The 57,671-nt window shown below is 40.0% G+C and carries 51 protein-coding genes and 1 riboswitch (2 of these 52 running past the window's edge); of the genes, 22 read left to right on the forward strand and 29 right to left on the reverse strand.

Annotated elements, in window-relative coordinates:
- Positions 1-211, reverse strand: partial view of a DNA-3-methyladenine glycosylase I gene (locus I6F48_RS10825; RefSeq protein WP_197119398.1) — the beginning only. Its footprint begins 485 nt before the window's first position; 211 of the gene's 696 nt are visible here — the first part of the coding sequence; it begins with the start codon at positions 209-211; the stop codon falls past the left edge of the window.
- 192 nt (positions 212-403) lie between these two features.
- Positions 404-603, forward strand: a riboswitch (Lysine riboswitch).
- 190 nt (positions 604-793) lie between these two features.
- Between I6F48_RS10825 and dapA the strand changes: the two genes are divergently transcribed.
- The 5 genes from dapA (at position 794) to I6F48_RS10850 (ending at position 6,008) form a co-directional block, all read left to right on the forward strand.
- On the forward strand, positions 794-1,678 hold the full coding sequence (dapA, locus tag I6F48_RS10830; RefSeq protein ID WP_007579977.1) for a 4-hydroxy-tetrahydrodipicolinate synthase: 885 nt from the start codon (positions 794-796) through the stop codon (positions 1,676-1,678).
- Positions 1,679-1,693: 15 nt separating this feature from the next.
- Complete coding sequence (locus I6F48_RS10835) at positions 1,694-2,434, forward strand: 2,3,4,5-tetrahydropyridine-2,6-dicarboxylate N-succinyltransferase (protein WP_007376223.1); 741 nt, start codon at positions 1,694-1,696, stop codon at positions 2,432-2,434.
- Positions 2,434-3,639, forward strand: coding sequence for a PLP-dependent decarboxylase (locus tag I6F48_RS10840; protein ID WP_197119399.1), 1,206 nt, complete (start codon positions 2,434-2,436; stop codon positions 3,637-3,639). The genes I6F48_RS10835 and I6F48_RS10840 overlap by 1 nt, the downstream gene beginning before the upstream one ends.
- A 5-nt stretch (positions 3,640-3,644) precedes the next feature.
- Complete coding sequence (locus I6F48_RS10845; RefSeq protein WP_197119400.1) at positions 3,645-4,766, forward strand: succinylglutamate desuccinylase/aspartoacylase family protein; 1,122 nt, start codon at positions 3,645-3,647, stop codon at positions 4,764-4,766.
- A gap of 207 nt (positions 4,767-4,973) precedes the next feature.
- Entirely contained in the window at positions 4,974-6,008 is a 1,035-nt protein-coding gene (locus I6F48_RS10850) for a phospholipase A (protein WP_165728327.1), read from the forward strand.
- Positions 6,009-6,080: 72 nt separating this feature from the next.
- Here the strand turns inward: I6F48_RS10850 and I6F48_RS10855 are convergent, their stop codons facing one another.
- On the reverse strand, positions 6,081-6,974 hold the full coding sequence (locus I6F48_RS10855) for a bifunctional GNAT family N-acetyltransferase/hotdog fold thioesterase (RefSeq protein WP_197119401.1): 894 nt from the start codon (positions 6,972-6,974) through the stop codon (positions 6,081-6,083).
- Positions 6,975-7,221: 247 nt separating this feature from the next.
- On the opposite strand from I6F48_RS10855, the gene I6F48_RS10860 reads away from it, so the two are divergent.
- The gene (locus I6F48_RS10860; RefSeq protein WP_007582154.1) at positions 7,222-7,935 is read left to right on the forward strand and encodes a spermidine synthase; all 714 of its coding nucleotides are present in this window, start codon (positions 7,222-7,224) and stop codon (positions 7,933-7,935) included.
- Here I6F48_RS10860 and dtd read toward each other — a convergent pair.
- Positions 7,924-8,361: a D-aminoacyl-tRNA deacylase gene (gene dtd, locus I6F48_RS10865; RefSeq protein ID WP_024589537.1), complete on the reverse strand. Its 438-nt coding sequence runs from the start codon at positions 8,359-8,361 to the stop codon at positions 7,924-7,926. The two genes, I6F48_RS10860 and dtd, sit on opposite strands and share 12 nt — an antisense overlap.
- Entirely contained in the window at positions 8,362-9,267 is a 906-nt protein-coding gene (locus I6F48_RS10870) for a virulence factor BrkB family protein (RefSeq protein ID WP_007582159.1), read from the reverse strand.
- 87 nt (positions 9,268-9,354) lie between these two features.
- On the opposite strand from I6F48_RS10870, the gene I6F48_RS10875 reads away from it, so the two are divergent.
- The 3 genes from I6F48_RS10875 to I6F48_RS10885 all read left to right on the forward strand — a co-directional run bounded on the left by I6F48_RS10875 (position 9,355) and on the right by I6F48_RS10885 (position 12,026).
- Positions 9,355-10,011, forward strand: a complete 657-nt coding sequence (locus I6F48_RS10875; protein ID WP_197119402.1) for a DUF2959 domain-containing protein — start codon at positions 9,355-9,357, stop codon at positions 10,009-10,011.
- A 166-nt stretch (positions 10,012-10,177) separates the two neighbouring features.
- Positions 10,178-11,233 (forward strand): MBL fold metallo-hydrolase, encoded by a 1,056-nt coding sequence (locus I6F48_RS10880; protein ID WP_231615210.1) that lies wholly within the window; start codon positions 10,178-10,180, stop codon positions 11,231-11,233.
- 67 nt (positions 11,234-11,300) lie between these two features.
- Positions 11,301-12,026 carry a CBM9 family sugar-binding protein gene (locus I6F48_RS10885; protein WP_197119403.1) on the forward strand — a complete coding sequence of 242 codons (726 nt, stop codon included), beginning with the start codon at positions 11,301-11,303 and terminating at the stop codon, positions 12,024-12,026.
- A gap of 240 nt (positions 12,027-12,266) precedes the next feature.
- Here I6F48_RS10885 and I6F48_RS10890 read toward each other — a convergent pair whose 3' ends face one another.
- Positions 12,267-12,644 carry a hypothetical protein gene (locus I6F48_RS10890; RefSeq protein WP_197119404.1) on the reverse strand — a complete coding sequence of 126 codons (378 nt, stop codon included), beginning with the start codon at positions 12,642-12,644 and terminating at the stop codon, positions 12,267-12,269.
- 383 nt (positions 12,645-13,027) lie between these two features.
- Positions 13,028-14,851 (reverse strand): translational GTPase TypA, encoded by a 1,824-nt coding sequence (gene typA / locus I6F48_RS10895; protein WP_024589533.1) that lies wholly within the window; start codon positions 14,849-14,851, stop codon positions 13,028-13,030.
- A 507-nt stretch (positions 14,852-15,358) separates the two neighbouring features.
- Here typA and glnA point away from each other — a divergent pair.
- From glnA to I6F48_RS10920, 5 genes are all read left to right on the forward strand, one after another.
- Positions 15,359-16,765 carry a glutamate--ammonia ligase gene (gene glnA / locus I6F48_RS10900; RefSeq protein ID WP_197119405.1) on the forward strand — a complete coding sequence of 469 codons (1,407 nt, stop codon included), beginning with the start codon at positions 15,359-15,361 and terminating at the stop codon, positions 16,763-16,765.
- 113 nt (positions 16,766-16,878) lie between these two features.
- Complete coding sequence (locus tag I6F48_RS10905; protein ID WP_197119406.1) at positions 16,879-17,400, forward strand: DUF4124 domain-containing protein; 522 nt, start codon at positions 16,879-16,881, stop codon at positions 17,398-17,400.
- Positions 17,401-17,482: 82 nt separating this feature from the next.
- Complete coding sequence (glnL, locus tag I6F48_RS10910; RefSeq protein ID WP_197119407.1) at positions 17,483-18,553, forward strand: nitrogen regulation protein NR(II); 1,071 nt, start codon at positions 17,483-17,485, stop codon at positions 18,551-18,553.
- A 14-nt stretch (positions 18,554-18,567) separates the two neighbouring features.
- A complete protein-coding gene (gene ntrC, locus I6F48_RS10915) occupies positions 18,568-19,953 on the forward strand; it encodes a nitrogen regulation protein NR(I) (RefSeq protein WP_165739232.1) in 1,386 nt (461 codons plus the stop codon).
- Positions 19,954-19,982: 29 nt separating this feature from the next.
- Positions 19,983-20,441: a cyclic nucleotide-binding domain-containing protein gene (locus I6F48_RS10920; protein WP_166421825.1), complete on the forward strand. Its 459-nt coding sequence runs from the start codon at positions 19,983-19,985 to the stop codon at positions 20,439-20,441.
- Positions 20,442-20,450: 9 nt separating this feature from the next.
- Here the strand turns inward: I6F48_RS10920 and I6F48_RS10925 are convergent, their stop codons facing one another.
- Positions 20,451-21,116, reverse strand: coding sequence for a hypothetical protein (locus I6F48_RS10925; protein ID WP_197119408.1), 666 nt, complete (start codon positions 21,114-21,116; stop codon positions 20,451-20,453).
- Positions 21,117-21,171: 55 nt separating this feature from the next.
- A complete protein-coding gene (locus I6F48_RS10930) occupies positions 21,172-21,459 on the reverse strand; it encodes a hypothetical protein (RefSeq protein ID WP_165739228.1) in 288 nt (95 codons plus the stop codon).
- 256 nt (positions 21,460-21,715) lie between these two features.
- Here I6F48_RS10930 and I6F48_RS10935 point away from each other — a divergent pair, with 256 nt between their 5' ends.
- From I6F48_RS10935 to I6F48_RS10950, 4 genes are all read left to right on the forward strand, one after another.
- Positions 21,716-22,099 (forward strand): RNA-binding S4 domain-containing protein, encoded by a 384-nt coding sequence (locus I6F48_RS10935; protein ID WP_165728335.1) that lies wholly within the window; start codon positions 21,716-21,718, stop codon positions 22,097-22,099.
- A 101-nt stretch (positions 22,100-22,200) separates the two neighbouring features.
- Positions 22,201-22,629, forward strand: coding sequence for a hypothetical protein (locus I6F48_RS10940; RefSeq protein WP_197119409.1), 429 nt, complete (start codon positions 22,201-22,203; stop codon positions 22,627-22,629).
- A 206-nt stretch (positions 22,630-22,835) separates the two neighbouring features.
- A complete protein-coding gene (acnA, locus tag I6F48_RS10945) occupies positions 22,836-25,580 on the forward strand; it encodes an aconitate hydratase AcnA (RefSeq protein ID WP_197119410.1) in 2,745 nt (914 codons plus the stop codon).
- Positions 25,581-25,717: 137 nt separating this feature from the next.
- Positions 25,718-25,972 carry a hypothetical protein gene (locus I6F48_RS10950; protein WP_165739223.1) on the forward strand — a complete coding sequence of 85 codons (255 nt, stop codon included), beginning with the start codon at positions 25,718-25,720 and terminating at the stop codon, positions 25,970-25,972.
- Here the strand turns inward: I6F48_RS10950 and I6F48_RS10955 are convergent, their stop codons facing one another.
- The 4 genes from I6F48_RS10955 to I6F48_RS10970 all read right to left on the reverse strand — a co-directional run bounded on the left by I6F48_RS10955 (position 25,973) and on the right by I6F48_RS10970 (position 31,022).
- The gene (locus tag I6F48_RS10955; protein ID WP_197119411.1) at positions 25,973-26,521 is read right to left on the reverse strand and encodes a DUF4124 domain-containing protein; all 549 of its coding nucleotides are present in this window, start codon (positions 26,519-26,521) and stop codon (positions 25,973-25,975) included.
- Between the two features lie 144 nt (positions 26,522-26,665).
- Positions 26,666-27,406 carry a phosphoadenylyl-sulfate reductase gene (locus tag I6F48_RS10960; RefSeq protein ID WP_165739219.1) on the reverse strand — a complete coding sequence of 247 codons (741 nt, stop codon included), beginning with the start codon at positions 27,404-27,406 and terminating at the stop codon, positions 26,666-26,668.
- Positions 27,407-27,448: 42 nt separating this feature from the next.
- Positions 27,449-29,146: an assimilatory sulfite reductase (NADPH) hemoprotein subunit gene (gene cysI, locus I6F48_RS10965; protein WP_197119412.1), complete on the reverse strand. Its 1,698-nt coding sequence runs from the start codon at positions 29,144-29,146 to the stop codon at positions 27,449-27,451.
- Between the two features lie 61 nt (positions 29,147-29,207).
- Positions 29,208-31,022, reverse strand: coding sequence for an assimilatory sulfite reductase (NADPH) flavoprotein subunit (locus tag I6F48_RS10970; protein ID WP_197119413.1), 1,815 nt, complete (start codon positions 31,020-31,022; stop codon positions 29,208-29,210).
- A 303-nt stretch (positions 31,023-31,325) separates the two neighbouring features.
- On the opposite strand from I6F48_RS10970, the gene I6F48_RS10975 reads away from it, so the two are divergent.
- A complete protein-coding gene (locus I6F48_RS10975) occupies positions 31,326-32,951 on the forward strand; it encodes an endonuclease (RefSeq protein WP_197119414.1) in 1,626 nt (541 codons plus the stop codon).
- 87 nt (positions 32,952-33,038) lie between these two features.
- Here I6F48_RS10975 and I6F48_RS10980 read toward each other — a convergent pair whose 3' ends face one another.
- Complete coding sequence (locus I6F48_RS10980) at positions 33,039-34,025, reverse strand: hypothetical protein (RefSeq protein ID WP_197119415.1); 987 nt, start codon at positions 34,023-34,025, stop codon at positions 33,039-33,041.
- Between the two features lie 418 nt (positions 34,026-34,443).
- Here I6F48_RS10980 and I6F48_RS10985 point away from each other — a divergent pair, with 418 nt between their 5' ends.
- Complete coding sequence (locus tag I6F48_RS10985; RefSeq protein WP_197119416.1) at positions 34,444-35,943, forward strand: DUF3360 family protein; 1,500 nt, start codon at positions 34,444-34,446, stop codon at positions 35,941-35,943.
- 93 nt (positions 35,944-36,036) lie between these two features.
- Here the strand turns inward: I6F48_RS10985 and leuD are convergent, their stop codons facing one another.
- From leuD to I6F48_RS11025, 8 genes are all read right to left on the reverse strand, one after another.
- Positions 36,037-36,636 carry a 3-isopropylmalate dehydratase small subunit gene (leuD, locus tag I6F48_RS10990; RefSeq protein ID WP_010555450.1) on the reverse strand — a complete coding sequence of 200 codons (600 nt, stop codon included), beginning with the start codon at positions 36,634-36,636 and terminating at the stop codon, positions 36,037-36,039.
- Entirely contained in the window at positions 36,636-38,036 is a 1,401-nt protein-coding gene (gene leuC, locus I6F48_RS10995; protein WP_197119417.1) for a 3-isopropylmalate dehydratase large subunit, read from the reverse strand. The genes leuD and leuC overlap by 1 nt, the downstream gene beginning before the upstream one ends.
- Positions 38,037-38,096: 60 nt before the next feature.
- Entirely contained in the window at positions 38,097-39,173 is a 1,077-nt protein-coding gene (leuB, locus tag I6F48_RS11000; RefSeq protein WP_197119418.1) for a 3-isopropylmalate dehydrogenase, read from the reverse strand.
- Complete coding sequence (gene leuA / locus I6F48_RS11005; RefSeq protein WP_008171909.1) at positions 39,170-40,723, reverse strand: 2-isopropylmalate synthase; 1,554 nt, start codon at positions 40,721-40,723, stop codon at positions 39,170-39,172. The genes leuB and leuA overlap by 4 nt, the downstream gene beginning before the upstream one ends.
- Before the next feature lie 599 nt (positions 40,724-41,322).
- The gene (locus tag I6F48_RS11010; RefSeq protein WP_197119419.1) at positions 41,323-42,393 is read right to left on the reverse strand and encodes a hypothetical protein; all 1,071 of its coding nucleotides are present in this window, start codon (positions 42,391-42,393) and stop codon (positions 41,323-41,325) included.
- A 136-nt stretch (positions 42,394-42,529) separates the two neighbouring features.
- Positions 42,530-42,919, reverse strand: coding sequence for a hypothetical protein (locus I6F48_RS11015; RefSeq protein WP_165729549.1), 390 nt, complete (start codon positions 42,917-42,919; stop codon positions 42,530-42,532).
- A 2-nt stretch (positions 42,920-42,921) separates the two neighbouring features.
- Positions 42,922-43,995 carry a hypothetical protein gene (locus tag I6F48_RS11020; RefSeq protein WP_197119420.1) on the reverse strand — a complete coding sequence of 358 codons (1,074 nt, stop codon included), beginning with the start codon at positions 43,993-43,995 and terminating at the stop codon, positions 42,922-42,924.
- 187 nt (positions 43,996-44,182) lie between these two features.
- On the reverse strand, positions 44,183-45,424 hold the full coding sequence (locus I6F48_RS11025; protein ID WP_197119421.1) for an ankyrin repeat domain-containing protein: 1,242 nt from the start codon (positions 45,422-45,424) through the stop codon (positions 44,183-44,185).
- Positions 45,425-45,666: 242 nt separating this feature from the next.
- Here I6F48_RS11025 and I6F48_RS11030 point away from each other — a divergent pair, with 242 nt between their 5' ends.
- Both I6F48_RS11030 and I6F48_RS11035 read left to right on the forward strand, forming a co-directional pair.
- Positions 45,667-48,387 (forward strand): hypothetical protein, encoded by a 2,721-nt coding sequence (locus I6F48_RS11030; RefSeq protein WP_197119422.1) that lies wholly within the window; start codon positions 45,667-45,669, stop codon positions 48,385-48,387.
- Positions 48,384-49,781, forward strand: coding sequence for a tetratricopeptide repeat protein (locus I6F48_RS11035; RefSeq protein WP_197119423.1), 1,398 nt, complete (start codon positions 48,384-48,386; stop codon positions 49,779-49,781). The genes I6F48_RS11030 and I6F48_RS11035 overlap by 4 nt, the downstream gene beginning before the upstream one ends.
- Before the next feature lie 300 nt (positions 49,782-50,081).
- Here the strand turns inward: I6F48_RS11035 and I6F48_RS21470 are convergent, their stop codons facing one another.
- The 8 genes from I6F48_RS21470 to I6F48_RS21350 all read right to left on the reverse strand — a co-directional run.
- A complete protein-coding gene (locus I6F48_RS21470) occupies positions 50,082-50,216 on the reverse strand; it encodes a hypothetical protein (protein ID WP_269435482.1) in 135 nt (44 codons plus the stop codon).
- Entirely contained in the window at positions 50,216-50,401 is a 186-nt protein-coding gene (locus I6F48_RS21340) for a hypothetical protein (protein ID WP_231615212.1), read from the reverse strand. The genes I6F48_RS21470 and I6F48_RS21340 overlap by 1 nt, the downstream gene beginning before the upstream one ends.
- Position 50,402: 1 nt before the next feature.
- Entirely contained in the window at positions 50,403-51,461 is a 1,059-nt protein-coding gene (locus tag I6F48_RS11040) for a hypothetical protein (RefSeq protein WP_231615213.1), read from the reverse strand.
- Between the two features lie 135 nt (positions 51,462-51,596).
- Positions 51,597-52,109, reverse strand: coding sequence for a DUF2931 family protein (locus I6F48_RS11050; RefSeq protein WP_197119424.1), 513 nt, complete (start codon positions 52,107-52,109; stop codon positions 51,597-51,599).
- Positions 52,094-52,252 carry a hypothetical protein gene (locus I6F48_RS21345; protein WP_231615214.1) on the reverse strand — a complete coding sequence of 53 codons (159 nt, stop codon included), beginning with the start codon at positions 52,250-52,252 and terminating at the stop codon, positions 52,094-52,096. The genes I6F48_RS11050 and I6F48_RS21345 overlap by 16 nt, the downstream gene beginning before the upstream one ends.
- 243 nt (positions 52,253-52,495) lie before the next feature.
- Positions 52,496-53,569 carry a PD40 domain-containing protein gene (locus I6F48_RS11060; RefSeq protein ID WP_197119425.1) on the reverse strand — a complete coding sequence of 358 codons (1,074 nt, stop codon included), beginning with the start codon at positions 53,567-53,569 and terminating at the stop codon, positions 52,496-52,498.
- A gap of 162 nt (positions 53,570-53,731) precedes the next feature.
- Entirely contained in the window at positions 53,732-57,349 is a 3,618-nt protein-coding gene (locus I6F48_RS11065; RefSeq protein ID WP_331460695.1) for an OmpA family protein, read from the reverse strand.
- Positions 57,350-57,352: 3 nt separating this feature from the next.
- Positions 57,353-57,671, reverse strand: partial view of a hypothetical protein gene (locus tag I6F48_RS21350; protein WP_231615215.1) — the end only. 740 nt of this gene lie beyond the right edge of the window; only the last 319 of its 1,059 coding nucleotides appear in the window; its start codon lies beyond the right edge, outside the window; it ends in the stop codon at positions 57,353-57,355.

Consider the following 57,671-nt stretch of genomic DNA (forward strand, 5'->3'; position numbering starts at 1 on the left):
AAACGGCTCTAAAGCCTGGCCACTTATTATTAATGACTGACCAATAAAAGCCGCTTTGAAATACTTTTCGAGTAAATTCCTCAAGCCAATCGTCGTCACTTAACGTGCTTAGTTGTTTTTTAGATAGCGGTTTTGCAAGTAATAACTTAAGCATTTTTTCGGAGCCTTTTCGCTCTACCGCTCGCTTATAAATATCGCTAAATTTTTCCATACTAATTAAATACCTCACTACTTATATTGCTAGTGTACGAGAAAAGCACCCAATACGTAACCACTCCCATTATGGATGAATGAATATGCATTTAGTCGCTTGACACCTAGACGGCTAAAATGCTTTAATCGCCGTAATTACCCTATTTAAATTGCACAGGTTTGTAAGTTTTTACTCTACAAACAGGTGTAAAGGGCTAGAAGAGGTGCGTTATTCAGGTAGCGTATGTTAGGAGCGCAAACTCCAGTGAGCATACGTGAGGGGAATTAACGCCGAGAAGTAACCACTTTTGCGAGGTGTTTATTTCGGGCGACTAGGTTGAACCCTAGCGACTGTCACCAATAGCTGCTTATAAAAGCAGCTTATTAGTTTGGTGGAGAGCTTCTGATCTTAAATATTAAGGCCGTGCGCCCTATTATTTTAAGCCCATTCGCTCTTCGAATTATTAGTTCGAACGACGTTAATGCGGCTCCTTCCATAAAGCTTTTTAACTCTTCGAATAATACCAATTGCATTAAATTAGTTATCGCTAAAATGATCACGTTTTTAATAAAGTTGGTACAAATTATAAGTTCGTGAGAGATGATCAACAACTTCAATTTAAACGACTACTCATTGTGGACCGCGCTCGTAACGCCATTTGATCAACACGGCGATGTTGACTACAACACGTTAACTAAACTGGTTAGCGATCAAGAAGCGGCACATAACGGTATTTTACTACTTGGCAGTACGGGCGAAGGTTTAGCACTCACGCTAAAAGAGCAACAAGCCATTGTTGAACACGTATGCCAACTAAAACCAGCAGTACCACTCATGGTTGCTGTGGGCGGTAGTAACTTAAAGCAACAAATTGAGTGGGTTAACTACTGTAATACACTCCCAATTCATAGCTTTTTACTTGGCTCACCGCTTTATGCAAAGCCTGGCGCTATAGGTCAAACTCATTGGTTTGAAAGCCTACTTAATGCAAGTGTTCACCCGTGTATGCTTTATAACGTACCGGGTCGAAGTGCTGTTAGCATTCCAACGGCAACAATTCAAAACTTACAAAATAATAAAAATTTATGGGCACTAAAAGAAGCGAGCGGCAGCATTGCTCAGTTTGAAGCTTATCGCCAAGCAGCGCCTAATTTAGCTATTTTTAGTGGCGACGATGCGCTAATGCCATATTTTGCCCAAGCCGGTGCAAAAGGTTTAGTGTCGGTAGCTGCAAATGCATGGCCCGCACAAACTCACGAGTTTGTTAAACGCAGCTTAAGTGGTCAACACCCTAATTTATTTGCCCAGTGGTCAAGCGCTATTAATAGCCTATTTGCTGTTGCAAACCCTATTCCCGTAAAGGTATTGATGCATTTGCAAGGTCGCTTAAGCAGCCCGCAACTTCGTCCACCTTTAACACACCTTGAGTTAACTCAAACCGATTGCATCACAACTGCAAACAACACCATTTTATCTTGGCATTAAATACAGGTTTTTATAATGAGCTGGTTAGAACTATTAAATAATTTAGAATCGGGCGCAGTACGCGCAGCATCACAAAACGAAAGCGGCCAATGGCAAGCTAACGTAGAAGTAAAACAAGGCATTTTGGATGCCTTCAAAAATGGCACTAATACTGAGTTTGCAGGTGGTTTTGTTGATAAACATAACTTAGCTCCGCAAGAATTTAGTACTGACGATGGCGTACGTATGGTGCCGGGTGGCTCTAGTGTTCGCCGTGGTGCTTATGTTGCTAAAGGCACGATTATTATGCCACCAGCGTATGTAAACATTGGTGCATACATCGACGAAGGCACAATGGTAGATAGCCACGCATTAGTTGGCTCGTGTGCACAAGTAGGTAAAAACGTACATTTAAGTGCTGCAGTGCAGCTTGGTGGTGTACTTGAGCCAATTGGTGCAAGCCCAGTAGTTGTAGAAGACGACGCCTTTATTGGCGCTGGCTGTATTATTGTTGAAGGCGTAGTCATTAAAAAAGGCGCAGTACTTGCCCCTGGCGTGCGTTTATCAGCGACTATTCCGGTGTATGACTGCGTAAACGAGCGACAACTAGATAAAGGCGAGCCTATTCCTGAATATGCCATTGTAATACCAGGCTCTCGCCCTGCGTCAAACGAATGGGCGCGCGAGCAAGGCCTAAGCATGTCGTGTGCGTTAATTGTTAAATACCGCGACGAGAAAAGCGATGCATCATTATTACTTGAAGAGGTTTTACGATAATGAGCTTTTTGAGCACGCCTATCAAAACTGCTGTAAATACAATTACACAACAGCTTGATACACCTTTTTTTGTTTACGACCTAGATCAACTAAACGCGCATCTTGCACGTTTAGTTGCGCAAACCGATGTAAAACTGTGGTACGCGGTAAAAGCAAATCCACTGTCTAAAATTATTCAAAGCTTAGACAACGCTGGTTTTAATTTTGACGTAGCAAGTAAAGGTGAGCTTGAGCAAGTGCTAGCACAAGGTATTAGCTCACAGCGCGTGCTCAACACAGGGCCTGCAAAAAGCCCTAAACAAATTAAACACTTTATTGAGCGCGGAGTACGTATATTCGTAGCCGAAAGCCTCAATCAAGTACGTTGGTTAAACCAACAAGCGCAACTACAAAATACGCAGTTACAAGTATTACTCCGAGTGCAATTACGCTGGCCTGAAGGTGAAAAAAATCCACTGGGCGGCGACAGCCTTACGCCGTTTGGTTTGGGTTGTGATGAGTGGCAAGCACTCAATGTAACCGACTACCCTGCACTTAAGTTTGACGGCTTACATATTTTTCAGTGGGGCAACATGCTTAGCACGCAAAAACTAAGCGACTTGTGGTCACAAATGATTGCACCTCTTAGCCAACTTGCCAGCGATTTAAATATTAGCCTTAAAATTCTCGATTTAGGTGGCGGCTTAGGTATTCCTTATACACAAAGCGAAACAACACTTGATTGGGATGACTTAATAGCTGCACTCGCTAAAATTAAAAATGATGCGGGCGTAGAAGAGCTATGGATGGAACTGGGCCGCTATGCCGTTGGCGAATGTGGTCATTACGCAAACCCAGTAATAGAACGCAAACAAAACTATAATCAACAGCAAGTCATTTTAAGCGGCGGTATAAACCACTTATTACGCCCTGCTGTTACCAGCCAAGATTTTCCTGCTGCGTTACTGCGTGAATCCAGTGCTAAAACTCAAGCGGTCACTTTATACGGCCCACTTTGTACAGCGCTTGATTGCTTGGGTGAACATAACTTACCAAGCGATTTAAATGAGCACGACTGGCTAGTATTTAGCCAATGCGGTGCTTACGGCTTTACCGAAAGTATGCCGTATTTTTTATGCCATGAGCTCGCCGGCGAGTACACATTGCAAAACGGTGAACTTACCTGTGTTCGCCAAGCCGAAAATGCCAGCCACTACTTAAGGTAATAAGCATGAGTAATACAACACACATCAGCCAAGAGAACATTGTAGTAGGGGAAGTTGCAAACGGCTTACCGCTTACAATTCCTGTTTATCGTTTAAAAGGCGATGGCACAGGGCCTAGTGTTTATGTTCAGGCCAATATGCATGGCGCTGAAGTACAAGGCAACGCTGTTATTTTTCAGCTACTTGAGCAATTAAAACATCTTAACCTTAGTGGCGATATTACCCTTGTACCTTATGCAAATCCGATTGGTTGTAATCAAAAATCTGGCGAGTTTACCCTTGGCAGGTTCGATCCGATTACGGGCACTAATTGGAATCGCATGTATCACTACAATAAAAATTTAGTGGCACAGTTTGCACAAAATCATACCCAGTATGACGACGCTACATTAAAAAGTAACTTCAAACAGGCGCTTATTGACGAAGTAGACAGCAAACTTAACGGCCCGGCTTATTTACTTAATACGGGTAAACGCATTGCGCTTAACTTACAAAAGCTCGCTCATCAGGCTGATATAGTACTCGATTTACACACAGGCCCTATTTCAAGCAAGCATTTGTACTGCCCAACCTATGCAACCGACAGCGCACGTTACTTTAATATTGAGCATGTATTGCTTATTCCTAGTGATTTTGACGGTGCTATGGATGAAGCTAACTTTTGCCCATGGTGGCATTTAAGTGATGCACTTAGCGAGCAAGGTCGTGAATTATCAATACCTGTAGAAGCATTTACTGTAGAGCTAGGCAGCCAAGAAAAAATAGACTTAAAAGAAGCACTAAACGATGCTAACAGCATTTTAAGTTACTTAAATCACAAAGGTGTTTTACAAAACGCACCACATACGCCAGCTAATATCACTCGCTATGCATGTAATTTAGATGACTACTTTACTTATTACGCCCCCATTGGCGGCATGGTTGAATACATAGCCCCACTTGGCGGACACATTAAAGCCGGTGAGCCTATTGCTAATATTTTACGAATGGAGCGCTACTTAAGCGAGCAACCACTGCAAACACTTACTCTCGATTGCGATGCAATTGCCATTTTGCACTTTGCCTCGGCGAGTGTTAACCAAGGCACCGAACTTTATAAGTTTTTTACTAACATATTTGAGCTTTAGCTCACCCTTCTCATTGCGTGAGAGCACATAGTTAATGTGCATTAAAAAAGCGGCCTAGGCCGCTTTTTTTCTGATCTATATTTACTTTGTATACGTATAGACCTTGTTATAAATACAAATTCAGTAAAAGTTCACCGTTACATATGTAAAAAGACGTTATAATTAAATTAACGCATACAACACAACCCGAACCCACAAGGAATTACAATGAGCTGGCGCCACTGGATCACACTTTCTGCCTTAATAAGTACAGCTACCTTCGCACAAGAAGAAGTTGCTACAAATGAGCAAGACAACGACATCGAACTTGTAAAGCAGTGTATTTTAAATGAAGTAATTGGCGGAGATGGTAAACAAACATTAGACGATCTTCGTAAAAAGTGTTCAGCTCTTGAAGAAAACAAACAACTTACCGCGCTTGATAAACGCCAAGCTCGTGAAGAAGTAGGTAAAAAAAATAGAAATGTAATTACGCCACATAAGCGTAACTATATTTTACCGCTTTCGTACGTATCACACCCAAACGATCGCCCATTTGATGGCTTTGATGCACTAACCGACGACAACGACGGTGAACCGCTCGACAACTTAGAAGCAAAATACCAGCTATCGATAAAAGTGCCTCTTTACGATGATTTTTCGGATAAAGACCAAGCCATATTTTTTGGCTTTACACTGCAATCGTATTGGCAGCTTTATAACTCAGAAATTTCTTCTCCATTTCGTGAGACCAACTACGAACCAGAGATATTTTGGATAAATTACCTCGACCCAGAAAACGTATTATGGGGCGACGAAATGGCAATTGCTTTAGGTATTTCGCATCAGTCAAATGGTCGAAGCCAACCAAACTCACGTTCGTGGAACCGTATTTATGCAGACTTTATTTGGGAAAACAGAGGCTTTGTTTTTAGCTTTAAACCTTGGTACCGAATAGCTGAGGACGAAAAAGAAGATATTTTAGAAGCCAATGGCGACGACAACCCAGACATATATAAATACATGGGTTACTTTGAGTTTAGCGGCGCGTATCGTTTTCATGACCATGAATTTAGCTTTATGACACGTAACAACTTAAATTCAGATAATCGTGGTGCAATTCAACTCGACTGGTCGTTTCCTTTATGGGGCCGCGTTCGTGGTTATGCACAATACTTTAACGGTTATGGCGAAAGCTTAATTGATTACAATGCGGATGTAGAACGTATTGGTGTAGGTATATTATTAACCGATCTGCTGTGATACTTCCCTAAGTTTTACGCACGAAAAAGCCAAGCATCGCTTGGCTTTTTTGTGTTTTGAACAGCTAAACAGTTATTTTTTTACTACAAACTGTCCTTCAAATTCGGCAACCACGTTATCACCATCGTAAATAGTTACTGGCACTACGTAACTTGCTTTACCATCGGTTTCTAAATCGCTTAACTTGCCCTTACAGGTTTGTATATCAACACAGCCACGTGGGTCAGTAGTAAGCGGTTTTAAGTACTTAATGTTAGCATCGGCTAATACAATATTACCTTCAAGCCCAGCTTCTTTAAGTGCTAAGTACGTAGCGCCCCAACCTGTTAGCGTAGCCAAGCTATAAATAGAGCCTGCAAACATGGTGTTATGTAGGTTTAAGTTAGCGTCTAGGTCGGCGCTGGTTGTAAATTGCCAATCGGTATAGCTTTCTACCTTAATACCCATCGCGTCACTAATTGGAATAGACTCACGCCACGTATTTTGTAGTACTTGCGTCCAATTTGGATGACGGAACCAGCCTGGCTCACACGGTTTTTGCTTTACCATTTTAAAGTGTTGTACATCGCCATACGCTAAGTGCGCTTTTTCTTTTAATTCGTAACCATGGCGTTTATAAAACTCAAGCGCACGTTCGCGAGTAAATAAAACCAGTTCATCAGCATTTTGTGTCCATGCTATTTTTTCAAGCTCATGTAATAAACGACTACCAATATGTTGATTACGATTCCCTTCAGCAACGGCCATGTAACGCACTTGTGCTTGCTCATGACTGTTAAAGTGCAAACGTGCTACGCCTAGTACTTCGCCTTCTTTATTTTTTATAAAGCGGTGCTCAGAGTCTTGTTCCATATCGTCTTGTTCAGAGCCACGAGGCTCGCCCCAAGGCGCGCGTAATACCTGCCAACGCAATTGGTAATACGCTTGCCAATCTTCGCTACTTTGTGGGGTGCTTACCTGAAACATACATACTCCTGTTGTTATATAAGCCGTAAATAAAAGTCAAAAAAAGGCTACGGCGCTATACTAATAGTATTGGTTATCTACCAAGCTAAAAAAATAAAATAATTAAATTGATTGGCATTATTATGGCAAATACCATACTCCATCTTAAAAAAACTGCAAATACGACTTTGGTGATGGCTGTAAAATAACGTAAAAAAATAATGACAAAGGCCATTGCGCTTTAACGTTGCTAGTTTATGCTGAGAATATGACTGAAAAAATCAATTATATAAATTCACTGACGGGTTTGCTGAGCGATCAATTTATTGAAAATAGCCACAGCATTGGTCAGTTAATCTATTGGCATAAATGCAGTGGCGATCACATTCAAGTACGTGAGCACGAGCAGTTACGCTGGTTACTTATTAACGACACTCTTCAATCTGTTATTGATTTAAATAACCCGGATTTATTACTTTTTCCACACTTATTGTACCTAGATAAGCACTGGCAAGCTCTTAAGCCGCCACAAAAAGTGTTAGAACTCGGCCTTGGCGGCGGTGCAATTCGTAATTATTTACAACACAAATACCCTAAAGCACAAATAACATCGGTTGAAAAAAACGCCGATATTATTGATTGCTATACCCAGTTTTTTTCGTCAAATAAGAATGAGCAACTGCTGTGCGCCGATGCGCAACAGATTTTAGAAAGTGTGCAAAATATTGATTGGATTATTCTAGATTTATTTAGCCAAATAGACGCGCCTCGATTTTTATTTGAAGAGGCATTTTATAAAAAAATCTACTCGGCTTTAAATAACAACGGCGTGCTATTTATTAACTTTTTATCGCAGCATGAGTCGCAATTAAAGCAACTTCAGCAGCTATTACTCGATGTATTTGGTTGTAATGTTAGCCCGCAAAAAATTACGGGCTATGTAAATCATATTGTCGTGGTAACCAAAAACTTAAACAGATAAGTTAAACGTAACGGGCCCATCGTTACACAAGCTTACTTGCATATCAGCACCAAACTCACCTGTGGCTATTGTAAGCCCCAACTCTTTAGCTTGAGCTACAAAGTATTCGTAAAGCTCGTTAGCTTGGCTTGGCGTTGCCGCAGATGAAAAACTAGGGCGCATACCCTTTTTAGTATCAGCCGCTAGCGTAAATTGCGAAACAACAAGTAACTCACCTTTAATATCTTTAAGGCTTAGGTTCATTTTGTCGTTTTCGTCAGTAAAAATACGATAATTACTTACCTTGTGTAAAAGCTTATCGGCCGTTTGTTTGTCGTCGTGTTTTTCAACGCCCAGCAACAACAATATACCTTGGCTAATTTCGCCTACCACTTGGTTGTTAATTTCTACTTTGGCATGCTTTACACGTTGTATTAAACCTTGCATTTAAACTGTGTCCTTTACTGCTGGTTCATCATCTTCTAGTTCAAGCTCTGGTGTTTCTGGAATATCATTTGGGCTAATGCACGCAGTAAATTCAGCGCCAAGCAAAACAACGACCCACGACAAATACACCCATACAAATAAAATAGGAATGGTTGCTACTGCGCCATAAATAACTTCGTACGACGGAAAATGACTAATATAAAGTGCAAACCCTTTTTTTGTCAGCTCAAATAAAAGTGCCGCAAAAAAAGCGCCAGGTATTGCCGCTCTAAACGACACCCGTGTATTAGGCACTAAGGTGTAGAGCATAATAAAGCCCACCATCGAAATTCCATACGGCAATAGCTTTAACAAAAACCCGCTAAACCCCGGAATTCCCTGATCAGCAAACGACACCAAAGATACAATATAAGAGGTAACACCAATACTGGCACCGAGCAACATAGGCCCTAAGCTCAAAACCATCCAGTACACAGCAAATGAGATCATCATTGGGCGCTTTTTCTTTATGCGCCAAATTCGGTTCAATGTGGCATCTACATTACGTATTAACAGCAAGGCTATTGCAGCTAGAAAGCCAATACCTACCGCCGTCATTTGGTTGGCATTGCCCGCAAAGGAGCTAATATGCTCTCTAATAACATCGGTAGAGGTAGGGACAAAGTTGGTAAACAAAAAGCTCTCAATTTCCATGCGAGTAGATTCAAAGCCCGGAAAGGCTGAAAATATAGCAACACCCACCGCAATTAATGGCACTAAAGAAAGAAGTGTCACGTAAGCAAGGTAACCTGCATTAACCGTTATTTGATCGTCTATACAACGATTAAAATACTGCATCCACCAACCAGGTTGCTGGCGTATAAAGGACTTAACTTGCTGTTTGTAATGTGAGAGCTTATCATTCATACAATTGACTTGTGCTTATATAGTTTTGATTATAATAACAATCAGCGCCATAATTTACAGCACTAACGCTCGTAAACAGGAATTCAAATGAAAAAACAAACATTACTCAGTGTTTCAATGCTTGTAGTAACACTTACTTTAACTGGCTGCCAATCAGCTTATTATTCTGCGATGGAAAAAGTGGGTGTTCACAAACGCGATATTCTTATTGACCGCGTAGAAGAAACAAAAGATTCACAGCAGGAGTCGCAAGAAGAATTTAAATCGGCTCTTGAACGTTTAACTACACTTATTGATTTTAATGGTGGCGAACTACAAGACACCTACAATCAATTAAACGATGACTACGAGTCGAGCTTAAAAGCCGCTAACGAAGTGTCAACTAACATCAATAAAGTAGAAGACGTAGCAGAGGCGCTTTTTGATGAATGGGCCGATGAGCTAGAGCAATATAAAAGTGCATCACTTAAGCGTGAAAGTAGCAAAAAGCTAGCCGCTACTAAGCGTCAATTTGATCAGCTATTACGCTCAATGCGCAGTGCTGAGGACAAAATGGAGCCAGTATTAACATCGCTTCATGATAACGTTTTGTACTTAAAGCATAACTTAAATGCACAAGCGGTATCGGCTATTAAAGGCGAGTTCACTAACCTTAAGCGCGATATTCAATTGTTGATGAACGACATGAACAAATCGATTGCCGATTCAAACAAATTTATAGAGCAAATGAATAGCGCAGGCTAATCAGTTTAAACTCTTTTATTAAGCCTGCAAAATTGCAGGCTTTTTTATTGTTACTTTTTGTTACCTTTGAATTATTCGTTAATCTGCTGTTGTTGTTATACTTTTACAAAATAATAACTAGATTACGACAATTAAACTAACCACCTTTAGCCTCATCACTACATGTATGCTGCTAAGCGCTTGCCAAACAGCCAATCACATTGAGGTCATTGCAGGGGAAGGTACCGTTACTCCACTGCATCAAGATGGCGAACGAGAAGGACGCTTTCATAATCTCTACCCCGGTAAAAAAACTTACCCTACTACCTGCGAAGCTGACTGCTATCCAACGAGCCCTAAGCTACAGTGCGAAACAGACAGTGAAAACTGCCAATATATTGCTGATCAAGTAATTCCGAAATTAAATACCGGATACACTGTTCGCTGGCTTGGGCATGCAGGATTTATGATCCGCACACCTAACGGGCAGCAAATGCTATTTGACCCAGTTAAAGAGCAATTTGATTCACCTGTTGATTTAGCCTTTAGGCTAGCCTCAGGGTTTTATAGACAACCCGGCGATTGGCTAACACAAAGTGAACTCGAAAACTTAGACGCTGTGATGTACTCGCATATTCATTATGATCATTTTAATAAAGCAGATATAGAAGAGTTAGGTAATAAACCCCGTTACTTAACACCACTGGGTATGGCCGACAACTTCCCAACAGGCGGGTTTAACATTTGCGAAATGGCTTGGTACGCAAAAACAAATATTAGCGATTTAGCTATTCATGCCTTACCTGCTCATCACTTTAGTAGCCGAGTAATGATACCCTTTATTTATGAAGATAACGATAAAGACCTATGGAACGGCTGGCTCCTTGAGCAAAACGGCAAGACCTTATTTTTTGCAGGCGATACCGGCTACTCAAAGCACTTTAAGGACATTCAGCAAAAATATAGTGATATAGATATATGCTTAATGCCAATAGCGTCTTATTACAGTGAAGAGAGCCCCAATTGGTATCGTTACGTGCACACAACACCAGAGGATGCACTAAACGCCGCGAATGATCTTAACTGTAAAGTAATGATACCTTGGGGTTATGGTAACTCAACGTGGAAAATGGGCGACCGCACTAGTCATTCAGCCTTACTGCGCTTATTGCACATGCACACAAAAATGGATGCTAAAACACCTTTGTATATTTTAAACGAAGGCGAAAGTATTTCACTGTAACTAATTACTCAACTGTTTTAGGATGTGTGTTACACCAATATAAATACACAATAAAATTGAGAGATTAATGAAAAAATTAGCACTCGCCTTAAGCTTTTTATTAAGCGCTCCTGCAATGGCGATTGATGTTGAACATACATCAACCCCAATTACTGTCGATGGCGTATCAGAAAGCGCATGGGATAAAGCCGCTTGGCACGATATGCCTTATTTAATGGATGGCACATTGCCATCAAACGATGCTGACTTTAAAGGGCGTTATCGTTTACTGTGGGATCAAAACTATTTATACCTACAAGCCGATATTGTGGATGATGTTTTAATTGATACACACGCCGATCCAACCTATAAATATTGGGATGACGATGCGCTTGAGGTATTTATAGATAGCGATGCATCGGGCGGAAACCACCAATTTAATCACACTGCTTTGGCGTATCACATTGGCCTTGATAACCAAGCCGCCGATTACGGCCCTGATAAAAAAGCCCATTTGTATACCGACCACTTAGTCAGTAACTGGAAGCGCAACACCACTGCACCTTTTAACATCACGTGGGAAGTAGCCATAAAGCTCTACCCTAACGACTACAAAGAAGGCGCTGTAAATACACCAATTACACTGAGCGAAAAACAAGTCATTGGCTTTATGTTAGCGTATTGCGATAACGATGGCAGCAAAGTGCGCGAACACTTTATGGGTTCACACGAAGTACAGCCAGTAAACGGCGACAGAAACCGTGGATTTATAGACGCAGATGTATTTGGCAAAATCACCCTACTCCCTAAATAGTGAGTAACTACCAATAAAATAATTGAAGTCGGTTGGGTTGAGCACAAGCGAAACCCAACGCAAAAACATCCCACCAACAAACATTGATACTTCGCATTATCGGCTGTTTCAGCTCTCCCTCTTTCACTTCTCATTCCCTTCTCCTTGTGCAAAAAATCTTTAAGTAAATTATTCACAAAGAGGTTAAGAGGCGCTGCGCTTTTAGAGAAAAACAGAAAAGGTACGAGAATATTCATTTTACTAATGATCGATAATCGTTAAATGCAATGTTCGTTGATCACCTTGCTTAGCTAATTTTGGGGAAACAAAAAACTCTAGTTTTTTACTTCGGGATAATAATTCCAATTTATATTTAGTTATTTTTATAGAGCTATACTTCATATACTCTCTGAAGCCGTCGATAATTTTATTATCGTTAATCGAAACTAATTCTAATTGAGTATCATGAAGATAACTTTCATCATGTTTCTGATCGTCACTTGCTGGCGCTAACGTAAATCTCAAAATAGCTAGATTATCTTTCAACTCCGACTCTACAAGCTTTACCCTAATATCGTTCCCAGTATTTAGGTGTTGAAAAAAAATACTTGTTGTTCCTTTACGTAAACTACGATTCATATTTAGCTCCATAAGATGTTTGATGATGAAATACTAATAAACTACATCTACTTTTTTAATATATAGTAATTTTTAATAATATTAAAAACTTATAACTGCCAAACATCAAAGATTATAATTATTAATTTTTATGCTAACTAATAATAAAAAAGGCATATTTCAACAGTCGCGTTGCTCGTATTCCCGTCATTATATAACATTTAGTTTCTCACTGTTCTTGGTGGTAAAGATCCCATATTCTAACTTTCATCTAAAACCTTCAACTTCCCAAGTAACATCATTCAATCTAAAAGCTGAATTTTTCTCAAACCCTAACAAACACAAAAAAGCCGCTGTATTTTTCAATACAGCGGCTTTTAAAATCACAATTCTAAATTAATAGATTATGCTTTAGGTCCACGACCTGCACGTTTACGTTCGTTTTCTGTAAGGTAACGCTTACGGATACGAATGTTTAGTGGAGTTACTTCAACTAGCTCGTCATCATCGATGAACTCAAGCGCTTGCTCAAGTGAGTAGTTAAGGTGTGGAGAAAGCGTTTGCGCTTCATCAGTACCAGATGCACGTACGTTAGTTAACTGCTTGCCTTTAAGGGCGTTAACTGTAAGGTCGTTATCACGGTTATGAATACCGATAACCATACCTTCGTATACTTCAACACCGTGACCGATGAATAAACGGCCGCGTTCTTGTAAGTTGAATAATGCGTTAGTAAGTGCTTTACCCGTTGCGTTTGCAATCATTACGCCGTTCTTACGAACACCGATGTCGCCACCTTTGTGAGGACCGTAATGATCGAACGTATGGTACATAAGACCAGAACCCGAAGTAAGCGTCATGAAATCAGTTTGGAAACCAATTAAACCACGGCTAGGGATCATGAAATCTAAACGCATACGGCCTTTGCCATCTGGAGTCATGTTAGTAAGTTCACCTTTACGTAGGCCAACTTGTTCCATAACAGAACCCTGATGCTCGTCTTGACAGTCAATAGTTACTGTTTCAAACGGTTCTTCTAGAACGCCATCTACAGTACGTAAGATAACTTCTGGACGAGAAACTGAAAGCTCGTAACCTTCACGACGCATGTTCTCGATTAAGATACCTAGGTGTAATTCACCACGACCAGAAACACGGAAGCTATCTGGGCTACCAGTATCTTCAACGCGAAGTGCTACGTTGTGTACTAATTCTTTGTCTAAACGCTCACGGATATTACGTGACGTTACAAACTTACCTTCTTTACCACAGAAAGGTGAGTTATTTACAGAGAATGTCATTGTTACAGTTGGCTCATCAACACTTAGAGGTGGTAATGCTTCAACGTTTCCTGGGAAACAAACTGTATCAGAAATCTTAAGCTCACCAATACCTGTTACAGTTACGATGTTACCAGCGTAAGCTCTATCAGTTTCGATACGTTCAAGACCTAGGTAGCTTTGTACTGCGCCAATTTTACCATTACGTGTAGTGCCATCAGCACTGATAATAGTAACTTGTTGGTTAGGAGCAACAGAACCACGTTTAATACGACCAATACCAACTACACCAACATAAGAGTTGTAATCTAGTTGAGAAATTTGCATTTGGAAGTCACCTTCAGGATCTGCATCCGGTGGTGATACTTCGTCAACGATCATCTTGAACATAGGTTCCATGTTGTCTGATGGCTCGTCTAAATCTAGTGTTGCCCAGCCGTTGATAGCTGAAGCGTAGATTACTTTAAAGTCTAACTGTTCGTCAGTTGCGCCAAGGTTGTCGAATAAATCAAAGATTTGATCCATAACCCAATCAGGACGTGAACCTGGCTTATCAATTTTATTGATAACTACGATTGGCTTTAAGCCTTGCGCGAATGCCTTTTGCGTAACGAAACGCGTTTGTGGCATTGGACCTTCTTGAGCATCAACAAGTAATAATACTGAGTCAGCCATCGAAAGTACGCGTTCAACTTCACCACCGAAATCGGCGTGTCCCGGAGTATCTACGATATTGATATGGTAGTCGTTCCAAGAGATGGCTGTGTTTTTAGCCAAAATGGTAATACCACGTTCTTTCTCAATGTCGTTTGAGTCCATCACGCGCTCTTCGTTACCGCCGCGTGTTTCTAATGTACCTGATTGCTCAAGTAGTTTGTCAACCAGAGTTGTTTTACCGTGGTCAACGTGCGCGATAATCGCTATATTTCTTAACTTTTCGATGCTCATATATTTACTCAGAGAAATTAAATTCTCAATGATCCTGCAAGATCTACGCACTCATCCACGCTTTCGCGAGATGTCCCAGCATAGGATTTAAAAGGGCGCATATTATCCCTCATTAATGACATGGATGAAAGTTTATCCAATACATATTTTAAAACTTTCTCAATACTTTTACTAAGTATCTGTTTTATATATGACAATTATATGAATTAAATTTCAATATTTTTTTGAAAAACAGTCTTTTTGGCTATTTTTCCGATCTTTTTGTTACTCTTTTGCATTTAGGTTATGCTAATTTCAGCTGATTAAATTAACAACAAATTACGCTCTGTAAATTTTGCACCGAAATGGAATATTTACGCACCAATATGGTGCGTTTATATATTCCATTTTGATGCAATGATATTTTTTTAATTTATAAACAGCCAGTTACAATAATGGCACAAAATCAGCTTAGTAAATACCAAAGCAATTATGCAGCAATAACAAAACCCAATAGTTGGAGGACACATGTCACAATCGGTTTTAGATTTTATTAAAGAAAATGACGTCAAGTTCATTGATTTACGCTTTACTGACACTAAGGGTAAAGAGCAACATGTATCGATTCCTCATCACCAAGTTGATGAAGATTTTTTCGAAGACGGTAAAATGTTCGACGGTTCTTCAATTGCAGGCTGGAAAGGCATAAACGAATCAGACATGGTATTAATGCCAGTTCCTGAGTCAATCAAACTAGACCCTTTCACTGAAGAAGCGACATTAATTTTACGTTGTGACGTAGTAGAGCCTTCTACACTACAAGGCTATGAGCGCGACCCGCGTTCTGTTGCTAAGCGTGCTGAAGACTACATGCGCTCTACAGGTATTGCAGATACAGTTTTATTTGGCCCAGAGCCAGAATTTTTCGTATTTGACGACGTTAAATACAAATCAGATATGTCTGGTTCTATGTACAAAATTGATTCTAAGCAAGCTGCTTGGAACTCAGATAAAGAATATGCAGATGGCAACACTGGTCACCGTCCAGGTGTTAAAGGCGGTTACTTCCCTGTTGCTCCAGTTGATGACTTCCAAGATTGGCGTTCAGCTACGTGTCTAGTTCTAGAAGAAATGGGCCAAGTAGTAGAAGCACATCACCACGAAGTAGCAACAGCAGGTCAAAACGAAATTGCTACTCGCTTTAATACAATGGTATTAAAAGCGGATGAAATCCAAGAAATGAAATATGTTATCCACAACATGGCTCACTTATACGGTAAAACGGCAACGTTTATGCCTAAGCCAGTTGTTGGTGATAACGGTTCTGGTATGCATTGTCACCAGTCACTTGCTAAAGATGGTGTAAACCTTTTTGCTGGTGATAAGTACGGCGGCCTTTCTGAAGATGCGCTTTACTACATTGGCGGTATCATCAAGCATGCTAAAGCAATTAACGCTTTTGCAAATGCCTCTACTAACTCGTACAAACGTTTAGTACCAGGTTTTGAAGCACCAGTTATGCTTGCATACTCTGCACGTAACCGTTCTGCATCAATCCGTATCCCAGTGGTTCCATCTGAAAAAGGTCGTCGTATTGAAGTACGCTTCCCGGATCCAACAGCTAACCCATACCTTGCTTTCTCAGCAATGCTTATGGCTGGCCTTGATGGTATCAAAAACAAGATCCACCCTGGCGATGCGATGGACAAAGATTTATACGACCTACCAGCTGAAGAAGCAGCAGAAATTCCAACTGTTGCAGCATCACTTGACGAAGCACTATCTGCACTTAGCGCAGACCGTGAATTCTTAACTCAAGGTGGCGTATTCACTGACGATTTAATCGATGCTTACATCACACTTAAGTCTCAAGAAGTTGAAAAGCTTAACATGACAACTCACCCAGTTGAGTTTGAAATGTACTACAGCTGTTAATTTAGCTGTTTAAAATATGTGTGTTCTCAAGCCCGCTTTGCGGGCTTTTTTAATGGTAAAATTAAACAAACTCCACTAAAGTTAAGCTACCGATAAAAATGCAGGGCTGCAGAGTGAATAACAAGATTTTATTACTAATAATTACTTTAGGATTAAGTAATTATGGTTACGCAGGTGAAACAAAAATATACGCTTGGAAAGATAAAAATGGCGTATTAGTGTTCTCAGACACCCCTCATAAAGGGGCTCAAGAGGTAAAGCTCACCAGCCAAGATCTTAATATGCCTGCAACAAATACTGACATTTTTGACGAGCAACCTCAGCCTCAACAAGCGGCCTTTAGTATTGCCATTTCCTCACCTGATCATAACCAGACTATTCGTGAAAATACCGGCACTGTTTATGTAACTAGCCGAATAAAACCACGCTTTGAAACTGGTTTTACTATACAACTTTTTATTGATGGTAAAGCACATGGCCCCGCCAGTGACAGCTCAACCTTTGCAATTAGAGATGTAGAACGTGGTCAGCACACACTACAATTAAAGCTTTTTAATAGTAAAAACCAAGTTATTGCTACCAGCGAACCCTGCATATTTTTTATGCACCGAAAAGGGCTAAACCTAGGTAACTAAATTGGGGCATTACTAAACGTGCAGCAGTGTATTTAATCATATAACTTGCTTGCAAACATCCACGCACTAAAATGGTGCAGCTATGATTAATAATAAAAACTTTAGCCCTGAGCTACTCGATGCCATTTGGCAAAATCAAACAACCGCCATCATGTTGCTTGATAAAAACTTCACCGTTGTATATGCCAATACCAGTACCAGTGAACTGCTTGGCCTTGGTAACAAGCGCCTATTAGATCAGCCTTTTGATAGCCTTTTTAACTACCATTCAATCGATTTAAAGCGTATAGAGCAATACTCATTAGTTGAAGGCGTAGATTGCCAGCAGCATAGAGCTGATGTGGTTTTTAGCGATTCTCGCCATGCAAAAGTAGCCGTAAGTACACGACAAATTAAGTTTAATGGCTCGCTTTATATTTTATTTGAGTGGCGCCAAACCGACGACGAAATTAAGCACGACCAAGCGTCTAATCAAATGCATCAATACCAAGCTGCTCGAAACCTAATTAGAGGGTTAGCTCACGAAATTAAAAATCCTTTAGGTGGAATCCGCGGAGCGGCGCAGTTATTGCAGTATGAGGTTGATCAACAAGAAAGAGATCAATGTGCTGAGCTCATCATTGAGCAAGCCGACCGATTACGCGAATTAGTAGATAGGCTTTTAGGGCCTAATCAACTTCCGCAAAAATCGTATGGCAACATACATCAATCACTTGAATCAGTTGCAAGACTAAGTACGTTAGATAATTGCTCTAACATTAACTTGGTTAAAGATTACGACCCAAGTATTCCTGATGTATACATTGATCAAGGTAAAATTCAGCAAGTAGTATTAAACATTGTTCGAAATGCCCAACAGGCGCTTGTGGATGGCGGTGAAATAACAATAAAAACCCGCATAAATCATCAGCATCGTCGCCCGGGTAAAGCACCTAAAAAAGCCTTGTTGATCCAAATATCTGATAACGGACCAGGTATTGATCCCAGTGTACGCGAAACACTGTTCTACCCGATGATCACCAATAAAGAAGGTGGCTCCGGGTTAGGACTCTCAATAGCGCAAACACTGATTGATCAACATGATGGCTATATAGAATGTGATAGCTGGCCTGGACATACTGAATTTAATATCTATCTGCCCTTTGCAGATTAATGTTTGGAGTTTGCATGAAAACAGTTTGGCTTGTAGATGATGATGCTTCTATTCGATTTGTACTCGAAAAAGCACTAACCCGTGCAGGGTTTAACGCAGAAAGCTTTTCTAATGCGCAAGATGTATTAAGCGCATTAAAGTTTAGCCAACCTACTGTTTTAGTTTCGGACGTACGAATGCCTGGTATGGATGGTATGGCGTTGCTTGAACTTATTGCAGAGCAGAACCCTGGATTGCCCGTTATTATAATGACTGCGCACTCAGATTTAGACTCAGCTGTAAATGCATTTCAAAAAGGTGCTTTTGAATACCTAGCTAAGCCGTTTGATTTAAACGAAGCGGTAGCACTAGTCGAAAGCGCATGCAGGGCAAACTCCACTAAAAAAACTAAGCGTAAGCAAGCTCCACCAAAAAGTGCGCATATAATTGGTGAAGCACCCGCCATGCAGGAAGTGTTTAGAGCGATAGGTAAACTATCGGCCTCTAGCATGAGCGTATTAATAAATGGTGAATCTGGCACAGGTAAAGAACTAGTTGCCAGTGCCCTGCACAACCATAGCCCACGTAAAGAAAACCAATTTATTGCACTTAACATGGCAGCTATTCCAAAAGAGCTTGTTGAGTCAGAGCTTTTTGGTCACGAGAAAGGCGCATTTACGGGTGCCGACAGCGTACGCAAAGGCCGTTTTGAGCAAGCCAATGGCGGAACACTATTTTTAGATGAAATTGGTGATATGCCTCTTGATGTGCAAACACGTTTATTGCGCGTACTTGCCGATGGTGAGTTTTATCGCGTAGGTGGGCATCAAAGTATAAAAGTGGATGTACGTATTATTGCGGCTACGCATCAAAACCTTGAAGATTTAGTTAAGCAGGGCAAATTTAGGGATGATTTATTCCATCGTCTTAATGTTGTGCGCCTTCGCTTACCTGCACTTCGAGAACGCACTGAAGATATAGAAAGCTTGTCGCAACACTTTTTACATAAAAGCGCTAAAGAGCTACAAGTAGAAAGCAAAGTGCTGAGCCCTAAGGCAACTGAGCAATTACGCTTATTTAATTGGCCAGGCAATGTGCGCCAATTAGAAAATACCTGTCGCTGGCTTACTGTAATGGCACCGGGTGAGCTTGTGAGCGAGCAAGACTTACCGCCTGAAATTCTTGATGCCACACCAACTCAAGAAGAAGGTGATTGGTTAGATGCGTTTCAGCAATGGCTTAATCAAGAGCTTAAACAAGGTAAAGAAAATATTTGGCCTGACATTCAAGCTCAGCTAGAAACCCGCTTAATAAAAACAGCTCTCGCTAATTGCTCTGGCCATAAGCAAGATGCCGCTATAAAAATTGGTTGGGGACGCAACACGTTGACCCGAAAATTAAAAGAGCGCAATATTAGCTGATTAAACGCTTTTAACACATTTGGTTATTGATGAAGCTAATCGAACATATTCCCTTATTCAAACAAATGGAAATTATAAACAGGCTGCACTTTTTTAAAGAATTTACGCTCAGCGAGCGTCAAGTCTTATTGGAGTCGTTCGGCCTGTTATATTTAGTAAGCCAGCATCAGTTTTTATTTAAGCAATACGATAACGACAAGCGCTTATATATTGTACTTAGCGGTGCGTTGTTAGTATTTAAACATAATCATTTGCTAGAACTTGGAACGATAGTACCTGGTGAATTTATAGGTGAAGGCGCTTTTATAAATAACCGAGAGCGTAGCACTAGCGCACGCGCTAAAACCGACAGTATCGTCCTTGCCATTACCCCTGAAGCACTCACCCGTTTACCTAACGTTATCCGTGAAAAAATTAAAGACCGAATTATAGAAGGTATGAGTCTGCGTATTGCAAAACTTAGCGAGCATATAGAAACCCACGGTTAACTCTATCACTCAGTCCATATAAACAATTTGTAGTGAGCAATCAAGCCAGCTGGGGTTATTAACATGAGCTGTAAACCTGTAAGTATCGGATGGCTTGGCGCCAAAGGGAGTATTTACAAGCGGCTGTGAGTGGCTATATGTCTGGGAATAGATTTTATAATAAATAACAACATACCCATACAAATACTCCCAATTAAGCCTCACAACCGCACCACTTGGTAAGGTAAAGTCAGCATATTTATCTGTAAATGTGACGAGTAAATCATTGTACTTGTCTTCGCTGCATTGAGTTGTTCGTAACTTTTTAGGCATAACAAAGGTTGTACCCGCCACTGCATTTTTTAGATAAAAGCCTATATTGCCATCACCATAAAAATGATTTGAACGCGTTGTATAGCTAACTTGTGGCTCGTAACCTAGCCCCTGCATAATAGTAGCTAACTGCTCAGTCTCTTTTGGGTAAATTTTGTCACTTGATAAGAGTAATGTAGCCTCACCAAACTCTGATGGGATTGCCAGCGGTACATATTCATAAGGGAGCGATTGTGCTTTTAGCGCAGCATCGAGCTGATCGCGCTGTTCATCTTGCAAGTTTTCACTAAATACATACACGGTAGGTTGTTGGCACGCAGCTAATAGTAATGCCAACACATATATTAAAATTCCATTTTTCATAGTTACCCCTTTTGATTACGCTTGTAGTCTATTAAAGGTAACTATTTATAGCAATTTAATTTGTTTGGCTATTTAACCACGCATCAACACTTTTACGAGTGTATAAAACTTCTTTAAATAAGCGATGGCGTTGAAATTCAAGTACCGATTTTTTTTTCATATCGCCACTCACTAAGCGGCTATGGTGATCGTTAAATTTTGAAATCACAGAAAAACCACGTTCAGCATTTTCCTTTTGCTCTTTTACTTGATTAGTAAGATGTGACCTAACATCGTCTGCGGTAAGCATATCTGAATTATCTAAGCCCATTAGCTCTTTTTTCATTGCTAATCTTACGCCCATTTTCTACTCCGTTTTATATGTATTCATTACACATTGATTAATCCGCCAGAGTTTTAGCAATTAGCGAGCCATACGTAAAAAAGATTGCAACGAAGCTTAACTTTTAATTGCTTCAGTTTTTTTAAAGACAGATAAAATACCTAAAAACTTTCATAACTAATTGTGTATTACCGCTATCTAAAGTTACTTGCTTTGGTGCAAAAGTCGCTGTAAGCCTTTATACTAAAGCCTGTGCGTTACCCCACCGAGAGCAAATATGAACGAAGAATATATAGAAATAGAGTTAGAAGAAGAGCCGATTGAGCTTTGTAAATTATTAAAAGTACTAAACTTAGTTGAAGGTGGCGGCCAAGCTAAAAACCTAATTACTGAAGGCTATGTGGGTGTTAACCATGAAATTTGTACAATAAAGCGGAAAAAATTATACAGTGGCGATGTACTAGAATTCGATGGTGAGTTTTTTCAACTTGCGTTAAGTGAAGATGCTGTACCTGCAGAAAAACCTGCGGTACACACTCAAACAGAGTCAAAGCAAGCCGCACCACAACCAACAAATCAGCCAGCTAAAGCTAAGCGCAAGCGAACTAAAAAGCCAAAAGTAGATGATAAAACAGGTCGTCGTCCTATTTCGTTTGGTTAAGCATTTAAAAACCCTCTTTTTATATAAAAAGGTCAACTTGTATAGTTGGCCTTTTTACTCTTTAATAACCTAGTTAATAATAATAAAAACAAGGTTATAAAATGTCTGTTAAAACACCTAAAAATTGGTTTAAGCCCGTTGTATGGGCGGCACTCGTATGGAACTTACTTGGCGTTATTGCATTTGCTATGCACATGATGATGACACCAGAAATGATAGGTAAACTTCCGCTAGATCAACAAGCTGCCTACTCTAACGTTCCTATTTGGTCAACCATTGCATTTGCTATAGCTGTATTTGGAAGCACTTTGGGTTGTATTTTTTTACTTGCTAAAAACGCGCTGGCAACACCTACTTTTGCGCTATCGCTCGGCGCTATTTTAATTCAGCAATATTATAATTTTATGGTCATAAACAGTATTGAGCTACTTGGTACAAGTGCTGTATTTATGCCTATATTTGTAATCATTATTGCCATAGCTTTACTTTGTTTGAGTATTAAAGGTAAGCAGCAAGATTGGTTACAGTAATTAATAAGGGTCGAAATAATTTTCGGCTCTTCATCCCTCATTTAAATCATCTCTTGAAATTAAATTTTTCAGCATTATCTCTACTATAATAACTGTATAAAATTCGTTCTATAAATACGGTTTTTTACATTGGTATGTACTTTGCAACTCAAGCACTACAGAGGTCACTCTTCAAAATATTTTTATAATTCATAAAGGGGCAAATAATGAATAATAGTTTCGATACCCAACATCAGCTCACAATAAATGGTGAGCAATATCATATTCATTCTCTAAAAGGACTTGGCGACAAAGCGAAACGATTGCCCTTCTCCTTAAAAGTATTACTTGAAAACCTTCTTCGTAACGAAGACGGCGCAAATATTAAAGAACAAGACATTCAAGCCCTACTTAATTGGGACCCTCAAGCGAAACCTGCATCTGAAGTTGCCTTTACCCCCGCTCGCGTAGTTATGCAAGACTTTACCGGCGTACCCGCTATTGTTGATTTAGCCGCGATGCGTGACGCAATGGAAAAGCTAGGTGGTGATCCTGCAAAAATAAACCCGTTATCGCCTGCTGAACTTGTTATTGACCATTCGGTACAAGTAGATGGTTACGGCAATGATGGTGCATTTGATTTAAATGCAAAACTTGAATACGACCGAAATAAAGAACGTTACGAATTTTTGCGTTGGGGACAAACCGCTTTTGATAATTTAAAAGTAGTGCCACCAGCAACCGGTATTGTTCACCAAGTAAACCTAGAATACTTAGCGCGCGTTGTTTTTAATGAAGACCGTGACGGCAAAAAATACGCTTACCCAGATACGCTTGTAGGGACTGACTCTCACACCACCATGATTAATGGCTTAGGTGTGCTTGGTTGGGGTGTAGGCGGCATTGAAGCTGAAGCAGCCATGCTTGGTCAGCCAATTAGCTTACTCATTCCACAAGTAGTCGGTATGAAGCTAAGCGGCCGCTTACCTGAAGGTACGACCGCAACCGATTTAGTGTTAACAGTAACCGAAATACTGCGTAACCACGGCGTAGTGGGTAAATTTGTAGAGTTTTATGGTGACGGCCTTGCTGACTTACCACTTGCAGACAGAGCTACCATTGCTAATATGGCACCAGAGTACGGTGCTACATGTGGTATTTTTCCGATTGATGATGAAACCATTAACTACCTTCGCTTAACAAACCGCGACGAAAACCACTTAAAACTGATTGAAGATTATGCTAAGCATCAAGGCCTATGGCGTAACGATGGCGACGAAGCTAACTATACCGATACACTCGAGCTTAAATTAGACGATGTTGTACCAAGCCTTGCCGGCCCTAAACGTCCACAAGATAGAATTGCCCTAAACGAAGCTGGCAAAGTTATTGGCGATCATTTAAAAGGCTTCCAAGACGAGCGTATGGCTCGTCGCGATAAAAGCGATGAAGAACAAGCTCGTATTGAAAGTGAAGGCCCAGCAACAAATCCAGATGAGCCAGTAGACGAAGCACAGTTTATGGGCGCCGCTAAAGTTAAATTTAAAGGCCAAGAGTTTGAGCTTAACGATGGCGCTTGTGTTATTGCTGCAATTACCAGCTGTACTAATACTTCTAACCCTAGTGTTATTTTAGCCGCAGGCTTAGTCGCTAAAAAAGCAAAACAGTTAGGCATTAATGTAAAACCTTGGGTTAAAACATCACTTGCGCCAGGCTCTAAGGTAGTTACCGACTACCTGGAAAAAGCAGGCCTAATGGATGACTTAGAAAGCTTAGGCTTTAACCTTGTTGGCTACGGTTGTACAACTTGTATTGGTAACTCAGGCCCACTTCCAACTGAAATATCAGATGCCATTCAAAAGCACAAATTAGTGGTTAGTTCTATTTTATCGGGTAACCGTAACTTTGAAGGACGTATTCACCAAGATGTTAAAATGAACTTTTTAGCCTCTCCTCCGCTTGTTGTAGCTTATGCTATTGCAGGTAGAACCGATATTGACGTATACAACGAACCCCTTGCTCAAGATGCTAACGGTAACGACATTTACCTTAAAAATATTTGGCCAAGTGTTAAAGAAGTAAGCGACCTAGTTAAAGAAACAGTAACTAAAGAAATGTTCGAAAAAAGCTACGCTAACGTTTACGAAGGCGATAGCCGCTGGCAGCAAATTAAAATACCGGATGGCAAACTTTACGATTGGGATGACGCATCTACCTACATTAAAAAAGCACCATTTTTTGATGGTATGAAAGTAGAACCACCGGGCATTCCTACTATTGAAGGTGCACGTTGTTTAGCTAAGCTTGGGGATTCAGTAACCACTGACCATATTTCTCCAGCGGGTGCTATTAAAGCAGAAGCGCCAGCAGGTTTATACTTGCAAGAGAAAGGTGTAGAAAAATCGCAGTTTAACTCGTATGGCTCACGCCGTGGTAATCACGAAGTAATGATGCGCGGAACGTTTGCCAATGTTCGTCTTAAAAACTTACTTGCTCCAGGTACTGAAGGTGGCGTAACACGTACGCAACCAGAAAACGATTTAGCAAGCATTTACGATGCGGCTATGGAGTATCAAAAAAATAATACTCCACTTATTATTTTAGCGGGTAAAGAGTACGGTACAGGTTCATCTCGTGACTGGGCGGCTAAAGGCTCACTATTACTTGGTGTAAAAGCCGTTGTAGCACAAAGCTATGAGCGTATTCACCGTTCTAACTTAATTGGTATGGGTGTATTACCGCTGCAATTTAAAGAAGGTGAAAGCTACGAGTCACATGGGTTAACTGGGCAAGAACAATTTGATATTGATGGCTTGTACGATAAAACCGATGAAGTAACCGTTATTGCAACCAATGCCGAAGGTAAAAAAGTAACCTTGAGTGCTGATGTACGTATTGATACCCCTAAAGAGTGGGATTACTACAAACACGGCGGCATTTTACAATATGTATTGCGTAATATGCTCGATTAATACGCGCTGTAATTAGTGCATTTAAAAGCCCAGTTTAGTAATAAGCTGGGCTTTTTTATGTGTGCCGTTTATTGTTTCAAATCAATGCCGAATATTTAAAGCCGGCCTACACTAGGGTTACTCTTAGTGAGGTGACTATGTCGCAAATAATGATTATTCGACTGCTTAAAACATCAATAGTGTTTGGATTATGCCTTATTGTGACTGGCCACTCTTTAATTGTGTCGAGTTATTTCACTGTTAATCATGGTATTAAAGGAATAATTACAGCGGCAGCATTTATCGCTATAGGGGTGCTATTATCACTTCCCACTAAAATATATTTAACCATACTGTTAATGGAAGCCGAAAAACGTTATTTAAAAAACCATAAAAGCCCTAACTCAGAATAGCTAAAGTGCGCTTAAATTATTAATTTCTTTATTACGTTTTTCTAGTTTGTCTTTTACATTTTCGGCGTCATTAAATAGCTTTTTAACAGAGTCTGGGTTCAAAATACTGATCCCCTCTTGTGCAGCCGACATTGTATTTGTACTTGAAGAGGTATTTAAAATAGACGTGTCTTCTGCAGCAATAACAGTAATATCTTTAGGATCGAGTTTTACTTCAATACTTTTTGCATGCGGGTTAGGTGTATCAGAAAAGTGCCATTGACCGGTTTCGTCTTGCCACTTAAAAATTTTACTACTTGAGTTAGTACTTGCAGGCATTGGTTCATCAGAAATACTGCTCGCAATTTTATCGCCCGCTTGCTTAACACCCTGCACAGCTTGATCTAGAGTATTGCTTGAAAGCGCGACCATTTTTTCTTTAATTTGCTGAGATTCATTACTAATAGATGATGCAGAAAGCCATGTTTGACCATCGGGCTTTTTTAAATAAAACAAAGAGATGACTGCAATAGCCATGATTGATATAGCTAAGTAGGTAAAGTATTTCATAGCGTTCCTGCTTTAATTAATCCTTTATTTCCTTGAGTTTAATAAAAAATACTTAATTAGGCAATTTTTGTACCCTAATTAAAGAAAATAAAAACGCAGCCTAAGCTGCGTTGTTGTTATTGATTTAACTACAACTTAGTAACGTTAAATACCGTCACCATCCATGTGTAGTCCGCATTCTCGGTTTAAACCAAAAAAGCGAGTTTCTTCTTCTGTCATTCCAGGTTCTAACTTACGCGTTGTATGCACGTCGCCCATCGACACATAACCTTGCTCCCATAATGGGTGATAAGGTAAATCGTGCTTAGTTAGGTACTGATACACGTCGCGGTTAGACCATTCAATAATTGGGTACACTTTAACCGTGCCACGGCTAATTTCTACAAACTGTTTATCAGCACGCGATGATGATTGATCGCGGCGCAGGCCACTAAACCAAGTACCGGCTTCAATCTCTTTTAGCGCGCGGGTCATCGGCTCTACTTTATTAAGCTGATTATATTGCTTAATGCCGTCCTCCCCTTGCTCCCATAGCTTACCAAATTTGGCTTCTTGCCATGCTGGGCTCAACTGCGCTTTATACACTTTTAAGTTAAGCGATAAACGCTCACTCATTTGTTCAATAAACTGATACGTTTCAGGAAATAAATAACCAGTATCGGTTAATACAACAGGAATATCTGGGCGTTGTGAGGTCATTAAATGCAGCATCACTGCTGCTTGAATACCAAAGCTAGATGATAAAAATGCCGTATTAGGCAAGTTATCAAGCGCCCATGCAACGCGCTGCTCAGCGCTCATACCCGCTAGTAAACCATTAGCATCAGCTAACATTGCCGTTTGGCTTTGTTTATCTAGCTGTAAAATGTTTTTAAATTCACTCATGGTAAATTCCAAGCCTCACCAGCGCTAAGCGCTGGTATTAAATTATGCGTGAAAATCGGTTACTGATACTTTTACTTCAGCAACAATGCCTTTGCGTATAACAAAGTCACCAAAACACTCACCGTCGTTACGCTCTTTAGCCCATTGGCCAATTAGCTTATCGAATGCTTCTAGGTAAACGTCTTCGCCTACGTTCTCAAGGTACAATTTAGGAATACGTGTGCCTTCTAAATTACCACCTAAGTAAACGTTGTATTTACCTGGGCCTTTGCCTACTAAACCAGCTTCTGCAAGCATTGCGCGGCCACAGCCGTTCGGGCAACCTACAACGCGCATAATAATGCTGTCATCGGGTATACCGTGCTTAGCAAGCAGTGCTTCAGTTTTTTCAACTAAGCTTGGTAAGTAACGCTCTGCCTCAGCCATTGCAAGTGGGCACGTTGGCAGTGAAACACACGCCATTGAATCTTTACGCTGCTGCGAATCTGTGTCATCAATTAAGCCATGACTACGGGCAATTTCTTCAATCACTGCTTTTTGATCGGCAGGTACGCCAGCAATAATTAAGTTTTGGTTTGCCGTCATACGCATGTCACCTTGGTGAACTTCTGCGATTTTACGACAACCTGTTTTAAGCGGCTTGCCTGGGTAGTCTAAAATACGACCACTTTGAATAAATAGCGTTAAGTGGTGCTTACCATCAATGCCTTCAACCCAACCAATGCGGTCGCCACGATGAGTAAACTCAAACGGACGGCTTGGTGCAAACGTAACGCCTGAGCGTTTTTCTACTTCGGCTTTAAATACATCAACGCCTACACGGTCTAGTGTGTATTTTGTTTTAGCATTTTTACGGTTTGAACGATTACCCCAATCGCGCTGCACAGATACAACATGCTCTGCAATTTTTAAGGTATCTTCTAACGTAATAAAGCCAAAGTCATCAGCCTTACGCGGATAAGTTGCTGTATCGCCGTGCGTCATGGCAAGGCCACCGCCCACTAATACGTTAAAACCAACAAGTTTGCCGTTATCAGCAATTGCCACAAAGTTTAAATCGTTAGCGTGCACATCAACTTCGTTGTTAGGTGGAATAGTCACCGTGGTTTTAAACTTACGCGGTAAGTAGTTAGATCCTAAAATTGGCTCTTCTGTGGTTTCTGCTTTTTCGCCATTTAACCAAATTTCGGCATACGCTTTCGTTTTTGGTAATAAATGTTCAGAAATTTTTGCAGCCCAGTCGTAAGCTTCTTGGTGTAACTCAGACTCAACGGGATTAGTGGTACAAAGTACATTACGGTTAACGTCACCCGCTGTAGCAATAGAGTCTATACCTACGCTATCAAGCATTTGGTGCATGCCTTTAATATTAGGCTTTAACACTCCATGAAACTGAAACGTTTGACGCGTTGTTAAACGAATGCTGCCGTAGCTTGTTTTGTCATCTGCAAACTTGTCGATTGCTAACCACTGCTCTGGCTTAATAATACCGCCAGGCATACGTGCACGTAACATCACATTATGCAGCGGCTCTAGCTTTTGCTTAGCGCGCTCTCCACGTATATCGCGGTCATCTTGTTGATACATGCCATGAAAACGAATTAGCTGAAAGTTATCGGCTGTAAAGCCACCGGTAATTTCGTCTGTTAAATCTTTTTCTATGGTGCCACGTAAAAAGTTACTTTCTCTTTTCAAACGTTCGTTATCAGAAAGTTTTACGTTTTTATCTTGTTCGCTCATTTTAAATCCTAAATTTGTTACAGTGACGGCTGCTAGCTGCTAAATAAAATAAGAAACGTGATTAATACACGTCTTTCTGATAGCGGTTTGCGCTACGCAAATCTTTTAAATATTGCTCTGCGTCTTCATTGCTCTTGCCTGTGTTTTCTTTAACAATATCAAGCAAGGCGTTGTGTACATCTTTTGCCATGCGATTTGCATCGCCACAAATATAAAAGTGAGCGCCAGCTTCTAACCATTCAAACACGTCTTTACTGTTACTGCGTAACTTATCTTGCACATATACTTTTTCTGCTTGGTCACGGCTAAATGCAACATCTACTTTGTTAAGTAAACCCGATTTTAAATAACCCTGTATTTCTACTTGGTATAAAAAGTCTTGAGTGAAATGTGGGTTACCAAAAAACAACCAGTTTTTGCCTTGCGCTTCACGCGAATCACGTTCTTGTAAAAATGCACGGAACGGCGCAATACCCGTACCAGGACCAACCATAATCACAGGTGTATCATCGTTAGTGGGTAGGCGGAAATTGTCGTTGTGTTCGCTAAATACTTTAACTTTACAACCTTCTTCTGCACGACGAGTTAAGTAACCCGTACAACCACCTAAATGCTCGCTATCAAATGTATCAAACTGCACTAGACCTAGTGTTAAATGCACTTCGTCTTCAACCTCAGCTTGGCTAGATGCAATTGAGTACAAACGAGCTTGTAGTTTACGTAGGCAATCTACTAATGTTTGCGCATCAATGTTTGCAGGGTTTTGGCGAATCACATCAAATATTTGACGAGGTTCAATATACGCACGCATTGCAGCTTTATCTTCTACAAGCTTTAATAATTCAGGCGTACCAGTTGCTATTGCGTATTTTTCTACAAAACCTGGGTATGACTGAGTCAGCTCTAGTTTTTCAATAAGTGCATCACGTACGCTTAGCTCTTCATCACCTACTTTTACAATGCTTGTTGCATCTATTTGAGTAAGTGTAAGTACTTCATCAACTAATACATCATCATTTAAAAAGTACACACCTAATGAATCACCAGGTGTGTAAGTAATGTCTGAACCTTCAAGCGAAATTTCAACGTGGCGTACATCTTTAGTTGAGTCGCGACCGGTAATTTTTTGAACTGTTAATAGCTCTGCTTCAAATGGATTTTGCTTTGTGTATTGGCTTGAAGCGGTCGTTGGTGCGCCAAATGGCATTGATACAACTTGACCACCAGCGGCTTCTTGCTGCGCTTTTAAATCAGGTTCGAATGCATCAACTGCACCGGCAATCCATGTTGCAGCTTCATCTTCGTAATCTACATCTAAATCAGCACGTTGATATATGGTTTGCGCACCGAGTTTATTTAAACGCTCTTCAAAGTCTTTTGCTGTTTGGCAGAAAAACTCATAGCTAGAATCACCTAAGCCAATAACCGCTATTTTTACATCGTCTAGTTTTGGCGCTTTTTTAGTGGCTAAAAATTCGTGAAGTGTTTCTGCGTCTTCAGGTGGCTCACCTTCGCCGTAAGTAGATACAACGATAGTTAAAAACTTTTCTTTTTTCAGGGCTGTTGGTTTGTAATCTGACATGCTAACAAGCTTAACTGCTAAGCCTCGCGACTCAGCCTGCTCTTTCATTTTGGTAGCTACACCTTTTGCGTTACCTGTTTGCGAACCATATAAAATAGTTAGCGCTGCTGCATCACCCGCAGTCGGTACGCCTGCCGTAGGAGCACCTAACGCAGCCGAATTAGCATTTGCAGCTAAGTAACCACTTACCCACGCTTGTTGAATTGGATTAAGTTCAGCCACTAAACCTTGCAGCTTTTGTACTTGATCTTGCGATAGCGGGCTTGCCGCAGCATTTAGTTGACCTAACAACATGAATCGATTCCCCATAACCCTGAAAATTAAACACAACACACTTTGTGTATTGTTAAAAATGAGTTTTACCTCATCCAGAGCGTATCTGTTGAGGTTTTCTAAGTATCTAGGATAACGGGCTCTGCATAGATAAAAAAAGAATAGAATCTGCTTTGATATTCCATTTAGTTATTAATTTATAAAAATACCTTCAAAAACAGATTAAAGGGCGATTATTGCCTTTTACAGCACTTTAAATTAACAATTTTGTAACCTAACTAATGTAGGGTATATTCCTCATTCAAAATAAAAATAGGAACAACTATGTTACACGGGAAATATAAAAATAAACTACTTAGTACCGCATTATTACTTGGCTCATTACCTGTAATGGCCAATGTAGCTAATGGCGGCTTTGAACAATGGTCAGGTAATACACCTAGTTCTTGGAGCACTATTGATAGCGGAATCAGCTTAACGCGCTCAACCAGTACAGTTAAAAGCGGTAGTAGCTCTGCTGCTGTAAATGTAACTACAGGATCGCAAAGTAACACTGATTTACTACAACAAGTTGCTGTAAAAGCAGGTAAAACCTATAACTTTTCGGCTGATGTTTACCACACCGAAGGTAAAATTAAAGCTCGCTTGTATGTAGATGGTTATCAAGGCTATTCAAATCAAGCACAAACTAACCAATGGCAAACAGTTAGCCATAGCTATACAGCAAATAGTGATAAAACAATTAGCGTAGGGCTTAGGTTTTATGATGTAAGTGGATTTGATGGCAGCGAAACCGTATACGTAGATAACTTTTTACCAAATGCTGATGGCAGCGCATCAACAAGTTGTACCGACAATAGCCTTACACTAACGCTTAATACCGATAATTACGGTAGCGAAACTAGCTGGGCCGTTAATAACAATCAAGGTAGCGCTGTTGCTAACGGCAGTGGTTACGCATCAAACACTCAGTATGATGAGCAAATATGCCTAACTGATGGAACTTACACACTTGTTATTAACGACAGCTACGGCGATGGCATGTGTTGTTCAACAGGTAATGGCAGTTATGCGCTTAAGCAAGGCTCTACCACACTTGCTAGCGGTGCAAGTTTTAATAATACAGACAGCACGGCATTTACTTTAGGCAGTGGCTCTGGTGATGGAGGCGGGACTAACCCAACACCCACTGGCTACTATGTTACAGCTCAAGGGCTATCGGGTTATGCACTAAAAACTGAGCTTTATAATATTATTAAAGATCATAATGCACAGGGTTACTCGGCTATTTGGAATTTTTACGACTCATCAGCACGTGATACATACTTTGAAAACGATAACAGCATTTTAGATATGTATAGCGAAAAACCAAACGGCTCTGACAGCTACAATTATGCTGCGGTGAGCGATCAATGTGGTAACTATAGTGGAGAAGGCGGCTGTTACAACCGTGAGCATTCATTTCCTAAAAGCTGGTTTGGCGGCACTATTGAGCCAATGAACTCAGATGTGCATCATATTTACGCAACCGACGGTTATGTAAACTCAAAACGTAGTAACTTCCCATTTGGTGAAGTAGCAAGCGCTTCATTTACATCAACCAACGGTAGTAAATTAGGTTCTGCCGCAAGTTCATTAAATTACTCAGGTACTGTATTTGAGCCAATTGACGAATTTAAAGGTGACTTTGCTCGCGCTTATTTTTACATGGCAACGCGCTACGAAAATGTAATAGGCACTTGGCAAACCAAAACGACCTCAAGTAATGCTGTACTTAATGGTTCAAGCAACCAAGTATTTGAGAACTGGGTTGTAGCCATGCTGCTTAACTGGCATAACAGCGATCCTGTAAGCCAAATGGAACTTGACCGTAACCAAGCAGCGTTTGAATTTCAAGGTAATCGTAACCCGTATATCGACCACCCTGAATTTGTAGAAATGATCTGGTAAAAGTTAGCAGTTAAAACAAAAGCCTTTGCAAATGCAAAGGCTTTACCTTTTAGCGTGTAATATTTTTTATAGTCACAATGGTTTAAGCTAATTATAAGAAACAGCTGCGATAAGTGATTTTTCAGCTCTGTTTTTCATCAACGTTAAAAGTGTGTAATGAAAATCTTGAAATATCACCTCACCCCATATTCGCGAATAAACACCAAAATTTGTATTATCTTGCACGGTCGTTTTTAACGTTAAAATCGTATTCCCGCTTTTATCTTCACTTAACTCATATCCACCGTAAAGAGGTGAAAAGTATTCACCGCCTAGTTTTACGTGTTTATCGAGTGCGTCATCGGGGATAGCATCAGGGTCTATATCAAATCTATAATGCATCTGTTTATTTGGTTGCCAGTCGGTTATTACTTCTTTAAACACAACGCCTTTTTGCCAAGTACTTGTGCGAACAGCGCCTATACCGCTAGCATTCATACTTGCCTTTAATGGCTTTGGTACACCAATTAATTGAGTGAGTGAAAAAGGCACTTCCTGTGGTTTTATGTCACTCACATTAGCTAACTGCTGCCACACAACATTGATGGGCGCGTTAATAGCTATTGAATTTGTTACTTCGTATGTTTTTGATAAATGTAAAAAGTTAACTTCAATAGGTGAGAGCAATATAGGTAACAACGCGATTGATAATAAAGAACTATTCGCTTTTTTTATTTTACGTTTTCTAACAAAGCCCGCAAGTAACCCACCAATGCTGGCAAAAAACATAAAAGCAGGCAAAGCCATTGCCACACAAATGCTCCCTTCAAGCAAAGTAATTATACTTACAAATAAAAAAACAAAAATAGGCTGCCAAGCAATCGTGATCATTTGCCTTTTAGTTAATGTTTTTGATTCGTTGTACTCAAAGTGAATACGAATATAGCCAATAGCAACAGGCACTAAAAACATAAATGATATAGAGACTAAGCTACCTAAATTGTAAGCATTGACTAGCTCTACAAACAGCCGCATAAATATGCCGTAAAGCGTACCAAGTAAAATACCAATTGATTTAGGGGAGTTGAGTTGCATCTCTATTCTTTATTGTTGTTATTAACAATCCGAAAGTAACAGAAGTATTATTTCACCACAAATAAAACGAAATTAACGGCTGCTACCAATAAGCTTTTCAAACAAAGCGGCTTTTACAGCCACTAAGACTAAAGGATAATAACCTGCCATTAACACTACTTCCCGCTATAAACAGTGATCAAACTCCTTGAAATAAAAAACAAACCATTGATTTGTAATAACTTTAAATCATTTTGTGTAATTTTATAATTTTTAACGTAAAGCTGACTGTCAGATTAACTGTATTAAAAACAACCATGCACGACCTTTTGCCTATACATCCCAGCCTAAAAGCTGATTTACCCTGCATGTTCAATATTCATTTGCTTTAACAAAAGCCGTATTTATTTGATTAAGCAACAATGTTGCAGGAGAACGCATGCAAACTACACCACCCGGTGATGCACCATCAAACACGCACAAGGATGCTCAAAGCTACGAGCAACTTCACAAGCCGAGTTCAGAGTTTAATACTCGCGACGAGTACCTCGAACATGAATTACAAATTATGCAGCCTAAGCGCTGGCGTCCTAATTTACCGTTTAGAGATTACCGATTTGAATTTGAAGACACTATACCTGCAATGGCGGGCACTATTGGTAAAGTCGTTATGGTGGGGGCTATTGCAGCAACCTTTGCGGCGCCTCTTGGATTAAGCGATGCCTTTGTTTTAGAAAATGTGCGCTACGAATTACTCATTGTTTCTATTTTTATCATCTTATTCTCAGGCTTTATTTTACCTACAGCCAACTTGGCTGGTACTCACGGCCCGCTTATTCCGTTAATTCCTATTGTTGTTGCTGCTGGCGGCCATCCTATGGCGTTTGGCTTACTCATTGGTGCCTTTGGTTTTATTTTAGCCATAACCAAGGGAGGAAGTATGCTCGCGCGCCTAACCAGTAAAGGTGTATGTGGCGGGCTACTTATTTATTTAGGCTTTATTGGTACTATTTCGCAAGTTAAAAAGCTGTTTGCTTGGGCTGAAGCTATTGATATGGCACACATTGCGTTTATTGTTATTTTAGCCACCATTTTACTATATGCACTGTTAGAGCACTTTAAAAAACGTTGGTTAGCCGTGCCGTTAAGCTGCCTTATTGGTGGCGTGGTTGCCTTTGCCTTAGGTGCACCGTTTGAGTTTCATACTGCACCGGGTTTACCAAATATGAACCCAGCTTACTGGTGGGGCGAAAACACGGGTTGGATGCTAGGTTTACCAACACTTGAAAGCTTTGTTGTTGTACTCCCATTTGCAGTGCTCGCCGTTGCTATGTGGTCTCCTGATTTTTTAGGCCATCAAGTATTTCAAAAAATAAGCTATCCGCAACGCACTGGAAAAGTACAAATGAATATAGACGACACCATGCTAAGTGCATCGGTTAGACAAACATTCGGCTCACTTGCCGGTGGTGCTAACTTTGCCTCCTCTTGGGGTACTTATATTGTGCCTGCCGCTATTGCTAAACGCCCTATCCCTGCTGGCGCTATTTTAACTGCATTATTTTGTATTATTGCTGGTTTATGGGGCTACCCTATGGATTTAGCAATTTGGCAGCCTGTATTGTGTGTAGCGCTTATTGTTGGGGTGTTTATCCCGCTACTTGAAGCTGGCATGGAAATGACGCGCGAAGGTAAAACAACGCAATCAGCCGCTATTGTGGTGTTTGCTTCGACCTTGGTTAATCCTGCTTTTGGTTGGTCACTTACTATGTTACTTGATAACTTAGGGCTGATTGGCTGTAAAGAGCGCAGCGCTGAGCTAACTAAAATGAGCCGCTGGGTGATTCCACTTATTATGTTTGTGTTACTTACCACTGTAATGGCAATTGTAGGCATGTTACCCGGTATACCTGCGTTAATGGCTGACTTTAGGCATTAACCTTTAGCTACCACATCTCATATTTACCCACAAAAAAGCACGGCAATTGCCGTGATTTTTAATACGTGATTTTTAATACACACGGTTAAGCAATTACTGCCAAGAACGCTCAGTCGCTAGTTGTTTTTCAAACGCATCAATTTGTGGGTTTAGCGTTTCGGTTACACCAATAAAATCTAAGCCACTTAATAAGCGCTCTTTTACCTCTTTACTAATATCAAAACTAATTGGTGCAAACTTACTGCTTGTTAGTGTTTGATTTTCAAGGTCGATTTCAATGTTTATATCGTCATGTTGCTCACTCAGTACAAACAACTGCTCAAGCGTGTCGGCAGGTAACGCTATGGCTAACATTTGATTGTTACCACAGTTATTAAAGAAAATATCTGCAAAGCTTTCAGCCAAAATAACTTCAAAACCATATTGCTTAAGTGCCCATGGTGCATGCTCACGAGATGAGCCACAACCAAAGTTATCGCGCGTTAATAATATTTGCGCGCCTTGGTAACACGGGCGATTTAAAATAAAATCAGGGTTTGGCTCGTCGTTATCTAGGTAACGCCAATCATAAAACAATGCAGCATCAAAACCTTCACGGCTAGTTGATGTTAAAAACTGCTTAGGAATAATTTGATCTGTATCTACATTGTTTTTATCAAGTGGGGCCATTAAGCCACTAAAAAATACGCTCATTAGGCTTCTCCTCTAATATCAACAAAGTGACCATGTATTGCAGCAGCTGCGGCCATTGCAGGACTTACTAAATGAGTACGCCCGCCACGTCCTTGGCGACCTTCAAAGTTACGGTTAGAAGTAGATGCACAACGCTTGCCTGCTCCTAGGCGGTCATCGTTCATCGCTAAACACATAGAACAACCTGGTTCGCGCCATTCAAAGCCAGCGGCTTTAAAAATATCGGCTAAGCCTTCGTCTTCGGCTTGTTTTTTAACTAAGCCAGAGCCCGGTACAATTAACGCTTCAATGCCGGCTACAACATGTTTGCCTTCTACAATTTTTGCAGCTGCGCGCAAGTCTTCAATGCGGCTATTTGTACATGAGCCAATAAATACCGTGTCTACTTTCGCGCTTGATAATTTATCGCCCGCTTTTAAGTCCATGTATTTAAGTGCGCTGCGAATAGCGTCCGCTTTAATTAAATCAGGTTCTTGGTCTGGATCGGGTATGCACTCATCAACACCAATTACTTGCTCTGGGCTTGTGCCCCAGGTAATTTGCGGCTGAATGTCGTCGGCATTTAGCTCAACAACTAAATCAAAGTGTGCGCCTTCATCTGTTCTTAATGTTTCCCAATATTCAACGGCTGCATCAAAATCTGTGCCTTTAGGTGCAAACGGGCGACCTTTTAAGTAGTCATAAGTAATTTGGTCTGAGGCAATCAAACCCGCCTTTGCACCCATTTCTATGCTCATATTACATAGCGTCATACGGGCTTCCATTGAAAGCGCTTCAATGCCTTCACCACAAAACTCTGCTACATAACCTGTGCCACCAGCGGTACCTAACTTGCCAATAACCGCCATAATTAAATCTTTAGCAGTAACCGTTGGACGCAATACACCGTTAATTTGAATTTTTAACGATTTCGCCTTTTTTTGCTGTAGCGTTTGCGTTGCTAATACGTGTTCAACTTCAGATGTGCCAATACCATGCGCCAATGCGCCAAACGCACCATGAGTAGAGGTATGGCTGTCGCCACATACAATGGTTGTGCCTGGCAAAGTAATACCCTGCTCTGGCCCCATTACATGCACAATGCCTTGGTTAATTGAGTTTAAATCATAAAGCACAATACCAAACTCTTTACAGTTTTTATCAAGCGCCATTAATTGGTTTTTAGATACTTCGCTTGCTGCATCGAGCGATCGGCTTTTAGTCGATACGTTATGATCCATGGTTGCAAAGGTTTTTTCTGGGCAACGTACAGTACGGTTTTTTTCACGCAAGCCTGCAAAAGCCTGCGGAGAAGTAACTTCATGCACTAAATGGCGGTCAATATAAAGTAAGTCGGTTTGCTCGTTTATGCTGGCAACGGTGTGTGCTTGCCAAATTTTTTCGTATAACGTTTGGGCCACTTGCTAATTCCCTAATCTGTTTGAGTTGCAGCATAACGGTGCTGCAACTTTAATATGTTATTAAATGCGTGAAACGATGGCTGCTGCCACATCGCTTGTGCTGTAACCTGCATTTGGATATATATCTGGTGTGCCAACGCCTGCTTCTACAGCTTCGGCTACTGCTTTTTCAATGGTGCGAGCCGCTTCGTCTTGCCCTAGCGAGTAACGTAGCATTAATGCGGCACTTAAAATTTGTGCTATTGGGTTTGCAACGCCTTTACCTGCAATATCTGGTGCTGAGCCGCCTGCTGGCTCGTATAAGCCAAAGCCCGATTGGTTCAAGCTTGCCGATGGTAATAAGCCCATTGAGCCTGTGATCATGGCGCACTCATCTGACAAAATATCGCCAAATAAGTTATCGCAAAGTAGTACGTCAAACTGGCTAGGCTGCTTAACTAACTGCATAGCTGCGTTATCTACGTAAATGTAATCTAAGCTTACTTCTGGGTAGCCTTTGCTTACTTCGGTTACTACTTCGCGCCATAATACGCTTGATGCTAATACATTGGCTTTATCAACAGAGGTAACATGGTTACTACGTAGTTTTGCCGCTTCAAAAGCAAAGCGGGCAATACGTTCAATTTCTTTTCGTGAGTATGTTTGCGTATCAAATGCAAACTCTTCAGCACCTTCGCCGCTACGGCCTTTTTCGCCAAAGTAAATGCCGCCAGTTAGTTCGCGCACACATAAAATATCAAAGCCTTTTTCACTAATATCAGCGCGAAGTGGCGATGCTGCACTTAATGCAGGTAATAACTGTGCAGGGCGTAAATTACAAAACAAACCAAAGTGCTTACGAAGCGGCAATAACGATGCGCGCTCAGGCTGCTCGTTTGGTGGTAAGTTTTCCCATTTAGGACCACCAACGGAACCAAATAAAATAGCGTCTGAGTTTTCACACGCAGTAAGTGTACTCTCTGGTAATGCTTTACCAAATTCGTCAATGGCTGCGCCGCCAATTGCATAATGCTCACGGTTTAGGGTAAAACCAAACTTATTGCTCACAGCATCAAGTACTTGCTCTGCTGCTGCCATTACTTCTGGACCAATACCGTCGCCAGCTAATACTGCAACGCTGTAGTTTGTTTTACTCATCCTGCTTTCCTTTGTTGTTTTAAATCAGACACTTTTTGTGCACGATAAATTAAGTTATAAACGCGGATCATGGCGCGTACCGACGCTTCAACCACATCCGCTGCAATGCCCGCACCGTGATAAGGTCGGCCATCGTATTTAGCTATAATATTTACTTGGCCTAATGAGCTTGCACCTTGGCCTGTCGCTTCTAAGTTATATTCAATCATTTCAACGCTCATACCGGTTAAGCGCTCAATAGCTGCAAACGAGGCTTCTACTGGGCCATTACCTGTCGCGGCTTCTTGTTTAGCTTCGCCATCAATGCGCATTCCAATAGTAGAGCTTGCTACCGATTGCGAGTTAGAGGCTGAGTTAACAAATTCTAATTGGTATTTTTCGTCTTTGTCGTTAATTTGATTAAAGTAAATCATCGCCTCAAGGTCGTAATCGTATACGGTGCCTTTTTGGTCAGCCAACTCGATAAAGCTTTTATATAAGCCATCCATATCGTAATCAGATTTTTGATAGCCTAATTCTTCTAGGCGATGCTCAATAACATGGCGACCCGAACGCGAAGTCATATTTAATTGGTTACTTGGCACACCAACGCTTTCTGGCGACATAATCTCATAAGTATTTTGCGCTTTTAATACACCGTCTTGGTGAATGCCAGAACTATGTGCAAATGCGTTTTCGCCAACAATTGCTTTATTTGGTTGTACTGGCATATTACAAATTTTAGCCACTTGACGAGATGCGCGGTAAATTTCTTCACTTTTAATATCGGTGTATACTTTTAAGTGGTCGTGGCGCATTTTCATGATCATCGCCACTTCTTCAAGCGAGCAGTTACCAGCACGCTCACCAATGCCATTAATAGTACACTCAATTTGGCGTGCGCCTGCTTGCACTGCAGCCACCGAGTTTGCTACTGCTAAACCTAAATCGTTGTGGCAATGCACACTTAAACGCGCTTTATCAATATTTGGCACGTTATTCATTAAATGGCGGATCATCGCGGCGTATTCGTCTGGCGTTACAAAACCAACGGTATCTGGCAAGTTAATAGTTGAAGCTCCGGCATTAATTGCCTGCTCAACAATTTTACATAAATCCCAATGCGGCGTACGACCGGCATCTTCACACGAAAATTCAACATCATCAGTGTAGTTACGTGCCAATTTAATTGATTTAACGGCCATTGCTGTTGCATCGTCTAGGCTCATACGTAATTTATGTTCAAGGTGCAAAGGGCTTGTAGCAATAAAAGTATGAATACGGCTTTGCTGAGCTGTGCGAAGTGCTTCGCCACAGGCTTCAATGTCTTTAGCAACTGAGCGTGCTAAACCACAAATAATCGGGCCTTTTACTTCGGTTGCAATACGTTGCACCGAGCGAAAATCAGCAGGGCTCGAAACCGGAAAACCCACTTCCATCACATCCACATTCAAGCGGCTAATTGTATGTGCTAATTGAATTTTATCATCTTCAGTAAGGCTTGCTTTAAGCGCCTGTTCGCCATCACGTAAGGTGGTATCAAAAATCCATACTTTATCTTGCTCTTGCATAACTGCCCCTCATTCCTATGTTACCCAAATTTCAATTAATCCCAGCCGCGAGATAAAAAAAACCCCGCAATTGCGGGGTTTTTAGTGTTCAACTCGATGCAAACACACTAATCCCCGCTTACTTGCCATAGCAGTAAGAGGTTAAGTTTTAGTGTAATTAAACGAATAATATGCATCTTGTTTTCTTGTGTGTGTGTTCAGCGAAACCCATTTTTAACATTACAAAGCGACGGAAGCAAGCATAAAAATTCCACAAAACACCTTTAAAACACAACCACAAAGAAAATAAAAACCAATAAACCTTAAATAAAAAGATTAAAAATACAAAACACGCTTCTTGTCACCATAATCAAATCGGCTTTAAAGTGATCCCCGATTAGATAAGTTTTATTATTTTTATCTGGGCTTATAAAGTAATCCCATGTTTAATAATTAAAAAGTGCCATTACTCACTTTATCGACAAAATAGTCAAAGTGATTTGAGTTACATTGAACCTACTTTCATATCGATATAATCGATTCATTCTGTTCAAAGTATCCTGTTAATAAGTAAACTACTGGGCTTGCAGATCCTTTGCTAATATCGTGCATAATCAATACTACCTTTCTTGAGCTACTAAGTTTGTAATAGCGATAGGAGTTAAAGATCTCATACCCCATATATATTTTTCTTTTATTAACTTCTCTAACTGCTTACCTGTCACAATGTTTTTTGTTTTTATGACGCGCTCTGAAAGATAGAAACCTTTTTCATCACGCTCTTTTGAATGTTTTATTGCATACTCTAATAGGTAATCTTCTTCTGGAGAGAAAATAACACCATTTCCCTCCCCTTTTTCTGAGTGCTCTATTTCAGGGTTTGCAATATTCACCCAGTGGAAGTGAAAATCTTCTCTACCATGCGTCATAAATGCTAGATATTTGCCGCCTGGTGAAATACGGTGATTTCTCATCTCCCATTGACGTGGAAAATCAAAATTAACTTTGCGTACTATTTCACCATTAAACTTATGTATCCAAAAGCCATCGTGCTTTATCGCTAAAAACTCTTTATCACCAGGCAGTAAAAAAGCAGCGCCGCTATGATGAATTTGCGGTCGAGAGGTGAGGTCCCCTGTTGGTACATGGTAATTAAAGTGTTTGCCATCTGAGTAAAAAATGACGTTTTCACTGTCTGAGGTCCAGTTAAACCAAGGGTAGCCACCCCCGCCTGACATGGTAATTAGCTTTTTCTCTTTGGTGTCGTATAACTGGCGAGTCGCTCGGTCATTTATATAATCCGAAATAGCGATATAACGGTTATCTGGTGAGCGTGCTGGTGGATGCAATCCCGCAGGCTCCATTTGGGTAAAAATTTCTTCAGGTATAATACGGCGCCTGTCTGAGCCATCTAACCGTGATGACCACAGCGTGCGTACTTCACTGTATTTGTATTTATTCCAGAACATTAACCGCGGGGTTGAAAATGTATCCGCATCGCCATACACCTCTTCGCGTATTTCTAGTGGCCACTCTGGATGGTTTTTGTGCTCTTTAGCCCATGGGTGTTTAGCAACATCAACCTCTACTTGTGGTGAGCTTTGAGATGAGGGCTCTGAGCAACTGCTCAGCAATAAGCTAAAACAAACGCTGAGGGCGCAAAGCATGCTGTGATTTTTTAAAAACGTCATTAAAATTATCCTTTACTACATGAACTTATTTACTAGGTAATACAAATAAGCGCTCTCATTAAAACTTGTGTTATTGAGTCAAAGTGCTTGCACTTACTCTTCTACTATTTCTGCCACTTCAATCGAGAGTGTTAAATTACTGATAAGTAAACGGTGTATTTGAGCTACTATAATTTTTTAAGTTATCAACAAACTCTTTAGCCCATCCACTTGGGTTATTATTGGCAATGAGGCCAATGGACTCCATTGGCGGAATAATAATAGGCCGTTGATTATTATTAGCCGTGTAGGCATGAAACGGCTGACGTACTTCTAATGAGTCACTATTTATTGTCGATAAAATACCAGCACTATTTGTTTTTAATACAATAGGCTTTTTTGCATCATATGTGGCTAACTTAGGCTGTTCAGCCACCACGATTCGGTTTGCTACTGGGGTTAACTTACCAACAGGTTTATTGTTTTCAACATAACCAGTTAATAAGTAAACTAATGGGCTTGCAGATCCTTTGCTTAATTCATGCATTGTTAACGTCTCACATCTTGAACTGCTAAGTTAGTAATTGCTACAGGGACTAAAGTTCTCATGCCCCAGATTCCTTTTTCTTTAACTAACTCTTCAGTTTGCACACCTGTTAGTATGTTTTTTGTTCTGATGACACGCTCAGAAAGATAAAACCCATTTTCATCACGTTCTTGCGAGTGCTTTATTCTATACTCTAATTGATAATCTTCCTCTGGAGAGAAAATTATCCCGCCGCCAGTTCCTTCTTCCGAATTTTCTATTTCAGGATTAGCAATATTCACCCAGTGAAAGTGCGCTTTTGGTCTAGCGTGGGTCATAAACGCTAAATACTTGCCTTCTGGTGAAATACGGTGGTTTTTCATTTCCCACGCTCTCGGAAAACCAAAGTTCACTTTACGCACCACTTCACCATTAAACTTATGTATCCAAAAGCCATCGTGCTTTATGGCTAAAAACTCTTTATCGCCCGGGAGTAAAAACAGCTCATCTGAATAAATTATTTTGCGTTGTGTAAGTGTTGCTGTGGATACGTTGTAATTGTAATGTTTACCATTTGCATAAAAAATAACGTTGTCACTGTCTGAAGTCCAATTAAACGAAGGGTAACCTCCTCCAGCTGACATGGTGATTAGCTTTTTCTCTTTAGTATCGTATAACTGGCGAGTCGCTCGGTCATTTATATAGCCCGAAATAGCGATATAACGGTTATCTGGTGAGCGTGCTGGTGCATGTATACTAATAGATTCAAGCTTTTGAAATACCTTTTCTGGAATAATACGGCGCCTGTCTGAGCCATCTAACCGTGATGACCACAGCGTGCGTACTTCACTGCCTTTATATTTATTCCAAAACATTAACCTTGGAGTTGAAAATGTATCTGCATCGCCATACACCTCTTCGCGTATTTCGAGTGGCCACTCAGGGTGGGTTTTATGCTCTTTTGCCCATGGGTATTTAGCAACGTTAACGGCTGTTGTATTTGCTGAACTTTGCGATGAGGGCTCTGAGCAACCGCTTAGCAATAAGCTAAAACAAACGCTGAGGGCGCAAAGCACGCTGTGATTTTTTAAAAACATTGTTGTTGAGTAATCCTTTCACTCTTTATATTTGTGGCACACGGGAAACTTAAATGTTCTCGAGCGTTTACAAAAATAGTATCCATTTAGTGTAATAACTGTGGGTTATTGGAGATTATTTATTATCAGTAAATACTAAAATAAATAATCTCTCAATTTTTAATAAAAATAACCTATCTCATTACTTTTAAAAGTGCCGATTTTGTACGTAAATGGCATATTGTTTTACTAACTTTAATTTTGCTTTTTCTAAATCTAGATCACTTACTTGCTCATGAGATCCGTACCATTTAACAGTACCTTCAAATTCATCGTCAAAGGGGAGCGCTATATAAAGGGCTTCTTTCGAGCCTATAGGTGATTCTGGTTCATGCCAAAATAGATTATGACCTTGAGAGTAAGTTTTTCCGGTACGACTCACTATGCGATAGTGATAATATTTCCAATCAGGACAATCGCCAAAAACAAATGCATCTGTTTGTGAAAACATACTTACAGAACTGTTCATCTGCTCATTGGTATGAATATCTTCACCACCATTCCCTGGCCCACCCATTAAACGAAACGAACACGTTAAATCGAGCTTGTAAGCGTTAATGTAGCTTTTCCAATGAAAAACACTGTTAGACCAAGATAGTTGTCGTTTTTTTCGTTTTTCCAATAACGCTTTATTACGGTTACGGTTTAAGGTTTGCAGCATTTCTTCATCTATATATTCACCATCTATGTACCCTTTGGCGCCTTCAGCTTGAAGTAAAGTGACTATTTCGGTTTTTCTGTTACTAATAGCAAGCCCAAGCGCACTACTTCCGCTCGATGTTTTTAAATCGGTATTCGCACCTTTTTTTATAAAGGTCGTTACATTCTTTGGATCAGCACTTTTTAATACTGAGTACATTAATGGCGTTTCACCTTTATTATTCTGGTGATTAATATCAACCCCAAGCCTTATCAATTTAGCAATATATAACCTAAGCACCCTGTAACCCATATTTTCTGCTGATCGTAAGTTATATAAAATATGGAAAGCATTTTCTCCTTCATTATTTTCAAACGAATAATTACAGCCTTTATTCTTAAGATAGTTAATTAGTTTTAAATTTGGAGATTCTTTATTAGCAAGGGTCATCATACATACTGGTAGATCTAAATTATAATTTTTACAATTAACATCAACACCTGAATCAACCATATATTTTACTAAAGTAAAATTATTATAAGAAATTGCTTTTTTAAGAGAAGGGCAGCTTAAAACAACTTTTTCGTCGTCTATAAACTCTTGTAATCGAGGAGTAATTTTTTCTTCCCCTATTCTAAGCTCTTCATCTAAAACACGCTGATAATATTCAGGGTTATTTTTTTTATAATAGGAGTAGCTTGCAACCACCAAAATGAGCGGTAATATCAATCTTAAAAATAATACTTTCATTTGTTGTTCCTTAACATTGTTATTAAATTATTGTGTAAATTGCTTGAGTGCTTAAATGAATTATATACAGCGAAAACTCATAATAACTCTATTTTAAATAAATTTAATTTAGAGTTTATCAATATATTATGTGTCGTAGTAATTCCTTCTTTAACACAATTTCATAGTGTATTATTAGGCATTAAAATATGCATATATTTTAATGTCATGTATGGCACAGAAATTATTATAAAGGATTATTTATGCAAAAGCGTGCTGCTTTTAAGATCATTACATACCTCATTTTAGTAACTTTACTTGGTTGTGAAAAAACAGCCCCTGACACACAAAAAAACGAATCCAAAGCAACCCAACCCATAGCTTTAAAAGAAGATATCACCGACGCTGCGCAATTTGATCAAGAGCGTATCCAGTTTTTGTGGCAAGCACCTCAGCAAGAAAAAAGAACGATATGGAGTATCAAAATAGATGGAACAGATCTTCGCCAGGTGCTTGATGAGAAAGAACTCTACGCGACCATTTTACCAGACGTAAACACCTATTATATTAGCGCCATCTCTCGCTCACCAAATAACCGCTATTTAGCTTTAGTTATAAACAAAGAGATCATCGTACATGACCTCTTAACTCGAGAGTATTTTATCATTGGCGAGGCATTAAGGTTCTGGGCGCAACTAATATCTTGGGAAGATAATGCTTTCAATATTTACATGCCTGAGTTTAGAGGTCAGTCAAAAAACTTATATGTTGACCTGAACAACCTAACAATAACCGAGAAGAAAGAAAAAAGTGATACGGTCTATTTAAAAGATGGTTCAACACTCTCTTTTCACGAGTTTCACATGAGTAAATACAGAGAAGATAAAAAGCTATTTAGAATAGATCTAACTGGGTACGATAAACTTAATGGACTATATCTTAATAATGAACAAACACATGGGCTATTGCGCGCTAAAGAAAAGTCTTTTTACTTTAATATCATAACCGGAAAAATGCTCAGCACCTTCGATAAAAACTCTTTTGTACCGTGGCATATTAACCATGCTAATAGTCAATTAGTAGGGACCGACAAAGAACATAAACAATTAATCGTTTATGATGTTACGACAAAAATAACAAAAAACATTTTTATCTCAGGCAACAGATTAAGCGCAATAAGCCCACTTAAAGCAAGTACCTACAATCAAGAAAAGCCCTCCTTTTTACCTAAACTCTCTAACTTACCAAAAGGGTATATTTACGGAGACCGTAAAGTCGATGAAAATTATTATTTTGGAGCAAAGGTTGATGGAAAAGCAGAAGGTTATGGGGAAATGTATCAACGTTATACTCACCTTTGGCAATATCAAGAAAAAAGCGATGTTCTTATACCGCTTCACTATAAGGGAAATTGGAAAGCAGACAAATTTGAGGGGAATGGCGAGGTTATTTATACAAACGGTAGTCACTATAAAGGAGAGTTTTCTTCTTACCTTCATCATGGCCAAGGACGTTTTACTGATAAAGACGGAAACGGCTTTGATGGAAGCTGGTACAAAGGACAAAAACATGGCCGTGGCGTCTGCCTTACCTACCGCAAACCAACTCCATGTGAATACTACTACGATGCAATAGTTACTTATGAGGGTGAGTTAGACGACAATGGCATGCGTAACGGTACAGGTACTTTTAGTTGGACAAATAAATACAGAAAAGAAAGCATTTATAAAGGTAACTTCAAAAATGATTTATTTCATGGTCAAGGCGTGCTAACTGAAAATAGTTATAAAAATCGTGTTTACAAAGGACAGTGGCAATTGGGCCTGCGCCACGGACAAGGCACGCAAATTGGTGAGGGTGCTCATTACGAAGGGCAATGGAAAGCCGATAAGCGCCATGGCAAAGGCACGCAAACGAAGGGTAAAGCTCAGTATGTAGGTCAATGGAAAGCTGATAAACGCCACGGTAAAGGCACGCAGACTGATGAAAACACTCATTACGAAGGTATGTGGCTTAATAACTTCTTTAGTGGCCATGGGGTCTTAACTAGGAATGGAAATGTTTACACTGGCATATTCGAAGCTGGTCAGCTTTATGGTCAGGGTACACGTAAAGACAAAAACGGAAACTCCTATAACGGAGAGTTTAAATATTCCTATTTCCATGGATATGGAGTACTAAACTACGCAAATGGTGATCAATACAACGGCCAGTGGATATCCGGCATGAAGTCAGGCAAAGGCAAGTTAACTTTAGTAAATAGTGACTTTTATGATGGCGATTGGATAAATGATAAAAAGCATGGTGAAGGTGTTTGTTACGAGAATTCAGAGGAGTACCCATGCCAATACTTTGGTGGTTATAAGCTAAATAATATACGTGATGGCTATACAAAATCCCAACAATCTCTAAGCTATAATAATTCAAAGGGCACTTTTGGTGATTACATTGGCGAGCTTAAAAATAATGTACCCCATGGGCAAGGATCATTTTTTAGTAAAGGTAACTATACCTATATAGGTCAATTTGAACATGGGCTATTCAACGGACAAGGCTTACTACAGGAAGCTTATGGCTTTTTAACTTATGAAGGAATGTGGCTAAAAAACAAACCTAATGGCTATGGAAAAAATAGAGTATTTGAGGGGCACTGGAAAGATGGTCTCGCTCATGGAGTAGGTAAGTTAAAAATAAATAGACAAGGGTTTCACGCAGTTACTGTTGAAGGTAATTGGCAAGATGGAAAAATCAGTGAGGGAACTATTATATACCAAGATATTGATTATATAGAAGATAAAGCTATCTACACTAATGTCTGTATTTATACTGGAAGGTTTTCTATTAATAAAAAAATCACTTATTTAGAAAATAACGTCACTTTTGTTCAAGTCGCCCCACAAGGGGAATGTGTACGTGTAGAACAAGTAAAAAAGCACAACATTAATGCTTTGAGTAAAAACCATTTACAAAAGGATAGCAAATGAAACTTACCATAATAGGTTTATTGACCATTTGCTTTAGCTTGACCGGATGCATGGATGAAGCGCAAGATCAAACAACCCCAAAAACACAACCACAACAAGCTAAACAGCCGCTACTTGATTTATTTGCCAAGCCAAAATTGACAACTGAAAAGGCGAAACAAGAAGAAGCGCTTATTTTAAAGGCAATAGCGGATGACCCTTCGGCCCAAATCGCATTAGCAAATATGTATGAAAAAGATAATAAACAAAAACGCGCCTTATTTTGGTATCAACAAGCAGCACAAATCGGCACTAGTGGAAAGTCAGCTTTAATCGCGTTTGAGCAAAAAATCTTACAACAGGAAAAAATAGCAGAAGCAAAAAAAAATGAGCAATATAAACTAGCAAGAATCGAAAGTATAAAACAAAGATATCAAACTAACTTAACGGAAGCCGAAAGTGGGTCGACTATCAGCTATGACACATTGATGAAATACTACCCTGTAAACTTTAGCGCAGTAAAAGATCCTGCTTTCGTTAAGAAATTTTTAAAAAAGTTAATTGCATACGAAGCAAAAAAACCAACGTTTAAGCTGGTGGAACTAAAATTAGAAGCCGCTAATACAAACAGAGAAAAAAACGTCCCTAGCGCAATTGCCTTAGCCAAAAAACTCGCAGAATCGGGGTCTGTAGACGCTGCTTATTTTTTAGGTTGGTTGCACCAATTTGGCTCATTGTTGGATAAAGATATCGCTAAAGCGATTTACTGGTATAAAAAAGCAGCCGAGTTAGCTGATATTCGTGCATATCGCAGTTTAGGGTGGATATATCACTCTCACTATAACGATAATAAAGCAGCCGCTCACTGGTATGAAAAATCAGCTAATTTAGAAGATCAAGTATCTCAGTTTAATTTAGCCGTTTTATATCACTTAGGCACAGGTGTAGATAAAAACTTAAAAAAAGCTTCACAGCTATATAAAGCAGCAGCTGACGCCGGGCATAACTCTGCAAAGGTCAATTTAGCTAACATGTACGAAAATGGTATTGGGGTAAGCAAAAACAAAGAACTTTCTAAGCAATATTATGCCAGCTACCTGCATATAAACCCTGCAAATAAAAAAAGAGAAAGTCAGCTAAATATAGAACCAGCCACTGATACGATAAAGTTAAGTATTAATCCTGCTAGTGTCAAAAGATATAATATGCTTTCACTTTACCAACGCTCAGGCATATATAGTCATTCTATTGATATAAGTAACCTACCCATTATTGAGAATCAATGGATTTATCTCTCTTTTATAAATATTCCTGAAATAGGTTTCTATTCATTATTTCAAGGTACAAAAGACAATTTATTTCAATGGGTACATATGGATAGTATGCCCTTCGATGTTGTTCGATATGACATGTAGAAGATCATAAAAAACGTTGGCCTATTGTTAATAGGTCAACGCTTTTTTCGAAAGACTCTGATAATAAGTATGCATAGGGGTTAGTACTTTCTTTGCTCATACCCGTTTAAAATATTGGTTTTAGACATAATACGATAAGTAGCAGGCTAGCCATCATTTGGATCTTGCATTAAATCAAAGCTGCCGCTTTGGAGGATATTAGTAAATTTTATTTTTACCCATAACACCATCAACCGTACTATAATTAAACCCAAGTATATTGGGTCTAGGTTACCTATTTGCACGTTAAAGCTTTTAGTTTTAAATTTCTTGAACAGCCACCACACGATTAAACAGTGGGGTGAGCTTACTAATTGGCTCCCCTCTATTAACATAACCCGTGAGTAAATATGCTTTAGGGAAGCTACATATCCCTGTATTCAATTGCTCTGTCATTATTCATCCTTGATATTAAACACGCCAAAAATAAATATTCCGGTCATGCCCCAAATATTACTTTCTTTAATCGGTATCTCTTTTGTTTGCTGAGTATTTAAATCAAACTCATAAAAAAAATAATCTGAATAAGACCGACCATTCCCCATTAAATCAGTCGAATCTTTAAACCCTTGACTTAACACTTTATTTTTTATCTGAGAAAAAATAACTCCATGTTTTTTTCGGCAATATAATGCGCTTACTGGGGTCGGATAAGTTAATCCAATAATTTTGCGCGGCTCCAAGCCCTTCTGATACAAAATAGATATAATCGCCGAAAGGTGATACAGCCAAGTGCCGCATTGTAAACTGAGTATTAAAACCTAAATCAACCTTTTCTATCACGTCGCCATTAAAGTCATGTAACCAGTATTTATTTTTTTTATCGGCTAAAAAGGTTTTGCCACCTGGCAATAAAAACAAACCATTAGAGTAAATAATTGGCCGCTCAGTGAGCTTTTTTGTAGGCACATGGTAGTTATAATGCTTACCACTGGCGTAAAAAATCACATTCTCACTGTCTTTGGTCCAGTTAAAATGGGCATGGCCATAACCTTCACTCATTAAAATAAACTGTTGGGTTTTGGTATCCCACAGCTCGCGGGTAAAACCGTGCTCTGTTGTATCCATAGATAAAGCAATATAGCGATTATCCGGAGAGCGCTTGGGTGTGTGGCTACCAATAAGCCCCCTACCTTCAAAGGCTGTTTCGGGGATTATGCGGCGCCTATCTGAGCCATCCATCCGAGCCGAAAACAGCGTTTTCTTTTTCATCCATTCGACTTTCGCGTTAAATAAAATACGCGGGGTTGAAAATGTTTCTTCATCGCCATACACCTCATTGCGCACCTCTTTGGGCCACTCAGGGTGATAACTATGACGGTACGCTATTTTATCTTTACTAAATCGGCTTGGCTGCTCTTCAGCAACTTGTTTAGCAGGTGGATTAGGCTCCTCACCACAGCCTGTTAATAGCAATGTAGCGACACTTAGTAACATTATTACTACACGGCGTGAAAGTGACTTAGTTAAAAGACTTGTCGTTAAAAGCGGTTTAAGTAGGGCTGTGTTTTGTGAGATTAATGACATGGGTAATCCTAGTATATACGGGTGGTTGTGAAGCGCTTTAGATGTTTGGTAACCGTATTGCCTTACTATGCGCAATAGCGTTTCACCTTGGGCTACCGTGTGTTGTTGGGCCATTGTGTATCCTTAAACTTTGCCTACAAACCAATCTTCGCTATCGAGTTCAAAAAAGCTGACTTTAGCGTTTTCAAAGTCGGGCCCTGATACATTGGTATAGCCATTTTGATCGACTATGCTTGGGAAATAGCTTAGTTACTTATTCTTACGCCACCGTGCTTGCCCTGAGGCTAGTTCGTGTAATACACGACCTGTAAATCCTGCGTATGGTGTATTTGAAATCCAAACCTTTATCTCACCTGATTCACCCATTCCTACTATTAAATATGGTTTTACATCTTTAAAAACCTTACCTGTATGCGCTGTGTATGAAGGTAAGGTTTTAGCTAATTGATAACCATTTTTATCTATTGCCACTTCACCAAAGTAAATTCTATTTTCTGATTTATCTAACCATTCAACCGCGACTTTTTCTGGGAATTTTTGATCGTAAACACCACTTGTTTTACCGGCACTTTGCCAGCAACAACCAAGGCTCCCCATAGGAATACCCCAACTATTATCAAAAGTGATTGATTGCACCCAGATCTCATTGCCTTTTTGTGTCGCACCGCCTGCAACCATGTAATCAATTTTACCTGTTGACGAGCAACCCATTACAAATAATGTAAAAGCGAGTGTGATGAGTGATTTTATGAGGTTGTCCATAATCTATATCCATTTATTAATTGTGATTGCCATTGCTCACTTGTTTCAGCTTGCTCTGGCTGGTTATAAAAAAGCTCGCGCAGTTGGTTTTGGGTAGTGAATTCAGCGTCTTCTTCTGGGCCATGAGCAATCGCATCAATCATTGCTGAATATTTAACACTGTGGTGGATGTAATCTTTGTATAAAGCCTGCCAAGCATCACTTTGTGGGCCAAAGCTACGGGCACTATCAACCAGTGTTTTAAGCTCGCATCCCTGTTAGGCTGCTCAGCATAACAATTCGATTTGCTACCGGGGTTAACTTACCCAACGGTGTGTTATTTTCAACATATCCAGTTAGTAAATAAACCAATGGGCTTGCAGATCCTTTGCTCATGTCATGCATAACTAGTTACTCTGTGCTTTTTGGTTGGTAATAGCGACAGGTGCTAAAACGTTAAGCCCCAAAATATTCATTTCTTTAGTACGCGTAATACGTTTCTCTCCCGTTAAAATATTGGCTCTAGTGATAATGCTATAAGTAACAGGTTTACCAAGCTCATCAACCTCGCCCATCGGGTTAAAACCAAATTTAAGCGTGACATTTTCATCCAATGAAAATATCACTCCACCACCCTCCCCTTTTTCTGAGTGCTCTATTTCAGGGTTTGCAATATTCACCCAGTGGAAGTGAAAATCTTCTCTACCATGCGTCATAAATGCTAGATATTTGCCGTCTGGTGAAATACGGTGATTTCTCATCTCCCATTGACGTGGAAAATCAAAATTAACTTTGCGTACTATTTCACCATTAAACTTATGTATCCAAAAGCCATCGTGCTTTATCGCTAAAAACTCTTTATCACCAGGCAGTAAAAAAGCAGCGCCGCTATGATGAATTTGCGGTCGAGAGGTGAGTTCCCCTGTTGGTACATGGTAATTAAAGTGTTTGCCATCTGAGTAAAAAATGACGTTTTCACTGTCTGAGGTCCAATTAAACCACGGGTAGCCGCCCCCGCCAGACATAGTGATTAGTTTTTTTTCTTTAGTATCATATAACTGGCGAGTCGCTCGGTCATTTATATAACCCGAAATAGCAATATAACGGTTATCTGGTGAGCGTGCTGGTGGATGCAATCCCGCAGGCTCCATTTGGGTAAAAATTTCTTCTGGAATAATACGACGTCTGTCTGAGCCATCTAACCTTGATGACCAAAGCGTATAAACCTCGCTGTATTTATATTTATTCCAGAACATTAACCGCGGGGTTGAAAATGTATCTGCATCTCCGTACACCTCTTCGCGTATTTCTAGTGGCCATTCTGGGTGGTTTTTATGCTCTTTAGCCCATGGGTATTTAGCAACATCAACGGCGGTTGTGTTTGTTGAGCTTTGCGATGAGGGCTCTGAGCAACCGCTTAGCAATAAGCTAAAACAAACGCTGAGGGCGCAAAGCATGCTGTTATTTTTTAAAACCGTCATTATTAAAGTCCTTTTAAGCAGTTAAAGTACTGAGCCGTTCTGCACACTATGTCCATACCCTAATAAATAAAAAGCTCATATTCATGAGCTTTTTTATTCTTACTATAATTGCGCTGTTGCGCTCAGTTATGTTGGTAGTAACTACTTAAATTACGAATAAATTTATTCGCTTTTAAAAGCTCCTAGCGGCCTTACTTTCCTCTTTGTAGCATCTTCAACAAACCACTGTTTCACTTCATCTTCAGTCAACCCTTCCTCTGACAAGCGCTTATATAGGTCTTTTTGTGATGGGGTTGAATGATCGCTATTTAGCTCAGCGGCTAATTCTTCTAAATCAGCCTCTGGTAGTGTTTTACCCCAAGGCAAATTGCTATTTGTAGGGTTCGGTAGTGGTAACTTTAACTGCAAGCCATGGTTGCTAATTTTATCGGTCATCGAACCGATATCATTAAAATTAAAGCCCGAATTTCCCGCCGAGTTAAAGCTAGCAATACCTAGCTCCATCGTATATTGCCTGTCTTCTTTGTCAGTAAATATATCACCAAATTGGCTTGTAAATATGTCTCCAAAAGGCCTTAAGCCGTTTACTTTAACACGCTTAGGTGAGTCATATTTCAAACTAAAATTTGCAGCAAAAACAAAAACCTGCTCTTCACCGGCAAATGCTTTAGCGTCTTTGTTATGCCAATTAAGCAGCGCTCGACCCTGTTTACCTTTTTCGTTATAAGGGCCTGCGTTATTCAATAATTCAATTAACTCTTCATACTCTGGGCCTACCTGCTCATCAATTTGGCACTGGTTGTCATACCACTTATCCTCGAATTGATAGTCATCGTCATGCCACGTGTCCACCATTTTATTTAAAATACGTTCTGTTTTATAACCTTTATTTGCATTACGTGTAGCCTTGCCTAAATAGCAAAGTTTTGACTGATACTTCGGGCCTATATCATTAATACCAATAGTTTGCTGCAGTATTAAATCACATGGCACACTACGCCAATCTAAACCAATGAGTTTTTTGGTATAATTATCAGACTCTAGCTCTGTACAGGTCGCTACAACCATAATATCGACTTGGGTATTCCAATCAAAGTCATCAAATATTATGTCATCGCCAAACTGGCGTACTTTAAACCCTAAACTTTGTGCGGCAGCAAATTCACTCTTAAACAAACGAACAACTTGCCCTTGCCTTTGTATTTTACTGGTTATTAAATAAGGTTTACCCTCACCACCAAAGCGCACCAAAATTCTAATGCTTTTTTCCCCAGCAAAAAGCTCTGGATATACAAAGCTTGAGCTACTACTCGTTAAAAAATCTTTTATTAATAGTGACTCTTCATTACCACCATTACGCTTTGTATTTAAATCAACATAAAACTCATTCGCCACAAACTTATTTTTTAAGCCTAAGGCATAGAGGACCTCCGCAGTGTCAGACTCAAAAATCATCTCATCACTATTATCTTTACGCTCCCCCATTAGTGGCAATACAACATTACTGCTACTACCAACTTGTGCACCAATGTAATAACGCATATCAGAAAAATTGTCATCTTGATAATATTCAAGTGCAGAGTCGTTTATAATCGAGTAAAAGGCTTCTTCGTGCACCATAGGCTTGGTACCTAAATACGTTTTTGGCCCTAATTGAAAAAACGGTGTAAATACACAACCAAACTTTCCGGCAAAGTGCTTTTCATTCTCTAATAGCTCAGACTCTACAAGCGGCCTTACAAGCTCTTTATAAGCAAGTTCGTTATTTATTACGCCATCACAGCGCGTTACTTCAAACGTAATAGGTGCAATACCGGTCATCGTGTCGTTAAACACCACGAGAACACGAACCGGGGTGAATGGTGTTAGCCGCTTTAGTTTATTGGCAATAATTGGCAACCACTTTTTTGTAGTTTGATCTTGATAATATATAGCGCTGTGATGATAGCTCGCCTCACCATATTCAGAAAATACCGGTTCAAATGTGTTTGCAAAGCTTTCGAGGTATTTACTGCCTTCTTTTTCTTGCGTGGCAAATGTGTGAATGGGGAAGTAATTTTGAAATTCAGCCGTAATATAATTATGCTCACGCGCTACTGTCGGCACCGTCATCATATAAAAACCATACGGATTAGATTGCGATTGCAAATAAAGCGTGTTTTCAGGATCTGTAACTGCGGCTTTACGTGCCGCTTTATCTAGCAAGCTGTAGTTGTCACTAAAGCCGTAAAGTGCTTTTTTATCACCATTTTTACTTTGCTTTTGATTGGTAATGCTATCAATTAAAAACACCCAAAACGTATCCATCCTAATTGATGCACCAGGTAAATTAGGCAGTGCCCAGCTATCACCTAATAAAAAGTTTTCTATGTATTGTTTTACTTTATAGCGTTCTAAATTTGAATAATATTGGCTTTTATCACCTTCACGCTGAGCCCTAAGTAGTAACCCCATAAGGCCCGATATGGCCTCTGAGCGCAACCTAAATTGAGCTGCCCATTGTGTACTTTGCTGCGTTTTTCCGTCTTTATTATATTCACTTAATAGCTCATGCATCATACCTTGATTAGCTGCACACTCTTGGCCTAGGCGTTTATCTCGCTGAATTTCTGCGTAATAATGTTTACAGGCGTTATCGAGGAGTGCTTCATCCATTAAATTCGCAGCCGACGTAGCAATAGCGCCACCCGCTTTTATTACCGCTACTGCCGCGGCAATGGGAGCTGTTATTGGGATAAATGCCATAACACCCAGAGCAATGTTAATCATTTGCCACGCCATATCGTCGCCTGTTTCATCTACTTTTATATCATTGGCTACGGTTAAATTACGAAAGCGCTCTAGGCTATCCATACCTTCACGAGACGGGCAAACATTTATTTGGCTAATAGCATACGCCGCAATATGTACACGGCGGTTTTGTGCTCGGCTTGCCTCATCTTTATTATTTATAAGTGGTTGAGCATAACCCAGCCCTAGCACTTCAATACGCGCCTCATCAATGCCTGCTTGGGTAACTAAAATGTGCTTAACAGCCTCTGCTCGTCGCTCAGATAACGCAATATTATAATCGTAATTACCTATATCGCAGGTGTGACCTGCCACGGTTACTTTAAGGCTCTCATTTTGCTTAAGCGCTTTTATAACGGCCTCGCTTTGCTGCAAAATGATATTGCGGTAATCATCGGTTACTTGCTCGCTATTAAGCGAAAACGTCCCTTCAATTACGACATCTTTTACAATTTCTTTGGCACTTAAATGCTCAAAATAATCGTTAGCAACCGTTTTATAGTGCCGTTTAGCTTGCGCTAAATTAGGGATATTTGTACCAAATTGCTGCAACGTAGTTTGCCCAAGTGCTGCAATATTTGTGGTTAAATCAGCTATATTGAGTGCATTACCTGCTGCATCCATTGCTACCTTAGGAATGCCAAGCTTTTTACCTAAACTATTATTATAGCTTTCCATTGCTGCTGGTGTGTTAGCTGGTAAACGCCACAAATTTTCTGCAAGTGCTTGCCGCCAAGCATCGGTTGTAAAGGCAGCGCGAGCTTCACGTAGTTTTTTCCAAGCATCCTGCCCATCTTGCATAGCGAACACAGCATCTAGCGTTGTTTGAATAGTTGTATCTTCTGTTTTATTTAAGTGAGTATGTATTGCTTTAGCAATTTTACTCCCTAAAACAAATTTACCATTAGTGGTAAAATTACCGTTACTAGCACTGGCGGTTATATCGGTATTTATTAACCCTGCGGCTAATTGTGCACGGCCTTTAGCCACCGCTCAGCCATGGCAAAAACTCTCAAAGCCACTGGCTATTTTTATTGGTTCATCGCTAACTTTAGCGCGACCAATTTCTTTACCGTTTTCATCTTTAACACTAATATTTTTAGGGTCATACGTGGCATGCTCGGTTTTTAAATCTTTGGCATAGCTTATTAAGTGGCTATAAAAGCGAGGAAATTGCTTTATTATTGCCTCTTCAACCGAAAGCGGGTCGCAATTAATTACATCAAACTCACCTGCCTCATTTTTTATATCAAAGTGGATCATTTCGGCGAGTTCATAGTAATCGTAGTTATCATCTGACTGAACTGATTTG

This window comes from Pseudoalteromonas sp. SWYJ118, from assembly GCF_015864505.1.
Lineage (GTDB): Bacteria > Pseudomonadota > Gammaproteobacteria > Enterobacterales > Alteromonadaceae > Pseudoalteromonas > Pseudoalteromonas arctica.

Coding starts and splice junctions, on each gene's coding strand:
- ntrC (WP_165739232.1), top strand. CDS start 18,568: ATGAAAACAGTTTGGCTTGTAGATGATGATGCTTCTATTCGATTTGTA.
- I6F48_RS11020 (WP_197119420.1), bottom strand. CDS start 43,995: ATGTTTTTAAAAAATCACAGCGTGCTTTGCGCCCTCAGCGTTTGTTTT.
- I6F48_RS10970 (WP_197119413.1), bottom strand. CDS start 31,022: ATGTTGTTAGGTCAACTAAATGCTGCGGCAAGCCCGCTATCGCAAGAT.
- I6F48_RS11060 (WP_197119425.1), bottom strand. CDS start 53,569: ATGACGGTTTTAAAAAATAACAGCATGCTTTGCGCCCTCAGCGTTTGT.
- I6F48_RS21470 (WP_269435482.1), bottom strand. CDS start 50,216: ATGACAGAGCAATTGAATACAGGGATATGTAGCTTCCCTAAAGCATAT.
- glnA (WP_197119405.1), top strand. CDS start 15,359: ATGTCACAATCGGTTTTAGATTTTATTAAAGAAAATGACGTCAAGTTC.
- I6F48_RS11015 (WP_165729549.1), bottom strand. CDS start 42,919: ATGCATGAATTAAGCAAAGGATCTGCAAGCCCATTAGTTTACTTATTA.
- cysI (WP_197119412.1), bottom strand. CDS start 29,146: ATGAGCGAACAAGATAAAAACGTAAAACTTTCTGATAACGAACGTTTG.
- I6F48_RS11010 (WP_197119419.1), bottom strand. CDS start 42,393: ATGACGTTTTTAAAAAATCACAGCATGCTTTGCGCCCTCAGCGTTTGT.
- I6F48_RS11040 (WP_231615213.1), bottom strand. CDS start 51,461: ATGGCCCAACAACACACGGTAGCCCAAGGTGAAACGCTATTGCGCATA.
- I6F48_RS11035 (WP_197119423.1), top strand. CDS start 48,384: ATGAAACTTACCATAATAGGTTTATTGACCATTTGCTTTAGCTTGACC.
- I6F48_RS10860 (WP_007582154.1), top strand. CDS start 7,222: ATGACTGAAAAAATCAATTATATAAATTCACTGACGGGTTTGCTGAGC.
- I6F48_RS10835 (WP_007376223.1), top strand. CDS start 1,694: ATGAGCTGGTTAGAACTATTAAATAATTTAGAATCGGGCGCAGTACGC.
- I6F48_RS10940 (WP_197119409.1), top strand. CDS start 22,201: ATGTCTGTTAAAACACCTAAAAATTGGTTTAAGCCCGTTGTATGGGCG.
- I6F48_RS10880 (WP_231615210.1), top strand. CDS start 10,178: ATGCTGCTAAGCGCTTGCCAAACAGCCAATCACATTGAGGTCATTGCA.
- I6F48_RS10870 (WP_007582159.1), bottom strand. CDS start 9,267: ATGAATGATAAGCTCTCACATTACAAACAGCAAGTTAAGTCCTTTATA.
- I6F48_RS10975 (WP_197119414.1), top strand. CDS start 31,326: ATGTTACACGGGAAATATAAAAATAAACTACTTAGTACCGCATTATTA.
- I6F48_RS10930 (WP_165739228.1), bottom strand. CDS start 21,459: ATGGGCGTAAGATTAGCAATGAAAAAAGAGCTAATGGGCTTAGATAAT.
- I6F48_RS10950 (WP_165739223.1), top strand. CDS start 25,718: ATGTCGCAAATAATGATTATTCGACTGCTTAAAACATCAATAGTGTTT.
- I6F48_RS10855 (WP_197119401.1), bottom strand. CDS start 6,974: ATGTTTCAGGTAAGCACCCCACAAAGTAGCGAAGATTGGCAAGCGTAT.
- I6F48_RS11025 (WP_197119421.1), bottom strand. CDS start 45,424: ATGAAAGTATTATTTTTAAGATTGATATTACCGCTCATTTTGGTGGTT.
- I6F48_RS10935 (WP_165728335.1), top strand. CDS start 21,716: ATGAACGAAGAATATATAGAAATAGAGTTAGAAGAAGAGCCGATTGAG.
- leuB (WP_197119418.1), bottom strand. CDS start 39,173: ATGAGTAAAACAAACTACAGCGTTGCAGTATTAGCTGGCGACGGTATT.
- I6F48_RS10890 (WP_197119404.1), bottom strand. CDS start 12,644: ATGAATCGTAGTTTACGTAAAGGAACAACAAGTATTTTTTTTCAACAC.
- I6F48_RS10980 (WP_197119415.1), bottom strand. CDS start 34,025: ATGCAACTCAACTCCCCTAAATCAATTGGTATTTTACTTGGTACGCTT.
- I6F48_RS10875 (WP_197119402.1), top strand. CDS start 9,355: ATGAAAAAACAAACATTACTCAGTGTTTCAATGCTTGTAGTAACACTT.
- dapA (WP_007579977.1), top strand. CDS start 794: ATGATCAACAACTTCAATTTAAACGACTACTCATTGTGGACCGCGCTC.
- I6F48_RS10925 (WP_197119408.1), bottom strand. CDS start 21,116: ATGAAAAATGGAATTTTAATATATGTGTTGGCATTACTATTAGCTGCG.
- I6F48_RS11030 (WP_197119422.1), top strand. CDS start 45,667: ATGCAAAAGCGTGCTGCTTTTAAGATCATTACATACCTCATTTTAGTA.
- glnL (WP_197119407.1), top strand. CDS start 17,483: ATGATTAATAATAAAAACTTTAGCCCTGAGCTACTCGATGCCATTTGG.
- I6F48_RS10850 (WP_165728327.1), top strand. CDS start 4,974: ATGAGCTGGCGCCACTGGATCACACTTTCTGCCTTAATAAGTACAGCT.
- I6F48_RS10960 (WP_165739219.1), bottom strand. CDS start 27,406: ATGAGTGAATTTAAAAACATTTTACAGCTAGATAAACAAAGCCAAACG.
- I6F48_RS10885 (WP_197119403.1), top strand. CDS start 11,301: ATGAAAAAATTAGCACTCGCCTTAAGCTTTTTATTAAGCGCTCCTGCA.
- dtd (WP_024589537.1), bottom strand. CDS start 8,361: ATGCAAGGTTTAATACAACGTGTAAAGCATGCCAAAGTAGAAATTAAC.
- I6F48_RS11050 (WP_197119424.1), bottom strand. CDS start 52,109: ATGGACAACCTCATAAAATCACTCATCACACTCGCTTTTACATTATTT.
- acnA (WP_197119410.1), top strand. CDS start 22,836: ATGAATAATAGTTTCGATACCCAACATCAGCTCACAATAAATGGTGAG.
- I6F48_RS10985 (WP_197119416.1), top strand. CDS start 34,444: ATGCAAACTACACCACCCGGTGATGCACCATCAAACACGCACAAGGAT.
- I6F48_RS10920 (WP_166421825.1), top strand. CDS start 19,983: ATGAAGCTAATCGAACATATTCCCTTATTCAAACAAATGGAAATTATA.
- I6F48_RS10845 (WP_197119400.1), top strand. CDS start 3,645: ATGAGTAATACAACACACATCAGCCAAGAGAACATTGTAGTAGGGGAA.
- I6F48_RS21345 (WP_231615214.1), bottom strand. CDS start 52,252: ATGATTGATGCGATTGCTCATGGCCCAGAAGAAGACGCTGAATTCACT.
- leuD (WP_010555450.1), bottom strand. CDS start 36,636: ATGAGCGTATTTTTTAGTGGCTTAATGGCCCCACTTGATAAAAACAAT.
- leuA (WP_008171909.1), bottom strand. CDS start 40,723: ATGCAAGAGCAAGATAAAGTATGGATTTTTGATACCACCTTACGTGAT.
- I6F48_RS10840 (WP_197119399.1), top strand. CDS start 2,434: ATGAGCTTTTTGAGCACGCCTATCAAAACTGCTGTAAATACAATTACA.
- I6F48_RS10955 (WP_197119411.1), bottom strand. CDS start 26,521: ATGAAATACTTTACCTACTTAGCTATATCAATCATGGCTATTGCAGTC.
- typA (WP_024589533.1), bottom strand. CDS start 14,851: ATGAGCATCGAAAAGTTAAGAAATATAGCGATTATCGCGCACGTTGAC.